The sequence below is a fragment of the Bartonella sp. CL435QHHD genome (assembly GCF_042195095.1).
In the GTDB taxonomy this organism is placed as follows: domain Bacteria; phylum Pseudomonadota; class Alphaproteobacteria; order Rhizobiales; family Rhizobiaceae; genus Bartonella.
Genome location: NZ_JBHINS010000062.1, coordinates 1 through 56840 on the forward strand (window position 1 = coordinate 1; position 56840 = coordinate 56840).

The window sequence follows — 56840 nt, forward strand, 5'->3', positions numbered from 1 at the left end:
TATGGTGAGGCCCATTATATTAAAGGGCGTAAAACAAAACAGTCCCTTCAGGGAATTATAGGTGTACGCTATAGTTTCTAAGTATATGGTTATTTTTAATTGATCTCAATGTGTGTAGAAGGATTTTCAAACCAAGTGTCTAGGTTCGTCCTCTTTAAAGAAGAAGGCTTTCAAAAAGATATATTTTTTGCATGTGAGTTTTTTCTTATGACTTTTTATTGCTTAAATGATAATTTTGATGGGAAGCATTTAAGATTATGAAAGAAGGTTCAATATTTATTGAGAGTCGGTAGCGCATCTTTATGATGGGATGAGCGATTGCAGGTATTTTTATTAAAGTTTTCTTTATAATTCATTCTATATTTTGAGAATTTGTGTAGATTTTTGCAGAGTCACTTGGCAAAGGGCTCCTTGCTCGCTATAGAAACAGTCAGAGAATGTTATAAATGAAATAAAGGTGAGTAAATGGCTTTAGAGCGTACTTTTTCGATGATTAAACCAGATGCAACCCGTCGTAATTTGACTGGCGCAATTACTAAAATGCTTGAGGATGCGGAGCTACGTGTTATTGCGTCTAAACGTGTTTGGATGAGCAAACGTGAGGCTGAAAAATTTTATGCTATTCATAAAGAACGCCCTTTTTTTAGTGAATTGGTTGAATTCATGTCTTCTGGTCCAACCGTTGTACAAGTTTTGGAAGGCGAAAATGCAATAGCTAAAAACCGTGAAGTAATGGGGGCTACGAATCCTAGTGATGCAGAAGAAGGGACAATTCGTAAGGTTCATGCTTTATCGATTGGCGAAAATTCTGTCCATGGATCCGATAGTGCTGAAACGGCAAAAACAGAAATCGCCTTTTGGTTTTCTGAGATAGAAATTGTTGGTTAATAAAGCGTTTATAAGAAGCAAAAATCCGAAACACTATATTTCGGTTTTTTGCTTATAAGATTATAGACTTTTTTGAAAGCATATGGAGCATTAATTGTTTTTTAGCTTTTAATATTACAGCTGCTTTTACGAAAATATAAAGCCTATTTACTCTTTTTTGAAGAGCTTTTATCTATATACCACCCTTACTTGTAATGTGCAAAAAAGTGCTTGATTGATTTATCATTAATAAAAATAAATCAATCTTATGCTATTCTTATCTCTTATTTAAGTACAAAAAGATAAATTATCATTATAAATCTCCATACTCTTCATAGGATAACGTGTTTTAAACCTGCACGAAAATAATCCCACCCTGTCCACAATGTAAGGAGGGCAGAAATCCACAGCATAGTAATGCCAAACTCTACTGTGTAAGGGAAAATTTTATTACCGGCTGGTCCAGCTAAAAGAAATACAATAGCGATCATCTGTACAAAAGTTTTCCATTTTGCAAGACGAGAGACAGGAACACTAACTTTTAACTCAGCCAAATATTCACGTAATCCTGATACAAGAATTTCTCTGCAAAGAATGATAATAGCTGCCCATAGTGTCCACCCAGCGATGGTACTGTCTGCGGCAAGCAAGAGCAAACAAGCAGAGACGAGAAGTTTATCGGCAATTGGATCTAACATGCGACCAATATTGGATGTTTGTTCCCAAATACGAGCAAGGTAACCGTCAAGAAAGTCAGTAATGGATGCAACGATAAAAATGGAAACAGCAATCCAGCGAGTGATATCACTTGATTGTAGTCGCCCTTCTAAAAAAAAGCATGCAACAACCATTGGGACTGCAACAATTCGTGCATAAGTTAAAATATTTGGAAAAGAAAAAGTATGATTTTTCATGGAGCCATTTTTAATTCTTGTGAAAGAGAATATATTTCCTTAACGTAACAAGTCGAAGGTTATGAAACAAGCCTATTTTTCATGAAAATGGTTATGAATTTTTTGTGCAATTGTCATAGAAATTCCCGTAACTTTTTTTAAATCTTCAAATGAGGCACTAGCAACAGCTTTGGCACTTCCAAAATGATGAAGCAATGCACGCTTTCTTGTCGGACCGATATTTTCGATTTCATCAAGTGGGTTTTTGAATGTTGCTTTTTTTCGTTTTATCCTATGAGTTCCAATCGCAAAACGGTGTGCTTCATCACGCAGACGTTGCAAAAAATAGAGGATAGGATCACGTGGAGGAAGTGTAAAGGGGGGGATACCTTTTATAAAAAATCGTTCACGTCCCGCATGACGGTCAACACCTTTGGCGATTCCAACAACTGTGAAGAGATCATTTAATTGTAATTCAGCAAGTATTGCATGTACGCTGTTGATTTGTCCTTCACCACCATCGATTAAGATAAGGTCAGGCCAAATGGGAAAAAGATCATCATCTTTTATGTCATGACTTCTATTTGGCAGATCATACTCTTTGATAAGGCGTGAAAATCTTCGTTTAATCACTTCTTTCATCATGCCAAAATCATCGCCAGGCGTGATATCTGTTGAGCGAATGTTGAATTTTCGATATTGATTTTTAATAAATCCCATTTGACCAGCAACAATCATAGCCCCTACAGCATTTGTTCCCATGATATGAGAATTGTCATAGACTTCTATCCGGCGTGGAGGAACAGGTAGTTGGAATGTTTTAGCAAGACCTTGAAGCAATTTTGTATGGGTGGCTGTTTCAGAAAGCTTATGTTCAAGTGCTTCATGAGCATTGAGATAGGCACGATTAACAAGAGTTTTTCGTTCACCTTGTTTAGGTAAAGAGAGGGACACTTTGTGATTTGCTTTGAGACTAAATGCCTCTGTAAGAAGTGTCTTTTCTTCAATTTCTTCAGATAAAAGGATGCTTTTAGGAAGTGGTTTATCATCGTAAAATTGGGCAAGAAAACTCGCTAAAATTTCAGTGCGGGAAAAAGAGGGATCTGCTTTAGGAAAATAGGCACGGTTTCCCCAATTTTGCCCCATGCGAAAAAAGAACACTTGAATACAGGTCATTCCTTCTTTTTGCGCAATTGCAAATACATCCGCTTCTTTTATCGTTTGAGGATTAATACCTTGATGGCTTTGTATGTGAGAAAGGGCTGATAAGCGGTCACGATAGGAAGCTGCTTGTTCAAAATCGAGATTTTCAGCGGCTTTATGCATAGCTTGAACCATATCGCTTTTAATAGATTGATCTTTTCCCGAAAGGAACGCTTTTGCTCCTTTCACCAGTTCTTTATAATCACTGTCACTAATTTCATGAGTACAAGGTGCAGAACATCGCTTAATTTGATAAAGCAAGCAGGGGCGTGTACGGTTTTCAAAAACTGAATCAGTACAGGTTCGTAATAAAAAGACGCGTTGTAAAACATGAACTGTTTGTGTCACTGCACCAGCAGAAGCAAAAGGACCAAAATAGTGAGCTTTTCGTATTCGAGCACCACGATGTTTGTAAAGTGCAGGCACTCGATGATCATCTGTAATCATAATATAAGGAAAACTTTTATCATCACGTAGGAGTACATTAAAATGTGGATGCAATCTTTTGATGAGATTGGCTTCTAAAAGGAGTGCTTCTGTTTCTGTATGGGTGACGATAAATTCCATATGATATGTTGCACGAATCATGCGGGTAATACGATTATTGTGTCCTTGTTCACGTGTATAGTTTGAAACACGTTTTTTGAGATTACGGGCTTTTCCAACATAGAGAATATCACCATTTTCACCAATCATCCGGTAAACCCCTGGCTTATGCGGAAGGTGTCTAACAAACTCTTGTATGAACTTGATACCTTGGAATTGATTTTTCTCATAGCTTTGATTAGCATTATGCCATGTAATATTAGAGAGAAAAGAAAGTTTTTCCCGTTCATTTTGCGGACAATTTGTATTATTTTTCAGGACCATTCCGTTTATTACAAATATGTTGTTTGTTTAATATATGAAATATTCTTTTTTATTAAATAATGATTATTTATGTTTTTATAATTTTTTTCTATAAATAATATCTTATAGCATAAGAGTATGATTTTAGAGAGCCGATCTTTCATAAAAAATATGAGAGTTGTTATTCTAAGACAGCTTTATGAATTTGCCTAATTTATCCATTAAAATGATTGAATAGGAAATTCATGATGATTAAGAGGATAGACTTTCTAAAAGGAAAAAAATTAATTCACGCTGATCGTTATTAGCTTACCATTATAATATGTTGGTTTTATCCAAAGAATCAAAGAACTTTATCATTTAATGCCTTTGTATTTTACAACATGATATTTGATTTAGAAAAAATATAGAGAAAAGTCTAACATAATAGATGTTCTTTTTGAAGCCACTTATGCGTTATTTGGGCATTTTCATCTTGTCCCAGACGGTTGATAAGAAAGGGGCTGAGTTTTTTCATTTCTTCTTCCAAAAGGTAGGGAGGGTTAATAATAATCATACCACTTCCATTCATTGTCGGTGGACTTGAACTTTTTCGGATACGCATTTCAAGCTGTAGAATCTTAGGAATTCCGGTTTGATAAAGCGCGTGAAGAAAACTTTCAATTTCTTTGTCATATTTAACAGGATACCATAAAGCGTAGATTCCTCCAGAAAAGCGACGATAGGCTTTCGTTAATCCATCAATAAGGCGGGAAAACTCTCCAGTTTTTTCAAAGGGAGGGTCAACAAGGATAAACCCACGTTTTTCTTTTGGTGGTACATGAGCATTTAAGGAAAGCCAACCATCTAAATGCAGAACTTTTGTCTGATAATCTCCTGCAAAGTTTTTTGCTAAAATATGATAATCTTCATTGTGCAATTCTATTGCGGTGAGGCGATCTTGTTTCCGTAATAATTGACGAATAAGAACAGGAGATCCAGGATAAAATACAATTTCTTTTTCCCCTTTATTGAGGGCATCAATGATATCACACCATGGACAAAGGAGTGTTCTTAAATCTTCTGGGATAGGAGTTGAAAAAAGTCGTTGGACACCTTCGCGACACTCTCCTGTTTTATGTGCTTCTAAAGAAGAAAGGTCATAAATACCGATTCCAGCATGCGTATCTATAACGCGAAAAGCTTTTTCTTTGCGTTTGAGATATTCTACAATGCGAGTGACAATAATGTGTTTAAAAACATCAGCAAAATTGCCAGCATGATAAATATGCCGATAATTCATGGAGTAAACTCTATCATATGTATAACTGTACCGGATTATTAGCATAGAATAATAGAATTGATATCCATAAAAATATTCTTATAGAAATCAAACAATACCCTCACTCCCACATTATACACTACAGAAAAAATATTAATGTCATCGGAGCATTTATTCACAAGACTATTTTTATATTATGAGATTAATCGTTAAAATTTTAAATTTTTTATATGAAAGATAGACAAGAAGAGATCAAACATTTCAATAGAGATATTTATGTTGTAAGAGATTTTTCTTTATGATCGCGGACTCTTCCAGGAAGACTATAAAAACACTCAATTAACGAGAATATTAGTGAAGTTTTTTGAAAAATTGAAGGGTATCTTTCAAATTCATTCATAAATTTTCTTGTTTAAAGATTAAAGAATTTCAAATGCTTGATAAAAACATTGTTACATTTATAAGTTTTTTTAGCGAGCGTAAAATTATGGATAGAGCAATAAAGTGCTGGTGTTATAGTGATAGATTTTTGTAAAAGTGTGAATGAATCTCATTGCTTTAAGCAGAGCCAAAGCTTTACATTATACACGCTAAATAGCTAGGTTATTGTGTATGATGCTAAAATAAAACTTTTGAAAATTGATATGTGCTCTGCAAGCGATCTCAATAAAATGAGGAATTTTAAACTAAAGTAAATAGGTTTATCTATCTCTAACACTATATTATCGAGCGGCTTTATGAGGTAATCTTATAAAAAAGGCTAGGATAAGAAATTCTTTTTATATGGATTATGCTTCGATACCATGCTTTTGATTGAATGTAATTTTCTATTCATGCCCATTCTGTTTTCAATACTGAGATAGGTTAAACACATGATATTATGAGAACGCATGCCCAGAATCCGGAGACGTGTAATAGTTAGAGCATACAGTGGCTTAGAGAGCTAGTTATATGGAGGTATTTTCTGAATAAAGGCGCAAGCTGGTACCTTTTTTATTTTTTAGCAGTATTGCCATACCTCTTGGCACTTGAGTTAGTTCATAAAGTGCATTTTTACTCTTTCCGCTAATAGTTTTTATTTACACGCCAGATATTTAACTGAACGCGATGATGGCTCATATTTCGTATTGTACATAGAATAATGAATGATAAAATTCCTACCCCAACGCAAAGAATAAATGTTGTGCGTAAGATGATAGTTTTTGAAGAGACTGATGATGTGTTAAGAAAGTTTTTTAGAGATTTTTCTTTCTGAATTTTTTAATTGAATACGTAAAGTGTTTTACAACATGTTATGATCTTTATCAGTAAAGGATAATTTGACGGAAATGTTTGTAATGATACGTAAAACATTGTGTAAAAGGAGAGACATTAGCTATAGTATTTACAGGAAGATGAGTAACCTAGGAGATCAGATGAAGTTATTTTAGAAAAGTTTTTAAGTGTTTTGAATTTTGTATGAGGCGGTTTATCATTGTTGAATGGTTTGTGTTATAGTACGCTAAAAAGGGATGAGAGGATAAAAAGTTCTTTTGCAATAAAAGCGTGTAATTGTTTTTAAGTTAAGAAGAAAATATACAAGTAAGATATTATTTTGATACATTCTTCAGAGGAAGCATGAATAAATGAAATCAAATTTAAAAGCATAAGTTAGAGAGAGTAATGGGTAATATTTTTTCACCAACGCATTTAATTATAATTTTATTGATTATCTTTGTGCTTTTCGGTCGCGGTAAAATTTCTGAATTAATGGGCGATGTTGCTAAGGGAATTAAAGCCTTCAAAAAAAATATGAAGGAAGAAGATGACAGCATTGAGGATAAAGTTGAAATGGCTCCTACTTCCCAAATAATTGATGTAGAATCTCAACAATCTCAGCCGTTATCGGTAAAATATGCAACAGCGCGCAGAAAGGTTTCTTCTGCTTCTAAAAAAAGCAAAACATCTGTTGCTAAAAAACAGTAACAAAAACGCAATCATCATTGTGCATTATTTTTTGATGAGAAAGTCGAATTAAGAGATGTTTGGGATTGACGGACCAGAGTTTATCGTAATCTTACTTGTTCTCATCATTGTCGTTGGACCGAAAGATTTACCTAAAATATTAAAGACAGTAGCAAAGATAAGAGCGTATGTGTATTCAACAGCAAATGAACTTCGTCATCAGTTTGATGATGTAATAAAACAAATCGAGCGCGATGATTTGCAAAAAGTATGTTCGGATATTAGCGATTCAAGCAAGAAGTTGGCAGAAACTTTTGATCCCATTCAAAATACATTAGAAGATATCCACGATAATTTGGATGTTAAGGCAACACACCATAAATCAAAAAAAGATAAAGAAATTTTGGAATGCGATCAAAACGTAACCAATAAAGATACGACAGTATCTATTGCTTCTAAAGATAAAGAAGATATGTCATGAATGTTAAGAAAGATGAAGTTGATGCCCATATGGCACCACTTTTAGAACATTTAATTGAACTTCGTCAGCGAATTATTGCTGCCTTGGTTGCATTTATGATCGCTTTTATGATGTGTTTTCTTGTTAAAGATTATATCTTAATTTTTTTACTATGGCCATATCAGTGGGCAATGAAAATAGCAGGGGGTAATCCTGAGGGTATTCGTTTGCAATCAACGCAAGTATGGGAAACTTTTTTAACGAAGATGAAGCTTTCTGCTTTTGGGGGAATTATTTTATCTTTTCCCTATACGGCTTTTCAGTTTTATAGTTTTATTGCACCAGGGCTTTATAAAAATGAGCGGATGGCTTTTTTACCATTTCTCATTGGGGGGCCTATTTTATTTTGTATTGGGGGAGCGTTTGTTTATGGTCTATTAGCGCCAATAATACTATGGTTTAGCCTTTCTCAACAATTTCTTCCAGATGTTCATTTAAAAATAGAGTTTATAGTGCGTATTTCTGATTATTTGGGCTTTATGACATCATTTATCCTAATTTTTGGTTTGATTTTTCAATTACCTCTTGTCATCAGTCTTTTAACAAAAATTGGATTTTTAACGTCTTATGATTTGGCGTCTAAACGAAAATGGGCTATTTTGCTCTCTTTTATTATTGCGGCAATCATAACGCCGTCGGATTTTTTTACGATGTTTGCAGTGGCTTTACCAACGATAGCACTTTACGAGATTTCAATTTTAATTGCTTACAGTATAGAAAAGAGAAGAAAATCCGCTTAAGAAAAGTGTATAATCTTATGCGATAAGGAATGAATAAAAACAATATAAATGAGGAATTTTTATGCTTGATATTAAGTGGATTCGTGACAATCCTGAGAAATTAGATAAAGCACTCGTAAGTAGAGGTCTTGAGCCACAAGCTGAAAGGTTAATACAACTTGATCTTGCACGTCGGTCGCATATTGCTAAGGTGCAATTGGCACAGGAACGTCGCAATGCTGTTTCAAAGGAAATAGGACAGGCTTTAGCGGTATCGGATCAGCAAATGGCTGAACGTCTTAGAGCTGAAGTTGAAGAGATTAAAGCTTTTCTTTCCTCTGCAACAGTGGAAGAAAAACAGCTGACGGAGAGTCTTGAGAAAATTCTTTCAGCACTTCCAAATATTCCATTAGATGATGTTCCAGAAGGTAAAGATGAAAGTGATAATGTCGTCATTCGACATTTTGGTACACCTCCAACATTTAATTTTACACCAAAGGAACATTTTGATCTTGGTCAAGATCTCAAGCAGATGAATTTTGAACGAGCTAGTCGTTTGTCTGGAACACGTTTTACAGTACTTTCAGGGGCATTAGCACGGCTAGAACGAGCATTAGGCCAGTTTATGCTTGATGTGCATGTCAATGAGAATGGTTACACAGAAGTCTCAATACCTCTTCTTGTTCGTGATGAAATTGTTTACGGAGCAGCACAATTACCGAAATTTGCTGAAGACCTTTTTCGTACAACAGATGGTCGATGGCTTATTTCCACAGCAGAAGTGCCATTAACCAATTTGGTCAACGATGAAATTCTTGAAATATCAGATTTACCACTGCGATTTTCTTCTTTATCTCCCTGTTTTCGTTCAGAGGCGGGAGCAGCCGGTCGTGATACGCGCGGTATGTTGCGTCAGCATCAATTTTGGAAAGTTGAAATGGTCTCGATTACCAGTGAAGAGCAGTCTTTAATTGAATTAGAACGTATGACGGAATGTGCAGAAGATATATTAAAGCGGCTTGGTTTGCCTTTTCGCACAGTGGTTCTTTCTACTGGTGATATGGGGTTTGCAGCGCGTAAAACCTATGACATCGAGGTTTGGCTTCCTGGTCAAGAATGTTATCGTGAAATTTCTAGCTGTTCAGTTTGTGGAGATTTTCAAGGTCGTCGTATGAATGCGCGCTATCGTAAAGAAGGCGATAAAAAATTGCATTTTGTTCATAGCCTTAATGGTTCTGGTACGGCTGTTGGACGTTGTCTTATTGCCGTACTTGAAAATTATCAACAGGCTGATGGATCAATTATTATTCCAGATGTTTTACAACCTTATATGGGAGGCATGCGCTGTATTACTGCTTAATTTTACGAAAGGAGAGACAATATGCGTTTATTGCCAAGAGGTGATGATACACAGACGCAAGTTTTTGCCATTTTAAAAGAAGCAGTTTGTCAGTATGATAAAAGTGTACCTCCATTGGAGATTGAATGATACTATGGGGCAAAAGGGTATTTTACAATTTCGTGAGGAGTTAGCCGCTCTTGTACTGAAAATGCGTAGCAAAGGCATTGATGACGTGCGATTTTTTTCGGCATTAGAGAAAATTCCGCGTCAACAGTTTGTTGCTGCTCCTTGGTTCAATAGTGCTTATGATAATAAAGTTATTCCCCTTGAGTGTGGTGAATATATGGAACGTTTGGAAGAACAACTCTTAATTCTTTCGGCATTATCGTTGAAAAAAAGGCATCGTGTCTTAGAAATTGGTACAGGATCTGGTTTTTGTACTGCTCTTATGGCATGTCTGAGTGACCGCGTGACAACGATTGATCGTTATAAAACGCTTGTTGATTTAGCACGCCAAAAATTTCAAACTTTAGGAATTGAAAATATTGTTATAAGGCAGATTGATGGAAGTCATAGTGTGACAGGCTTAGGATCATTTGATCGCATTCTTATTTGGCCATCACGTTTTGATGAACCAAAGGAATTTTTAGAACTTTTAGCTGAAAATGGAATTCTCATTCAGGCGATAGGACCTGACGAAGGGGTACAAACGGTGACGCGCTATACAAAAATTGGTAGTCGATTTGAGTGTTTAGAACTGTTCCAAGTGCGTTACCAACCTTTTATTAAAGGCATTGCGGAGATACTTTAATTTTTAAAAGCTAAGAAGTTTCTGCAAATTGTCTACGTTAAATTCATTTTGATCTTATATAAAGATATTTATGAATAAAACATCTCATTTTAACTCTTCGGTAATTTAAAAAAGCTTTAATGGAGTGAGTTGATTATTGATGAGTGAGCAAAACGATGTATCTAAAAGCTTTGGATAATATTTTCCAGCATAATTTTCAGAGAATAACTTTGTTAGCGGTGGTAACTATTGTTGCTGGTTGTAGTTCTGGTACACAGCGTTTTTCCAATACGTTCTCTCATCGTACGGTATCATCTCAATCAAATATATCAAGCACTATGTATACAGATCCGCGAATGCTATCATACGGTAGTGGTATGATACAAAGCACTGAATTGCCACCTGTGGAATCAGGTGATGATTCGTGGGGAGATGACAATTCTCCCTATAATTTTCCACATCAAGATAGGATAACTTCTTCTGATGGTCGCGTTATGGGCTCCCCTCCACGTAATCTTGGAACACTTTCTCGTTCACAAATGGATAAATCTCCTATTTTTCGGCGGAATTCTTATATTGTCCAGAGTGGAGATACACTGCTCAGTATTGCACGACAAGTAGGGGTTAGTGTTGAGGCATTAAAATTAGCAAATGGTATAAACAGCAATTCCATTTATATCGGTCAGGTACTGGTTGTTCCAAGCAGGCGTACATTAGCAGCTTCAAATGCACACAATAATAACGATTGGGCAGTGTCAACAACAGAATCTGCATCCCAATCTCAAGTGATGTCCTCTATAAAAAACAAGAAGTCCTCTCCTATATATAAAGCTCCTGTAACAACGCCACCCTCTGCAAAGATGAACAAATCAAGTTCTGAGAAAAATTTTTCTAAACAGATGACGCAATTGAAACATGAGACTGGTTTGTCAAGTACTGTTACGAATACAGATAATATGACGACTCCGCAAGCCACAGGAATTTCTAAGATGCGTTGGCCAGTACGAGGGCGTTTATTAAGCCAGTTCGGTCAAAAAAAGGGAACAGTAATGAATCGAGGAATAGATATTGCAGTGCCTGAAGGGTCTTCGGTAAAGGCGGCAGAAAATGGTGTGGTTATTTACGCGGGAGATGGATTAAAAGAGCTTGGTAATGTTGTGATGATTCGACATGAAAATGATATTATCACTATTTATGGATGTAATAGTAAGCTTGTTGTTAACAAAGGACAAAGGATAAGGCGCGGTGATGAGATTGCTAAATCTGGTGTTTCAGGAAATGTTAAAACGCCACGTGTCTATTTTGAGATGCGTAAGAATTCATTACCTGTTGATCCCCTTAAATATTTAGAAAACTAATTTATTGATGACTTTTACATTTGAATAGTCTTACAGTTTATAGAAAATTCATGAAAAACAATTGATTTTCTTAAATCAATAACATAGCAGCAAAAAATCATTGGTTTCAGGAGAGTAGTTCGTGGGGGGCGTTAGATATTACCATCTTTGTATTTATGAAAGTGTAAGAAATAGTATCATACTATTTGTCAGCTTTGAGTGTTCCAATTGCTCTTGCATTTGAGAGAAGCATGAAAAAAAATATTTCACGCCTTTCTTAAAAAGTTTTTATCTACAGGCTCATTTCATATGTGTGACGTGCAAGAAAATCGTTTTGATTAATTCAGAAGGTTTGAAATAAGAGCGTTTTATTGTATTTAGATCTGTCGTTCGATATCAAAAACGATAAATTATCTATATAAATTAAAGTTTGTTCATTAGAAAAATTATCTTGTATAATTTATTGAGTTAGTGAAAAGATTTATATTGTAGGATATACAATAGGGGAAAGTGAATCTATTTTTTAAGATTTTTCTCATTGTATTTTGGTATTCTGCCTCTTAAGGATTTATTGTATTTTTGTAAAGCTGTGATTAGATTATGTAGTTATTGCTTTTTATGATAAATTCTTTAGGAATTTTTTCTGTATCGGAATTTCATTTTAATAGAGTGGGAAATACCTGAGGTTTAACTATAGGAGATAAAAATGTTTATTACGAACGCTTATGCTCAAGTTGCAGGCGATGTTTCCGGTGGAATTTCATTTGCTAACGCTGTCCCATTCATTTTAATTTTTGCAATTATGTATTTTTTTATCATTCGTCCACAGCGTGCCCAAATGAAAAAACGCCAAGAAATGCTTAATGCAGTACGTCGTGGTGATACAGTTATAACGGGTGGTGGTATTATCGGCAAGGTTACGAAGGTTCACGACGAGAGTGGTGAATTAGAGGTTGAAATTGGTGAGAGTATAAATATTCGTGTTATTCGCTCAACATTAGCTGATGTGCGCGTTAAAGGTGAGCCGATTGCAGAAAAAAAATCAAAACTTAATGCTAAAGCAAAAACACCACAAAAGTCTAAATCTAAAACGACAACGAAAGAAGATATGAGTATCTCTGAAGAGAAAAAAGCTATATCAAAGGAAAATGCATCTTAAGGTGTAATGGCAGTTTATTACATTTTTTAAGCATTTTTGTAAAAAGCTTGGCAAGATCAAGACAATTTCATTGGAAAAGGGGCTTTTATAGTGGCTACAGAAAATGGAGTTTTTGTTTTCTTTAGATTATTAAAATAGTTGCTTTATTTATAGAATATTACGCAATTTTTTTCTGTTTTTTAAATAAGATCATTGTTTTTATAAAAAGAAATTTGTGAGTAAATAAGCTGAGGAAACTTTTTAAAAGATAGATTTATTGAAGCAGGTATAGCAATTTATCGCGATTTATTACCAAATTTTCCTATATTTGTTGTATGAGAAGATTAGGGTATTATATAAAAATTTTCACTTCAGTACTAGGTTATGGTTAACATATCAATGTTTATATCAGCCTTACTTTAATTTTTATGGTGAGAAGTAGCAAAGACAATTGGATTATTCAAAAATAAAAGGTGCTTATTCATGTTCGATGCAATTCAAATTCGTGAAGCACATTTTCCAAGTCGCGCACCTATTGATGCTTATGGAAATGGTGGGTTTCGTTTTGCTGATATGTCTCATAGAGGTTCTATTATTTGTGTACCATCAGGTATTTATGGCATTGACATGGCAGGGCCTATTCCCACTCAAGGGGATATATCTCGTATTTTAGAAGAAGCTTCTGAAATCGAAGTTTTATTAATAGGTACTGGAATTGAATTATTACGATTACCTGAAGAGTTACGGGTGCTTTTAGGGGAAAAACGTATTTCATCAGATACAATGAGTACGGGAGCGGCGGTGCGTACATTTAATGTTTTATTGGCTGAAGATCGCGCTGTTGCGGCGTTATTATTTGCGGTAGAATAGAGTATTGTTTAATAAAACAAATGCTCTCGTCTAGTATGAAAGACTTGTGCGATTATTTTTCTGCGCCGTAAAGTACCGTCGTTTAAGGCGGTGATATAAGGGTATAGAATATACATAACTTAACATATTAAAGTGTTTTTAAATACAAAAGTGTTTTTAAATACAGCGGCAAGTATTTAGGACAAAGCTTGCTCGTCGTTCCTAATGAATCACATGAGTGATCAACTCTTGGCACTTGAGACAGTTCATAAGAGGCATTTTTAATTCTTTCTTATACAGTTGTTACCTACAAGCCAGTTACGCTTGGGACGTGCAAGGGAATGGTTTTTATTAATTTAACATGGAATTGGTTTGAAATGAAAGCATATCTACGATATTTGGGATTCTAATTTAACATACAAAACAACAAATTATGATTATAAATCAATGTATTGATAGTAACAGAAATTCACCGAGAGCAATTGGACTTTTTACAAATTGGTGTTGGTAAGAACCTTTGTCTTTTAGGATGGGGAGGAGGTCAATGATTTGATGAAGTTTTTGTGATCAGTGCATTTTTTATAAAATAACATTGTCATCCATCCACTGAAAAAGTGTTTTTCGTTGTTTGTTGTTCAAGTTTTACTATGCATGTTACGATTGTTTTTTAGCTTTTTTACTGCAAATGAAAACTTGAAGTCCTATAAGATAAGTTTTATCAGAAAAATTATTTATTTAATTTTTTTCTTTCTAAAACGAAAAGTGACTAGAAAAGAAACTTTAATTCACAATACAGTTAAGAGACACATTTAAAAATCTTATTTTCTGAACTGTATTTGCTTATCCTTCATTTTTTAATATGAATAAAAAGAGGATATTAATTTAATTGCTAAAAAAGGGACGTTAATAGGTTCATAGAATGATAGGCTCTCTTCCTTATTGTCTTGATATTTTACGTACCATAGATCGTGATCGCTATATATCGGTTTTATTTGCGCCTAAAAAAAAGCGCCAAGCATTGGCTGCTCTTTATGTATTTAATGCTGAAATTTCTCGTATTCGCGAAAGTGTACATGATCCACTCATAGGAGAAATACGGTTACGTTGGTGGTATGATACTATTGCTCATGGTGAAATGCAAACGAGTGGAAACAATCCGATTTTGAATGATTTATTAAAAGCAATGACTCTTTTTAATTTACCTAAGACAGCTTTTTTACGTTATTGTGATGCGCAAATTTTAGATCTTTATCACAATCCAATAGAAACACTTCATGATCTAGAGCATTATTGTGGTGAGACAGCAGGCATAATTTTACAGCTTTCTTGTCAGATACTAGATCCTGAAACTGCACAAGAGTTTACAGATATCTATGAACATGGAGGGATTTCTCAAGGGTTAAGCGGTGTATTACGTCTTTTATCATTCATGCAATCACGATATCAATATTATTTACCTACTGATATATTAAAGGCTGTAGGAGTGAATAGGGAAGATTTGGAATCCCATCGTCTCAGTGATCAACAAAAGGGTCGTATTGTTGAAGCTATGGTAGCATTATCGCGCGATCATTATACCCAATTTTACGAGTATTCTTGTACTTTACCTAGAATTCTTAAGCCAGCTTTTCTTCCATTGGTCATTGTACCGGCTTCTCTTCAAAAAGCTATACAGCTGGGGGCAGCAATTTTTCAAGAGAGTGCAACTTTGCCATTGATATATCGCTATTGGTTGATAACAAGGGCAGCAATAAGCGGCAATTTTCCAAAGATACTGTAAAAGAATATTACTACGTTGGAATGCGTAACATGGAGACTGATTTTCTCATATGAAGATAAAAGGAGCCATTGTGATTCCAAACCATTTTTTTGTTATAAAAAATGTTGATGTTTTGGTTGTTATGAACGCAAAAGAATAAGAAATTTTGTGATCTTGAAAATACAGTGTATTTCTTCATCAGTAATATGTTTTATTCAGTGTATTGGATGGGTGAGATACAGAGAAAGAAAAACATGAGATAAATCTTAATACATTGGTTTGTTTGAAGAAGAACTTTTAAGTACTCTGAATGTATTGATTGTAGCTCATTTGCAAATGAAATAAAATTTCTATTTTATGAGAGAAGTTATCTTAGCAGTCTATAAGTCTATAAAAAACTCTTATTTTTGAGAAATTATAACATCATAATTGATGACTGTTATGATTTATGAATATATTGATTTATAATGATAATTCGTTTTTTCTCATATTGAATGAGAGTCTTGAATAGAAAAAGATTTCTCCATTTTTATAATGAATTTTAAAAATAGTTTTTTTGTATATTATAAGTTTGGTGTGTAAATGAAATCATTTAAGGAAGAAGCAATATGCTCCTTATGAATGATATTAAGAGTAGTAATATGATGAGCTATAAATGAGTGACGATAGGGATGATATTTATAGCTTAATGGGCGACAACCTTTACAACCTTTGGATGAATAATGTTTTTTAATGCGTTGCAAAAACGACTCTACATTCCATTGACTATTTTCTCGCAAATCCATACATGCACTGATTTGCGAGAGAATGAATCATTATACAAATGTTTGATCCTAAGATATGCAAACAAGAGATCTATCTTACCTCTTCAACTATAGACGAAGAGCTGACGGAAACTTTATCAAATAAGTTCTTTAAATTATGTAAAATCTTTTTATTGGAGAGCGTTAAAGATCTGATTATAATTTGTGCTATTAATTTCCAAAGGATGTTCTTTATTGGCAACTTGTAGCATTTCTAGCTTGAGATCTTCTCTTATCATCATATCTATATTGGTGCGGACTTCAGTTGAAAGAGTATGAGACGTGATATCTTTAGGCATGGTTACAGTCTTTATTTGATAAATGATACGGTTTGTTGCAACCGGACCTTTTATGATGCCATAATGACCTTTGGGAGCGGAAAATAATGCTTTAATGCCTTCAACGCCAAGGGTTTCAGATGAGTCTTGACGCCGGAGGGTGGGTGTTGTTTGTTTTGTAACACCAAGACTACGAGCAAGAGCAACAAGACTTTTTCCTTCCGTGAGCTGTTTGAGAGCATTTTGGGCTTTTTCATCAAGAAGACGTTGGATTTCCTCATTTTTCCATTGAGAAAGAACATCTAGCTTAGCCTCTTCAAGTGTCTTATCACGGGCAGGAATAATTTTATCGACCTTGTACCAGAGATATCCACCATTTTGAAAAGAGAGAGGATCAAGATCGACTCCTTCGTTTGATTGATAGATGGCATTCAGTAAAATATCTTTTTGAGGTAAATCCGTGAGTATTGCACCTTCAAGCGTTTTTCCTGTTTTATCAATGGTAATTGTGCGCAAAGATAACTTGTATTGGTCAGCTAACTCTTTGAGAGAAGCACCCTCAAAACGAACATTTTCAATGGCTGCATAATTGTTACGGATATCATCAGTAGCACGATTTTTGGCAAGTGTTTGGCGAATATTTTCTTCTACACTTTCAAAAGGAAGAGAGCTTGAGGGTTCAATATGCGTGACGCGAATGATAACAGGTCCTTGTAAGTCATTTATCACAGAACTGACTTGGCCTTGTTGAAGTTCAAAAATTTCAGATGTCAGATGATTAGGAAGTTCATTTTCTGCGAGAGGCCCTTTTTTTATTTCATTAAGAGTCTTTTTTTCAGCTTTTACCAGTTCATCAAAACTCAATCCATCAGCTATTTTTTTTGCTGCATTATCGGCTTCTTCGCGTGAGGGGAATCGCAGTTCTTCGAATGTACGCTTTTCAGGCGTTACAAAACGTGAAGCATTTTGTGTATAATAGGCTTTCGCCTCATCTGTTGAGATATCTTGAGGTTTTACAAAATCATTAAGTTCCATAGATAGCAAAGAGACAGTGCGGTATTCTGGAGCACGAAATTGACTTTGATGTGTTTCAAACCATTTTTGTAATGTTGCGTAATCAGGATCAGCAATTGTTTTCTTTTCTTTTAGATCAATAACAAGATAATCAGCAATACGCATTTCTTCTTGATAAAGAGCAAGTGCTTTATAAAAGAGATTTGGTGCCTTCATATCAGAAAGTAAAGCAGCAATAAGCTGATTACGCTTTTCTTGTTTGGTGTAATAATTAAGAAAAGCACTTTCACTAATACGTAAATGCTGAAGATAGTTATAAAACAAGTTTTTATCAAAAGTGCCATTTACCTGGAACATCTTATCAGAACCAATCGTATGAGCTATTGTATCTTTTGAAAGACTTATTTTCATTTTACGTGCTTGTTCATCAAGAAGTACATTTTGTTGTAATTGATTAAATACAAAAGCAGGAATTTGGTATTGCTGCATTTCATTTGCTGTAAACATTCGTCCAAGATGAGCTGCATATGCTAAACGTGCGCTTTGATCGGCGAGTGCAAGACGATAATCATCGACAGTTACTGTGGACTGTCCAGATGTAATAAGATCTCTTTCACTTTTTTTGTGTAACTGCGGTACCCCCCATAAAAGAATGAAGCATAAGAGTAAAATAGCAAGGAAAATTCTAAAAATCCAAGAATTTGTAGCATTTCTTATGATGTCAAGCATTGTTCAAGTCCATTTTTAATGTGAGTTATTATCAAAGCTGTAATGGAATTTGCAATAAAGAGATGAAAGATGCAAGCTTTAAAGACTTGCTTTCATTTTATAATTTGGTAACTACAGATAAACAATGTATTGTAAGAGCTCTTGAGGTGAAAATATGTCTCAAAATATTCGGCCTTTTCTTGCTGGAAATTGGAAAATGAATGGAACGAGTGAATCGCTTGGAGAGTTGCGTGCTATTGCTACAGGCGTTAGCTCTGATCTAGGTCATCTTTTTGAGGCGCTTATTTGTGTTCCAGCAACGCTTTTATCGCGTGCTTCTAATACGCTGAATGGTGAAAATCTCCTTTTAGGAGGACAAAATTGTCACTTTGATGATCATGGTCCTTATACTGGAGATATTTCAGCTTTTATGCTTAAAGAAGCGGGAGCAAGTCATGTTATTATTGGGCATTCAGAACGTCGTACAGTGTACCAAGAAAATGATGCGATTGTCTGTGCCAAAGTGCAAGCTGCGTGGCGAGCAGGTCTTGTGGCTCTTGTGTGTATTGGTGAAACATTGGAGGAGCGTAAGAATAATAAAGTGCTGGATATTCTGACGCAGCAGCTTGAAGAATCTTTACCAGATGATGCAACAGAAGAGAATACCATTATCGCTTATGAACCAGTTTGGGCGATAGGCACCGGCAATACAGCGACTCCAGAAGATATTGCAAAAGTACATCATTTCATTCGTGATAAGGTGCGCTCTCGTTTTGGTGATGAAGGCAATAAGATTCGTTTGCTTTATGGTGGATCCGTAAAGCCATCCAATGCATTTGAGCTTTTAAGCATTGCTCATGTTAATGGTGCTTTGATAGGTGGAGCAAGCTTAAAAGCGATTGATTTTTTAACTATTTGCGATGTTTGTCGTAAACTATAGCAGAGAAATTTGAGTTTCCCCTTGGATTGTGCGTTATTTATGTGTAAATAGCTATTAAAGAGTTATTTGAAGAGCAGGGTTTATGCAAACAGTACTTATAGTTATTCATTTTTTGATTGTGATTACTTTGGTTGGTGTTATATTAATTCAACCTTCAGAAGGTGGTGGGCTAGGTGTGAGTAATAGCTCAGGGTTGATGAAAACTCGTGGATCTCGAAACCCTTTAACACGTTTGACTGCTATTTTAGCCTGTTGTTTTTTTGTTGTGTCTATTGGACTTACCGTGGTGGGTAATATATCAAATTCTAGTTCTGATATCTTAAAGCGTATACCGGTTAATTCAGAACAGAATTCTACCAATAAAGGCTCAGGCTCAGTTCCATCATCAAATAATGAGTCTTCCCCTTCTGTTCTTGAACAGCTAGGAGGCACTTCGAATTCTCCGCAGGAACAGAAACAGTCCACAAATCCTGAAGCAGAAAGTCCAGTTCCACAGGTTCTTGAAAACACAGTTCCGGATAACAGTACAAAATAGTTTTTTAAGAAAATATAGACTTTTTAAAAAGGTGATTTTTTCACCTTTTTTATTTTAGAAGAAAAATTGTTTCTTTTTGCATTTTTTGCTGGAAAAATCATTATAAATTGCTTATCACCATAAGCCCATGGCACGTTATGTTTTTATTACTGGTGGTGTGGTTTCTTCCCTTGGAAAAGGCATCGCAGCGGCGGCGTTAGCAGCGTTATTACAGGCTCGTGGTTATCGCGTACGTCTTCGCAAACTTGATCCTTATTTAAATGTTGATCCAGGTACGATGTCACCTTATCAACATGGTGAAGTATTTGTGACCGATGATGGTGCAGAAACGGATCTTGATCTTGGTCATTATGAGCGTTTTACTGGGCGTTCTGCAAATAGCCAAGATAGTATTACAACAGGGCGTATTTATCGCAATATCATTGAACGAGAGCGGCGTGGTGATTATTTGGGGGCAACAGTCCAAGTTATTCCTCATGTTACAGATGAAATTAAGAGATTCATTACGATGGGAAATGAAGAATTTGATTTTGTTTTGTGTGAGATAGGTGGAACGGTTGGTGATATTGAAGCAATGCCTTTTCTAGAAGCGATTCGTCAGCTTCGCAATGAGCTACCGAGACAAAATGTCGTTTATGTCCATCTCACATTAATGCCTTATATTCCTTCAGCAGGTGAATTAAAAACGAAACCAACACAACATTCTGTCAAAGAATTGCAAGCAGTTGGTATTTCTCCTGATATTTTGCTTGTACGTGCAGATAGATCTATTCCAGAAACAGAACGGTGCAAATTATCACTTTTTTGCAATGTTCGCTCCAATGCAGTCATTCAGGCATTAGATATGCCAACGATTTATGATGTTCCTATGGCATACCATAAGGAAGGTTTGGACTCTGAAGTTCTTTGCGCTTTTGGAATTGATTCGGCACCTTCCCCCAAGATGGATCGTTGGGAGGATATTACGCATCGTATTCACAATCCTGAAGGAGAAGTCACGATTGCTATTGTAGGAAAATATACGGGCTTAAAGGATGCTTATAAATCTCTTATTGAAGCGATTGCGCATGGTGGTTTAGCGAATAGAGTGAAAGTTAATATTGAGTGGATTGATTCGGAACTTTTTGAAAAAGAAGATTCTGTTTCAGCTTTACAAAAAGCCCATGGAATTTTGGTTCCAGGTGCTTTTGGGGCACGTGGGGCAGAAGGGAAGATTCGAGCAATTCAATTTGCACGAGAGCGTAAAGTTCCATTTTTAGGGATTTGTTTTGGGATGCAATTAGCTTGTATAGAAGCTGCGCGCAATATTGCACAGATTGAGAATGCTTCATCGAGTGAGTTTTGCGAAACAGACAATCCAATTGTAGGTTTAATGACAGAATGGCTTAAAGGAGACGTCCTTGAAAAACGTACAAGAAATGGTGATCTCGGCGGTTCGATGCGCCTTGGTGCTTTTGCTGCTGAATTAAAAGAAGAGAGTCATATTGCTCAAATTTATGGGATGACCAAGATTGTCGAGCGACATCGTCATCGTTATGAGGTCAATATTGATTATAAGGATAAGTTAGAACAGTGTGGTTTGATTTTTTCTGGGATGTCTCCTGATGGTATTTTACCAGAAACGATAGAATATGTAGATCATCCATGGTTTATTGGTGTTCAATATCATCCAGAATTAAAATCCCGTCCTTTTGATCCACATCCGCTTTTTTCTTCTTTTATTGAAGCTGCTGTAGAACAAAGTCGATTAGTTTAATGCATAAATTGGGTTACTTTGCTTTTGAGGGATAAAATGACTAAACCAAATGCTCGTGTGAAAGTTGGAAATATGATTTTTTCAAATGAAATGCCTCTTTCATTAATTGCAGGGCCGTGTCAGATGGAAAGTCGTGATCATGCTTTTGAAATGGCTGGTCGTATTAAAACAATTACCGATCAGCTTGGTATCGGGTTTGTTTATAAATCAAGTTACGATAAAGCCAACAGAACCTCTTTGGGGGCGGCACGTGGTATTGGTCTTGAAAAAGCAATGTCCATTTTTTCTGATTTAAAAAAAGAGTTTAATTGTCCCATATTAACTGATGTGCATACAGAAGAGCAATGTACAATTGTTTCTTCTACAGTTGATATTTTACAAATACCGGCTTTTTTATGTCGTCAAACAGATCTTTTGGTAGCAGCCGCCAAAACAGAATGTGTTATTAACATTAAAAAAGGTCAGTTTTTAGCACCGTGGGACATGGAGAATGTTTTAAAAAAGGTTGTTTGCAGTGGTAATCCGAATGTTATGCTTTGTGAGCGAGGCACGTCATTTGGTTACAACCGACTTATTTCTGATATGCGTTCGTTGCCTATTTTACGTTCATTTGGTGCTCCTGTTATTTTTGATGCAACGCATTCTGTTCAAGAACCTGGGGGGCAGGGGGCTTCATCTGGTGGGCAGCGTCAATTTGTTGAAATTTTAGCGCGTGCAGCTGTCTCTGTTGGGGTAGCTGGTATTTTTTTAGAAACACATCAAGATCCAGATAATGCACCTTCTGATGGACCCAATATGGTTAAAGTTGATGATTTACAAAGATTGCTTGAGACTTTAATGGAATTTGATTATCTGTCAAAAAAGTTGAGTTGAGAAGAGAAAAAATATTTCATTAATAGTGCATTATAAATGAATCGAGACTTTTATTGGATAAGGAAACACATATGACTATAATTGTCGATATCATTGGGCGTGAAGTTCTTGATAGCCGTGGTAATCCAACGGTAGAAGTTGATGTTCATTTGGAGAATGGAGCTTTTGGTCGCGCTCTGGTTCCTTCGGGAGCTTCAACAGGAGCACACGAGGCTATAGAGCTTCGTGATGGTGGTTTGCGCTATCAAGGGAAAGGTGTTGAAAAAGCGGTTGCTGCAGTTAATGGCGAAATTCTTGAAGAACTTGGTGGGCGGGATGCAACAAATCAAATTGCTATTGATCAAGCAATGATTGCTTTGGATGGAACGCCAAACAAAGCCCGTCTTGGTGCCAATGCACTTCTTGGTGTTTCATTAGCTGTTGCAAAAGCAGCTGCGGATTCATTAAATTTACCTTTGTATCGTTATATTGGTGGTACACAAGCGCATATTCTTCCAACCCCCATGATGAATATTATTAATGGTGGCGTTCATGCTGATAATTTGATTGATTTTCAAGAGTTTATGATTATCCCTATAGGAGCTCCTACTGTAAAAGAAGCTATCCGTTATGGCGCTGAGATTTTCCATGCATTGAAAAAGCGTTTAAAAGATGCGGGTTATAATACCAATGTTGGTGATGAAGGTGGTTTTGCACCTCAATTTAAAAGTGCTGATCAAGCAATTGATTTTATTATGGAATCTATCATGATATGTGGCTATAAACCAGGTGAACAAATTGCTATTGGTTTAGACTGTGCTTCAACCGAATTTTATAAAAATGGTTCGTATTTTTATAAAGGTGAGGGGAAATGCCGAGACATCCAAGAGCAGGTAGATTATTTAGCACATCTTGTGAAAAATTATCCTATTATTACAATTGAAGATGGAATGGCAGAGGATGATTGGGAAGGTTGGAAGTTACTCACTGACACAATTGGAGAAAAATGTCAGCTTGTTGGCGATGATTTGTTTGTAACGAATTCAGCACGTTTGCGTGATGGTATCAAAATGGGGGTAGGCAATTCTATTCTCATAAAAGTTAATCAAATTGGTACATTGAGTGAAACACTTGATGCTGTAGAAGTAGCACATAAAGCAGGTTATCGTGCCATTATATCTCATCGTTCAGGCGAAACAGAGGATTCTTTCATTGCAGATCTTGCGGTTGCAACGAATTGTGGACAAATTAAAACAGGTTCTCTTGCACGTTCGGATAGATTAGCCAAATACAATCAACTTATTCGTATTGAAGAAATGCTAGGAGCCCAAGCGCGTTATGCTGGTGATTTAGTGTATAGTTCTGAGCACAAAATATGAAAGTATAAGATCATTTAGATTATGAAATTGAGATTTCTTATCAAAGGCATATACGCAATAATTTTTAAGTGTTTAAATTTATAGGGATTAAGATGAGAGGTATAATTATTAGTCAAGATCAAGGAACTTATCTCGTTGCTGGTGATGATGGTAAACGTTATCAGTTTGCGACTTGGGATTGGTTGGGAAAGAATCCACCAAGGATTGGTAATGCTGTTGATTTTGTCTGTGAAGGGGGGGTTGTCAGTTCTGTTTTTCCATTGTTGAGATCAGGTACAGAGAACACAAAGATAATGTTCGCACTGCTTTGTTGGGTTGCAGGTATCTTTGGTGTCCATCGCTTTATGGTTGGTAAAGTTAGGACTGGTGCTTTAATGCTAGTTCTATCTTTATCATTGTTTGGATTGATAATTACCGGCATTTGGGCAATTGTTGATTTTATAGTCATTCTTGGTGGAAAATTTACGGATAAAGATGGGAATCAGATTACCGATTTGTAAAAAAATTACAATAAAAAGAAAATAATAAAGTCTACTTTTTATTTCGATCAATATATTAAGTTGCATAATGCAAGATTATTGTACTCTATTTCTTTAATGTGAGATATTAAGAGAAATATGCACAATTGAATAAAAGTATTGAAAAAGACTGTGCTATTTTATGTGGGTAAAACAACGACGTAAATCAACTAAGGTTGTTTTGTATTGCTGCTTATAGCAGCAGAAAGCGTTAGATCATTGGAGGGCAAAACTATTTTAATTTCATGTTTATCACGGTGAGTACGAATTGTATTTACACCGTGAGGTTAATCCGCATATTATCGAATTGAAATTAATCTCTTTATGAATAACACATAAGGAGCAGCTTTATAGGTGGGCAAGAATGAAAGGTAAGATTATTGGTCATGATCAAGGAGATTATTTCATTTCAGGGGCTGATGGTAAGCGCTATCAGTTTGCGAATTGGGATTGGTCAGGAAAAACGCCGCCGAAAGTTGGTGACGTCGTTGATTTTGTGTGTGAAGGGGATACCATTAAATCTATTTTCCCTATCTCAACTGAAGGTCAGTCACAGCAATCAAAAGTGACGTTAGCGGTCGTTTGTTTTTTCTAGGTGGACTAGGGATTCATCGTTTTATTGTTGGTAAAGTTGGAACTGGCATTGTAATGCTTCTTATAAATATACTAAGTATAATCAGTCTACCATTTACTTTTGGGTTAGGGATTATAGGGATTATTTTTATAATTACACCTTGGGTATTGATTGATTTTATAGTCATTTTAACAGGAAATTTTAAAGACAAAGATGGGTGTAAAATCACAAGTTAGTGGGATATCCAATATTTGTAATACAAAAAGTGGGGCATTCAGCTTACTTTGATTGTATTAAGGGGGGATAAATTGAAATAACAAATTATTTTGGTGTAGATTTAGTAATGAGGTATTAATCAAAATCATGCATAGTTGAGCAAAATATTAAAAAATTTGTGCTGTAAAGACTGTGCTATTTTATGTGGACAAAGCAGAAACGTCGATCAATCAAAGTACGCTTTGTACTACCTCTTATGACGGTGGGAGTCTTAAGCTATTTCAGTTATCACATTTATCATGGTGAGTATGGATTGTATTCACGCAGTGAAGTTAATCAGCATATTAGCGAATTAGAAAAGGAGCTTCATAAAATAGAAGCTGAGCGGATATTCATGGAAAAGCGTATTTCTCTTTTACGCAATGGGCATATAGAAAAAGATATGTTGGATGAGTATGTCCGAAAGAATTTGAACTTCTCTAAGCCAAATGAACTGACAATCTTAATACCTTGAAATGATACCAAAGGTAAATGAAAAATCGCTTAATTTAAACAACAATCAGCAATGATATTGTTTAAGCCGATTGATAAGGCTTGTAACTTTTGTTCGTAAAGGTTATTCCTAAATAATCATAAAAGGGAGTTTAATATGGCAGAACGACTTAAAAAAAATTCTGCGTCGGCGGCGCGCACTGCATTATCAAGCACCACAAAGAAAGCACCAATAGCAGATTTTACAAAAGAAGAAGAAATTGATGCTTATCGTGAAATGCTTTTAATTCGCCGTTTTGAAGAAAAAGCAGGACAACTTTATGGTATGGGGCTTATAGGGGGATTTTGTCACCTTTATATTGGTCAGGAAGCCGTTGTTATAGGAACATTGAAAGCGGCAAAAGAAGGTGATCAGGTTATTACGTCTTACCGTGATCATGGTCATATGTTAGCGGTTGGGATGAGTCCGCGTGGGGTTATGGCAGAATTAACGGGGCGCCAAGGTGGCTTTTCCAAAGGGAAAGGTGGCTCGATGCATATGTTCTCTAAAGAAAAGAACTTTTATGGGGGACATGGTATTGTTGGTGCGCAGGTTCCCATTGGTTCAGGTTTGGCATTTTCGAATCAGTACCTTGATAAAGATAATGTGACATTGGTTTATTTTGGTGATGGTGCTGCAAATCAGGGGCAGGTTTACGAGAGTTTTAATATGGCTTCACTTTGGAAGCTTCCCGTTGTTTATATTATTGAAAACAATCAGTATGCTATGGGAACGTCAGTTTCACGTGCATCTGCAGAAACTGATTTTTCCCGACGTGGTCTTTCTTTTGAAATTCCAGGTATTGTTGTTGACGGTATGGATGTTCGATCAGTAAAAGGAGCTGCTGATGAAGCTATTTCTTGGGCACGCTCAGGTAAAGGACCGATCATTCTTGATATGCAGACCTATCGCTATCGTGGTCATTCCATGTCTGACCCAGCAAAATATCGTTCAAAGGAAGAAGTCCAAAAAATAAAAGAGGAGCACGATCCGATTGATCAAGTAAAAAGTCGGATTCTTAAAAAAAATTGGGCGAGCGAAGACGATTTAAAATCTATTGAGAAAGAGGTCCGTGCAATTGTTGCTGATGCGGTAGATTTTGCACAAAGTGATCAAGAGCCAGATGCTTCTGAGCTCTATACTGATATTTTAGTTTGATGCGAGGGAAGCAAGTATGTCTATTGATATTTTGATGCCGGCGCTTTCACCAACTATGGAAGAAGGTAAACTGTCTAAATGGCTCAAGAAAGAAGGTGATAAGGTTAGCTCTGGCGATGTTATTGCTGAAATTGAAACGGATAAGGCTACAATGGAAGTAGAGGCCGTTGATGAAGGTACTCTTGGTAAAATTTTTGTGCCTGAAGGTTCAGAAGGCGTAAGGGTTAACACTGTTATTGCAATTTTGTTAGAAGAAGGTGAGCGTGCTGAGGATATTTCGCAACCTACTGATATAGCACAAAAACCTAAGGAATCTGCTCTTTCTCTACCTTTGTCAGTTCCGCAGGCTGCTCCTACTTTTGATACATCTCTTAATTTTGATATTCCAGCGGGAACACAAATGGTTACAATGACAGTTCGTGAAGCGCTTAATCAGGCTTTGGCTGAAGAAATGCGGCGTGATGAAACAGTTTTTCTTATGGGGGAAGAAGTCGCGCAATATCAAGGTGCCTATAAGGTTAGTCAGGGTTTGTTGGAAGAGTTCGGGGAACGCCGAGTTATTGATACCCCAATTACAGAGCACGGCTTTGCTGGGCTGGCTGTTGGGGCTGCTTTTGGTGGGTTACGTCCTATTGTCGAGTTTATGACCTTTAATTTTGCGATGCAGGCGATGGACCAAATTATTAACTCAGCAGCCAAAACACGTTATATGTCTGGTGGACAAATGACCGCTCCTATGGTTTTCCGAGGTCCCAATGGTGCGGCTGCCCGTGTTGGTGCTCAACATTCTCAATGCTATGCTGCATGGTATAGTCATGTACCAGGTCTGAAAGTTGTCATGCCTTATAGTGCTGCAGATGCAAAAGGTTTGCTGAAAGCTGCTATTCGTGATGATAATCCTGTTATTTTCCTTGAAAATGAGATTTTGTATGGGCATCAATTTGATGTTCCTCAACTGGATGACTTTCTTTTGCCTATTGGTAAGGCGCGTATTCATAAGTCTGGACAAGATGTGACGATTGTTGCATGTGGAATTGGGATGCATTATGCTGTTCAAGCGTTACCAGAAATTGAAAAACTTGGTATTGATGTTGAATTGATTGATTTACGAACCATTCGCCCTATGGATCTTCCAACAATTCTTTCGTCAGTTAAAAAAACAGGTCGTTTGGTAACAATTGAAGAGGGATTTCCTCAGTCATCCGTGGGAACTGAAATAGCAACGCGTGTTATGCAGCAGGCTTTTGACTATCTTGATGCGCCAATTGCTACGATTTCTGGCAAAGATGTTCCGATGCCTTATGCCGCTAATCTTGAGAAGTTGGCTTTGCCTAATACTGCTGAAATTATTGAGGCAGTTCAGGCTGTGACATACAGAGCATAACGGAGGAAAGCATAATGCCCATTAAAATTACAATGCCAGCGCTTTCCCCTACGATGGAAGAGGGAAATTTAACAAAATGGAATATTAAGGAGGGAGATAAGGTTTCCTCTGGTGATGTTATTGCTGAAATTGAGACGGATAAAGCGACAATGGAAGTCGAAGCCGTTGATGAAGGTAGGGTTGCTAAAATTGTTGTTCCTGCTGGAACACAAGGCGTTAAAGTAAATGCTTTAATTGTTGTTTTAGCAGAAGAAGGTGAAGATTTAGCTGAAGCTGCAAAAGTTACAGAAGAAATCTCTTCTTCTACAAGACAAGAATCAGAGGGCATAAAACAGACAGATTCTCTGAAACAGACGGACTCAAAGGGAATAAAAATGTCTCATGAATCATCAACTGGGCAATTAATACAGCAAGATAAAAAAGAAGCTCGTCTTTTTGCCTCTCCCTTAGCGCGGCGATTAGCATCTCAGGCAGGTCTTGATTTATCCCTTATTTCTGGAAGTGGTCCGCATGGGCGTATTATTAAGCGCGATGTGGAAAAAGCTGTGAGCAGCGATATTTCTAAAGTGTCTTATTCATCACAGATAGGGGAGCTAACAGCTACAGGTGCTTCAGACAAACAGATATTGAAACTCTTCAAAGAGGATGAATATAGCTTCGTTCCCCATAATAATATGCGTAAAACAATCGCGACACGTTTGGTGGAATCAAAACAGAAAGTCCCACATTTCTATGTAACGGTAGATTGTGAACTTGATGCGCTATTAGCACTGCGTACACAACTGAATGCTGCTGCACCAATGGTTAAAAGGCAGGAAGAAACTCAGCCTACTTATAAGCTTTCTGTTAATGACATGGTGATCAAAGCTGTCGCACTTTCTTTGAAAGCGGTTCCTGATGCGAATGTCTCTTGGCTTGAAGGTGGGATGATTCATCATAAACATTGTGATGTTGGGGTTGCTGTTTCTATTCCCAATGGATTAATTACACCGATTATTCGCCATGCAGAGGAAAAGCCGTTATCACTTATTTCCAAAGAGATGAAGGATTTTGCAAAGCGTGCGCGCGAGGGCAAGTTAAAAATGGAAGAATATCAGGGTGGAACAACAGCTGTATCAAATATGGGGATGTATGGTATAAAAAGTTTTTCTGCTATTCTTAATCCACCGCATGCGACGATTTTTGCGATTGGTGCAGGGGAGCAGCGTGCCGTTGTTAAAAATGATGCATTAGTCGTTGCGACAGTTATGTCAGTTACGATTTCTGCTGATCATCGTGCTGTCGATGGTGCTTTAGCAGCAGAGATCGCGCGGACTTTTAAGAAGATGATTGAAAATCCATTAGCAATGTTGGTTTGAACTGTTTAACAGTTCTTCACGTAAATTGTGAGAGAGTGTATTAAGAGAATAAAAGCAAATTTAACGAGTTTGAAGAGCAATGTTATTGCTATTTCTGGTTTGGGTAAAGCATTTACGTAAGCAAAAGACATAAGATGATTCTGTCATGTTATTTTGCAGACTTAAGTTCAAAAAGTGCATATCCGTTTTATATATATCCATGGAGGAATTACTGTGGCAAATCTTTATGATGTAATTGTGATTGGATCAGGTCCAGGCGGATATGTAACCGCAATTCGTGCAGCACAATGTGGCTTTAAGACTGCGATTGTTGAACGTGAACATTTGGGAGGGATCTGTTTAAATTGGGGATGTATTCCCACAAAGACCCTTCTACGTTCAGCGGAAATGAAACATTTTGCTGAACATGCGAAAAATTATGGACTAAAAATTAATGGTTCAATTGAGGCAAACATCAAAGATGTTGTGGCACGTTCACGCGGTGTTTCAGCACGTTTAAATGCTGGTGTTGATTTTCTAATGAAAAAAAACAAAATTGATATTATTTGGGGTGAAGCAAAGCTTACTAAAGAAGCAAAGGGAAGCCATCCTGCGGAAATTATGGTTTCTTCATCCTCAAAACCGATTATGCAACCGCAAAATCCAGTCCCTAAAGGAACGTTAGGGGAGGGAACTTATCAAGCAAAGCATATCATTATTGCAACGGGCGCACGTCCTCGTGTTCTTCCTGGTATTGAACCAGATGGAAAACTCATTTGGACTTATTTTGAAGCTATGATACCGCCAGCAATGCCAAAATCGCTTTTGGTTATAGGGTCTGGGGCTATTGGCATTGAATTTGCCTCTTTTTATCGTGATATGGGGGCGACAGTAACTGTTGTTGAAATGATGCCTCATATCATGCCTGCTGAAGATATTGAAATTTCAACGTTTGCTCGTAAACAGTTAGAGAAAAGAGGTTTACGCATTCTTCGTCAAGCAAAAGTAACAAAGGTTGAAAAGTCTTCCGATTCTGTGACTGTACATATTGATGTTCAAGGTAAAATAGAGACAATAACTGTTGACCGGTTAATTTCCGCTGTAGGGGTGCAAGGTAATATTGAGAATCTTGGTTTAGAATCTTTGGGAATAAAAACCGATCGCGGGTGCATTGTAACTGATGAATGGAGTTGGACGGGGGTGGAAGGCATTTATGCTATTGGTGATGTAGCAGGTCCTCCTATGTTGGCCCATAAAGCAGAAGAAGAAGGAGTGATATGTATTGAGCATCTTGCAGGTTTGAAGAGTGCTCATCCGCTTGATAAAAGAAAAATTCCAGGGTGTACATATTGTACACCACAGGTTGCTTCTGTAGGGCTTTCAGAAGCGGCTGCAAAAGAAGCAGGTTATGATATACGTATTGGTCGTTATTCTTTTGCTGCGAATGGTAAGGCGATTGCTTTGGGTGAAGATCAGGGGTTAGTAAAAACGATTTTTGATAAAAAAACAGGACAGCTTCTCGGGGCCCATATGGTAGGGGCTGAGGTAACAGAATTGATACAGGGCTTTGTTATTGCTATGAATCTTGAAACAACAGAAGAAGAATTAATGCATACTGTCTTTCCACATCCGACCTTATCGGAAATGATGAAAGAAAGTGTATTAGATGCTTATGGTCAAGTTTTAAACGCTTGATGACTGGATTGTATGAAAAATTTTATATTTTTGATTGTTACTTCGTATTTATAAGGCAAAGGCTTAAATGGTTACGGTTGTTGATAGAGTTACAAATAGACGTTTGCGTCATCCTGAAAAGGCACATCGTCCTGATACAAGCGTTCAAAAAAAGCCAGATTGGATTCGTGTAAAAGCGCCAACATCACCAATTTATAAGGAAACACATGGTATTGTACGTACGCATAAGTTAGTGACTGTATGCGAAGAAGCTGGTTGCCCTAATATTGGCGAATGTTGGAGCCAGAGGCATGCTAGCTTTATGATTTTAGGTGAAATATGTACGCGTGCTTGTGCTTTTTGTAACGTTGCAACAGGTATTCCACTTGCCGTTGATGATAATGAGCCAGAACGTGTCGCCGATGCTGTTGCACGGATGGAATTAAAACATGTTGTCATTACATCTGTTGATCGTGATGATCTTGCTGATGGTGGTGCTGAGCATTTTGCAAAAGTTATTTATGCGATTCGTCAAAAAACTCCTAAAACAACAATTGAAGTTCTTACACCTGATTTTCGTCATAAGGATGGCGCTTTAGAAGTTGTTGTTGCTGCTAAGCCTGATGTTTTTAATCATAACTTAGAAACAGTTCCTTCTAAATATTTGAAGGTCCGTCCAGGGGCGCGTTATTTTCATTCAATTCGTTTATTACAACGCGTTAAAGAACTTGATCCAACAATTTTTACAAAATCGGGAATTATGGTTGGCCTTGGGGAGGAGCGAAATGAGATTTTGCAATTGATGGATGATTTGCGCGCTGCTGATGTTGACTTTATGACAATTGGACAATATTTGCAGCCTACACGAAAACATCATCCAGTTATTCGTTTTGTGCCTCCTGAAGAATTTGAGTCTTTTGCCAAGATTGGTAAAGTAAAAGGATTTTTACATATGGCTTCCAATCCTCTGACGCGTTCATCTCATCACGCTGGAGATGATTTTGCCATTTTGCAAAAAGCGCGTGATGAAAAATTTTCCTTACAGAGATAATTATGCCGATTTTTACAATACATCGGCAGATCACCCATAGTGCCAGTGAAATGTTTGATCTGGTTTCAGATATTGAGCGTTATCCTGAATTTTTACCAATGTGTGAGTCTTTAATAATACGTTCTCGAAAAGAATATGGAAAAAAAATATTGCTTCTTGCGGATATGACCGTTGGCTATAAGATTATTCGTGAAACTTTTACGACTCAAGTATTTCTTCAGCCGGAAAAAAGTCTTATAGAAGTTAAATATATTGATGGTCCATTCAAATATCTTGAAAATCGTTGGGCCTTTCATGATATTGAAAATACCAATGCATGTAATGTAGAGTTTTTTATTGATTATGAATTTAAAAGTAAAACGCTTGGATTAGTGATGGGCTCAATGTTTGATATTGCGTTTCGTAAATTTACCGAGGCTTTTGAGAAGCGTGCGCATCAGATTTATGGCTCTACGGTAACATAGTCTATTCTGTTATTTTTTAACAATACGTATTGCTTATAACAGCGTGAAGGTGAAAACCGGTTTCCATCTTTACTATTTGTTTTTAATTCAGCTTTCAAAAGCATATTGAAGGAACATCATTTTAAATGATGAAGATGATGTACAGCTTCACTCTTTTGTTTCTCTCTTTTTTAATGGATACATATCCGTTAAACAGAACGCCCAAATAGAACATGCTTGCGTCATACCCATTTCATAATAGTGCTCATAATAAATAGTATAGATCCTTCGTAAAAGCATATAAACTCCACATCTGTACGTTTATGAACAAGTCAGCCTGCACCATTTATTTGCCATCTCTCAAGATGTTGCGCCAGCTCTTAGCACTTGAGAGAGAGGTACAAGTGTCCCTTTCTTTAATCATTTTATTTACTACAGTTTTTTTCTCTTGTGGCGTGCAAGTGAATAAATTTGATTAATTCAACCTACACAGGGCTGAAGTGAGATAACTTTACGCTATTCAGGTCTTTCATTTTCAAGGTGTGGGCGACTATAGACTCAATGTGGAATAGAGAATTTTGAAATTAGTATGGGGAATTCAGTGAAGTAATTCCAGAATCATTTTAAAAACATTTTCAACAGTTGCATGGCGGATAGCATTGCGATTAAGATGAGCAAAGTGCATTTCTTTGTGCAGGGGGGGGTGATTTTTATAAGCTACTGCGCAATGCACAAGTCCTACAGGTTTATCAAGACTTGCACCTCCTGGACCAGCAATCCCTGTTACAGAAACTGCAATGTCAGCTTGTGAATGTTTTAATCCACCCTCCGCCATTGCAAGAGCAACTTCTTTTGAAACGGCACCATAGGTTCTTATAAGTTCAGCACAAACGCCAACAAGGCGTGTTTTGGATTCATTTGAATAAACAACAAATCCACAGTCGAGAACATCTGACGATCCTGCAATATTTGTGAGGCTTGCAGCAATGAGTCCCCCTGTACAAGACTCTACAGTTGTTAACAGTAAACCTTTTTGGCGAAAGGTATTAAGGACTTCATGTGCTTGTTTTTCACAAAGATATGTCATTGGGGAATTTCTCCTGAATAAAGAACGCTCGCTGTTGCAAGAGCAGCAATTCCCTCACCACGACCAATAAATCCAAGCTTTTCATTTGTTGTTGCTTTGATAGAGATTCGATCAGGTGTCATTGCAAGTATTGTCATAAGATTTTCTGTCATAGCATGACGATAGGGACCAATTTTAGGATTTTCAGCGATAATTGTGATATCAACATTGGCGATACGACCATCTGCTTGTTTTATAATATCGAGAGCATGACGGAGAAAAATTTCTGATGATACATTTTTCCATTGAGGATCAGAGGGAGGAAAATGTGTACCGATATCTCCAGCACCTTGAGTTGCAAGAAGGGCATCTGTTAATGCATGAAGAGCAACATCCGCATCGGAGTGTCCATTTAATTTTTTATGAAAAGGGATTTTTATACCACATAATATAAGAAAATCACCATCTTCAAAAGAGTGAACATCATAACCATTGCCAGTACGGATATCAGGAAACATTTGCATTTTCTTTTGGAGATATAAATGTGCAGTATTAAAATCTTCATGCCATGTAATTTTTATGTTGTTAGGATCCCCAGGAACGGTACGCATAGGAATTCCAAACCATTCGGCAATTGCAGAATCGTCAGTGAATTCTTGTTTGCAAGCTTGTTTTGCTTGTTTATGGGCCGCTAAGATATGTTCAAAGGGAAAACACTGTGGAGTTTGTGCACTATAAAGATGGGTACGGGGAATTGTTTCTAAAACATGCTGATTATTTATACGTTTAAGGGTATCAGAGATGGGCAGAACAGGAAGAACACCTTCTTGAGGCGTGATAGTGTTGTGAATGTTATTAAAAAGCTTGTTTTCAATAAAAGGGCGTGCACCATCATGAATATGCACATATTGGGGGGAAAATTTTTTAAGTGCCTGAAGTCCATGTAAGGTAGAGATTTGACGTGTATTGCCTCCTTCAACGATAATAAGGCGCTCTTTAAAATCGCCAATAGCTTGTTCACAGATTTGACGATCTTCTGGATGAATAACAAGGATAATTGTTGTGATAGCTGGATGCTGCAAAAAACAATGCACGGTATGATAAATAATCGGCTTTTGTCCTAGAAGCCGATATTGTTTTGGAATTTTATAGGGAGATCCTGCTCTTTCACCCCGTCCAGCGGCTAATATTATTGCTGCAATAGAAATACTTAATCTCCTTGTATTATAATCTTAGTTTTCTTTTTTGTCATTAATTTTAAAATGATTTTGAAAGGATGGTTGTTGTAGATCAGCAAGGGATATCATGGACAACACCTCAAAAAAAGCATTTAATGCTTTTTGAAGTGCGGTATTTAAACCACAAAAATCAAACAAGGGGCAAGTTGGTTCTGCAGTATCGAAACATTCTGCTAGGGAAAAGTTGTCTTCTGTTACTTTCACAACATCAGCGACTGAAATCTCTGCTGCGGGTTTAGCCAATCTAACTCCACCATTGCGTCCACGCACTGTTTGTATAAAACCTGCTTGAACAAGCAGCTGAAGGATTTTAAATAAAAAAAGTTCTGAAACGGCATATGCTTTAGCAATTTCTGGAACACGACTGAGAGTTCCCTGATTATCTGCACAATACATGAGCATTCGAAGAGCATAATTTGTTTGTTTTGTTAATCGCATCTCATTTCCTTCGTAAAGTATCGTCGAACACAGTCTATTTTAAAGATATTTTGCAAAATATAGAAGCTTTTCCTCATTGACTATATTTGCCCTATTTTAAATGTAGTATTAGTATTGTCAATTTTTGCTACAAAAGGTTATATGAGAATAATGGGATAAGGGTATGTAAGCTCATGACGAATATAACATCTGTGACGAATCTTCAAGACATAGATAAAAATACTTATAACGATGAGTTGTATCGTTTAAGTAAGGTATATATTTTTTTAGGGATTACAATTATTGTATTGGCTTTACTTACGGCCTCTGTTTCGTTTATTATTCTTATTGGATTAACTCCTGTTGTTCCCAGTAGAACAGTAACCCTTATTCTTATAGGGATTAATAGTTTTTGGGTTTTAGGGCTTATTGTCATCGTTTTTTATGAGATGATTCCGATCATTCGTGCTTGGCGTTCAAGGCGTGCAGGATCGCGTCTTCATGTGCGTCTTATTTCATTGTTTGCACTTGTTGCGACAATGCCAGCTGTTGCTGTAGCTCTTGTATCGGGTCCAGCACTAAATTTGGGACTTGATCGATGGTTTGATACAACAACGCGGCAAATTGTGGGCTCTTCTATTGATTTAGCAAATGCTTATGCAGATGAAATGCTTCAAAATTTAAAAAATTTATCCTACGCGATGGCATTTGCACTTGATAACAAAAAACTCTTAGAACGTAATCCAGCTGAATATAGGATGCAATTGACGCGTCATGCTATAGGACGCAATTTGCGTGGTGCATTTTTGTTAAGTTCTAGCGGAGCTATTTTTGTATCGAGTGCTCTTGGTGATGAAGATAAACTGCCAATTCCTCCTTCTCATCTTATTGAACGTGCAACCAGTGCGAGACCTTTTTCTTTTCAACCAGGCGTTCATGATTATTTTGGTATTATTTTAAAATTTACCAACATTCCAAACACATTTTTATATTTGGTGCGTGACGTTGATAAAGGTGTTTTATCTGCTTTGCGTTTGACAGAAGTTAATACAGATCGCTATCGTGATTTAAATGAAAATCGCCTGCTGACACAGATTGCATTTGGTATGCTTTATTTGTGTCTTTTTTTTAGTTTATTCTTATCAGCTATTTGGGCTGCTATTGCTGTTGCTGATCGTTTAGTGCGTCCTATTCGTCTTCTCATTAGTGCTGCCGATGATGTTGCTTCTGGAAATATGGAAATTTTCGTGCCAGTACGAGCAAAAGATGGAGATATTGGGCAATTATCCAAAACTTTTAATTACATGGTCAGTGAATTGAAAAGTCGGCGTAATGAGTTGATTGCAGTGCGTGATCAAATTGATGAAAGACGGCGTTTTTCTGAAGCTGTGTTATCGGGTGTAACAGCGGGAGTAGCAGGTATAGATGATAATGGTGATATCACCATTATCAATCGGTCTATTGAAGCGATGTTTGATATTCGCTCTGAGCACGTTGTTGGACAAAGTCTTTTATCTTTAAGCGCTGAAATTTGGCAGGTTTTTCAGTTTGTGCGTTCATTAGATCGTAAAAACCATCGTGAACAGGTCACTTTAAACGTTGCAGGAAAAGAGCGTGTCTGTAATGTTCAAGTTACGATGGAGGAGGATGATGGACAGGGGCAATCTTGGGTTCTAACAATTGATGATATTACTGACCTTGTTGCAGCGCAACGTACAGCGGCGTGGGCGGATATTGCGCGGCGTATTGCGCACGAAATTAAAAATCCTCTTACACCTATTCAGTTATCCGCTGAACGCATTCGTAAACGTTATAACAAAGCTATTACACAAGATAGAGAGGTTTTTGAGCGGTGTATTGACACGATTATTCGGCAGGTTGGAGATATTGGGCGTATGGTTGATGAGTTTTCCTCTTTTGCACGTATGCCCAAACCCAAAATGCATATTTTAGATATACGAGAATTGTTGCGCGAAGCATGTTTCTTGATAGAGGTGACGCGACATGATATTCATTTTGAGCAAGATTTAGGAACTCTACCACTTATGGGTGCATTTGATAACCGTCTCATTGTACAGGCTTTCTGCAATGTTATCAAAAACGCGAGCGAATCCATAGATTCAGTTATGCGAGAGGAAAATATTCACGGTCATATTCTTGTCCGTTCTTATCGACAGAAAGAATGGGTGGTTGTGGATGTTGTTGATAACGGGAAAGGACTTCCTAAAGAGCAAAGACAAAAGTTATTAGAACCCTATATAACAACGCGGGAAAAAGGAACAGGACTGGGGTTAGCCATTGTGCGCAAAGTTATTGAAGATCACGGTGGTTTCATGGAGCTTCATGATGCACCGGAGAGTTTTTATGAAGGTCGTGGTGCGATGATCCGTTTGATATTTCCTGCGGATGGGGGTAAGCAGGGTAATATTATACAAGCCATAAATCATAAGATAGGGGAATAGTATGGTATCAGATATCTTGATTGTTGATGATGAAGCAGATATTCGTGAGCTTGTTGCTGGTATTTTAGAGGATGAAGGTTATGAAACGCGCGTTGCTTGTAACTCTGATGAAGCATTGGCTCAAATTAGTGAGCGTATTCCAAAGCTCATTTTTTTGGATATTTGGCTACAGGGTAGTCGTCTCGATGGTTTAGCACTGCTTGATGAAATTAAAACACAATATCCGGCTCTTCCGGTCGTTATGATCTCTGGTCATGGTAATATTGAGACGGCTGTTTCCGCTATAAAGCGAGGGGCATATGATTTCATTGAAAAACCTTTTAAAGCTGATAGACTTGTATTGGTTGCAGAGAGAACACTTGAAAATTCAAATTTAAAACGTGAGCTTTTAGAATTACGAAAGCGTTCGAACGAGACATTAGAGTTGCTCGGAAAATCGACAGTTATAAAAAATTTGCGTCAAATCATAGAAAAAGTAGCACCAACCAATAGTCGCATCATGATAACAGGTCCTTCAGGGGCAGGAAAAGAGACTGTTGCACGAACTATTCATGCGCTCTCAACGCGTTCGAATGGGCCATTTGTTACAATAAATGCTGCAACGATTACTCCGGAAAGAATGGAAATAGAGCTGTTTGGCAGCGAAATGGAGGGAAGAGAGCGTAAAATCGGTGCCTTAGAGGAAGCTCATGGCGGTATATTATATCTTGATGAAATTGCTGACATGCCACGTGAGACTCAAGGGAAGATTCTTCGGGTTTTAACGGGGCAAACATTTGAAAGAATTGGCGGCACAAAACGTGTTAAGGTGGATGTCCGTATCATTTCTTCGACAGCGCAAAATCTTGAAAACCTCATTTCTGATGGGCGCTTTAGGGAGGATCTTTTTCACCGTCTTTCCGTTGTTCCTATTGTTGTTCCGCCCCTTTCAGCGCGTCGTGAAGATATTCCAGAACTTGTACATCATTTTGTAAAAACAATATCACAGCAGGTTGGGATTAAACCGCGTGCAATCAGTGATGATGTGATTGCTATTTTGCAAACGCACGCTTGGCCGGGTAATGTGCGGCAATTACGTAATAATATTGAGCGTCTTCTTATTCTTGTGCGGGATGGTGATGGTCCTATAACAGCGGACTTTCTTCCCAGTGAAGTAAGTGATTCTTTGCCACGCCTTCAAATGGATTCAGATGAAAGTATAATGGATTTGCCGTTACGTGAAGCTCGAGAATTGTTTGAAAAGAGATATTTAGTGGCGCAGATTGGGCGTTTGGGTGGAAATATATCACGTACTGCTGAATTTATAGGCATGGAGCGTTCAGCTTTGCACCGTAAACTTAAAGCGCTTGGAGTTTCTTAAGCGATGCGTGTTATTATTTGTGGAGCAGGACAGGTTGGTTATGGGATAGCAGAGCGTCTTGCTGCTGAAAATCATGATGTTACTGTTATTGATATCGAAACGAGATTAATTGAAAAGATTCGCGATACATTGGATGTGAGAGGTTTTGTTGGTCACGGTTCACGGCCTGAAGTTCTTTTGGCAGCGGATGCAGACAAAGCTGATATGTTGATTGCTGTTACTTTGTTTGATGAAGTCAATATGGTAGCTTGCCAAGTAGCACATTCATTATTTAATGTGCCCACAAAAATTGCTCGTATTCGCTCACAATCTTATTTAGAGCCACGTTATAAGACGCTTTTTTCCAGAGAGAATATTCCCATTGATGTGGTTATTTCGCCAGAAGTTGAAGTTGGGGAAATGGTTTTGCGCCGTATTGCTTTACCTGGTGCAATAGATGTTCTTTATTTTTGTAATGATGATATTGTTGCGCTAGCCTTGGAATGTATGGAAGATTGTCCAGTTATTAATACACCTTTGCGTCAATTAACAGAGCTTTTTCCAGATCTTCATACGACGGTTACCGCTATTAAACGTGGCGCGGAATTATTGGTTGCACATTCAGAAACGCAATTACGCGTTGGTGATATAACCTATCTTGTTGTTTCTCGTGAACAGATGCGTCGTGCTGTTGGGCTTTTTGGTCATAAAGAACAAGATGCACACCGCATGATTATTGCAGGGGGTGGTCACATTGGCCTTTATGTTGCACAGGCGATTGAAAAGCGTTTCCATAAATTAAAATTGAAGATTATAGAATCGCATAGAGAAAGAGCTCTTACAATTGCTGATCAGCTTGAAAAAACGACAGTCTTATACGGTAACGTGTTAGATCCAGTGATTCTTCAAGATGCGGGAATTGATCAGTCCGATTTAATGATTACATTGACCAATCAAGATCAGGTTAATCTCTTAAGCGCTATTATTGCTAAAAGATTGGGCTGCAAAGCCAATATGGTATTGATTAATAATGTTGCCTATCAAGAATTTAGTCGTGCTGTTGGTGTGGATGCATATCTTAATCCCCATAGCGTTACAATATCGAGAATTTTGCAACAAATGCGCCGTGGGCGTATTCGTTCTGTTCATTCAGTTTTTAATGGCCGAGCAGAAATTATTGAAGCTGAAGTGATGCAAACATCTTCATTAGTTGGTAAGTCATTATCAGAGCTCAATTTATCAGATGGTTTGAGAATTGGTGCAATTTATCGCAATAAGACAATAATACAGCTTTCGGCAGATACGCGTATTTTGTCTGGTGATAGAATAGTGATTTTTGCTCTTGCTGATAGAGTTCGTGATGTTGAACAACTCTTTCGCGTAAGTTTAGAATATTTTTGATGTATTATCTATGGATATTTGTACTTTTTGGTATAGTGGACAATTAAGATTGGTGGATAGGCTTTGTTTGTCTTCAATGGTTAAAACTGGACAGCGCGTTAAGCTTTTTAGTTATGATAAAAAAATAGATAATCTCCCTGCTGGTGTTGAGCTGCATGAAGCCGAATCAATTTTACCACGCTCAGCAATTTATCGCCTTGATCCCGATTTTTCTGATGATAAACTAGGGTGTACAATTGTTCAGTTCTCGGATTTTTTTCGTGTTATGCTGATGAAATATCAACAAGGTGTTTGGTTAGATACAGATGTTTACCTTGTTAAACAATTTCATCCAGATGCCGATAAGGTTTGGTTGGCAAGAGAAAATAATACAAGAGTAGGAGTTTCTGCACTTTATTTTCCGCCCAATAACCCTGTTATAAAAATATTTGAAGATTATTGGGCAGGCACAGAAATTATTCCTCATTGGCTTGGGTTTAAGCGTCGTGTTTGGAGACCGTTCTGGTTAAAGAGGAAAAAAATGCCGATTTTACCGGGAAATCTTGGCGTTACAATATTTGGCAATGATGGTATTTCACGATTAGCAAAACGATATGGTTTTTTTCATGAAGCAAGGGAAAAGGAAACTTTTTATTATTGGACTGGGCGAAAAACTGAACGTATTTTTGAACCAGCTTTTGGCGTAAAGCCGCTTACAGATTCACGCTTGATAGGCTTTCATATTCACAGAAAGACAAAGACCACGAAAAGACCTCAGGAAGGAAGTTTTTACCATTGGGCGGTATCTCGCATTCCTGATGTTCATCATTTGTTTAGGTAGAGTTATTATTGCTATTTTAACTATTGAGATTTTAATCTATCTTATACATCTCTTGATTGTAGCTTGCACAAGAGAGTAATGTTAGCATATGGATAAAAACATTGAATGTGTAAAGAGCGGTTGTTATATGAACGGAAAGTAAAAATATGAGTGATCCAATGAAAACAGCATTAAGCCTTGTTCCTATGGTTATTGAACAAACCAATCGTGGTGAGCGGGCCTATGATATTTTTTCCCGTCTTTTAAAGGAGCGGATTATTTTTATTAATGGTCCTGTTGAAGATGGTATGGCAATGCTTGTTTGTGCACAATTGCTTTTCTTAGAAGCGGAAAATCCTAAAAAAGAAATTAGTCTTTATATTAATTCTCCAGGTGGTGTCGTAACATCTGGTATGGCTATTTATGATACTATGCAGTTTATTCGCCCTCCTGTTTCTACGCTTTGCATGGGGCAAGCGGCATCTATGGGGTCTTTATTGTTAACAGCTGGAGCAAAAGGTCATCGTTTTACATTGCCAAACGCACGTATTATGGTGCATCAACCATCTGGAGGTTTTCAAGGTCAAGCTTCAGATATTGAGCGACATGCGCAAGATATTATAAAGATGAAACGGCGTTTAAATGAAATTTATGTCCAACATACGGGTCAAGATTATGAGGTTATAGAGAAAACTCTCGATCGCGATCATTTTATGACAGCAGAAGAAGCCAAAGCGTTTGGCTTAGTTGATGATGTTATACAATATCGTGCAGAAACTGAAAAAGAAGAAAAAGATTAAGAATTTTTATAGAAAAAACAGCTACTTTAAATCAAAGAGTTTTATAAAAAATATCGCAAAATAAGAGAAACACCTAAAAATATTGAGACATGCATGGTTTTCTATATGTCTTTTAGTTTTCATGATGAAAAGCTTCCTTTGAAAAGGCAAAGTATTCATATATCGTGGTGAAAGGAAAGAAAAATGAGCAAAATTAGCAATAGCGGGAACGAATCAAAAAATACTCTCTATTGCTCGTTCTGCGGCAAGAGTCAGCATGAGGTGCGTAAGCTCATTGCGGGGCCTACTGTATTTATCTGTGATGAATGTGTAGAGCTTTGCATGGATATTATTCGGGAAGAAAATAAGTCTTCTGGGGTTAAGGTGCGTGATGGTGTTCCCACGCCACAGGAAATTATAACAGTTCTTGATGATTATGTTATTGGTCAGCAGCATGCGAAGCGTGTTCTTTCTGTTGCTGTGCATAATCATTATAAACGGTTGGCGCATCAGTCTAAAAGCAATGATATTGAGTTGGCAAAATCAAATATTCTTCTTGTTGGTCCAACGGGCTGCGGTAAAACTTATCTCGCACAAACATTAGCACGTATTATTGATGTACCTTTTACGATGGCGGATGCGACCACTTTGACTGAAGCAGGTTATGTGGGGGAAGATGTTGAAAATATTATTCTTAAGCTCCTTCAAGCAGCAGATTATAATGTTGAACGTGCACAGCGTGGTATTGTTTATATCGATGAGGTTGATAAGATTTCTCGTAAAGCAGATAATCCTTCTATTACAAGAGATGTTTCGGGGGAAGGAGTTCAGCAAGCGTTATTAAAAATTATGGAAGGAACGATTGCTTCTGTTCCTCCTCAAGGTGGACGTAAGCATCCGCAACAAGAGTTTCTTCAGGTTGACACCACAAACATCTTATTCATTTGTGGGGGAGCTTTTGCAGGTTTAGAACGGATTATTTCAGGGCGTGGTGAAAAAACTTCTATTGGTTTTTCTGCGACCGTTAAGGCTCCTGATGAGCGTTGTGTCGGTGAAATTTTTCGTGATTTAGAGCCTGAAGATCTTATAAAATTTGGTTTAATACCAGAATTTATTGGACGCCTTCCTATAGTCGCTACCTTAGAGGATTTAGATGTTAACGCCCTCATGCAAATTTTATCACAACCTAAAAATGCATTAGTAAAGCAATATCAGCGTCTTTTTGAAATGGAGAATGTCGAGTTAGCATTTCATGAAGATGCTTTACGTGTTATTGCAAAGAAAGCAATTGAACGTAAAACTGGTGCTCGTGGTTTGCGTTCAATTATGGAGAAGATCCTTCTTGAGACGATGTTTGAGCTACCGGCTCTTGAAGGCGTTCAAAAAGTGGTTATTTCGAGTGATGTCGTTGATGGGAAAGCGCGTCCTCTTTATATTTACTCAGAACGTGCAGAAGATAAAGAAAATGTATCAGCATGACATTGTGCGATGCACAATATAAAAGGTGGTAATGAATGGTATTTGATGGGTGTTTCTAATAATATCATTATAATGCTTGATTTATGTATGAGTAATTACCACTTCATGTACAGTGAAGAGCTGAGGTTTTCTAAAGGTGGGCTGGTTGTTGTAGATAGCTCATAGGCTCCAGAAAGGAGAGTTATGCAATATATTGATGAAAAGACAGATGAAGTAAGAGATGGGGTTTATGCTGTTTTACCTCTTCGTGATATTGTTGTCTTCCCCCATATGATTGTTCCACTTTTTGTGGGCCGCGAAAAATCAATTCGTGCTCTTGAAGAAACGATGGCGGTTGATAAGCAAATACTATTGGTGACACAAAAAAATGCTTCTGATGACGATCCAAAATCAGAGGATATTTATCATATTGGTACATTTGCTAATATTCTTCAACTTTTAAAGCTTCCTGATGGTACTGTAAAGGTTTTGGTTGAAGGAACTGCACGTGCAAAAATTAGTCAATTTGCTTTAAGTGAAGGTTATCATCAGGCTTTTGCAACTGTTACAGAAGAACCTAGAGAGAGTGATGTTGAGATTGAAGCTCTTTCAAGGTCAGTGATTGCTTATTTTGAAAACTATGTAAAGCTTAATAAAAAAATCTCTCCTGAAGTTGTGAATGCGATTGGCCAGCTTGATAATCCTTCTAAGCTTGCCGATACGATTGCTTCTCATTTGATGATTAAACTTGCAGAAAAGCAGGAAATATTAGAGCTCTTACCTGTGCGGGCCCGTCTTGAACGTGTTTTGTCCTTCATGGAAGGAGAAATTTCTGTTTTGCAGGTTGAAAAACGTATTCGTTCGCATGTTAAACGGCAAATGGAAAAAAACCAACGAGAATATTATCTCAATGAGCAGATGAAGGCTATTCAAAAAGAGTTAGGAGCAGGTGATGATAGCCGAGATGAACTCTCTGAATTAGAAGAACGTATCAAGAATACAAAACTATCCAAGGAAGCGCAGGAAAAAGCTGGAGCAGAATTGAGAAAATTACGGAATATGTCTCCTATGTCTGCAGAAGCGACAGTTGTACGTAACTATCTTGATTGGTTATTAGCAATGCCTTGGGGTAAAAAATCTAAGATTAAAAACAATTTAGATTTTGCTGAAAAGGTCATGAATAATGAACATTTTGGTCTTGAAAAAGTTAAGGAGCGAATTATTGAATATTTGGCCGTACAAAGTCGCGCGTCAAAGATAAAAGGCCCCATTATTTGTTTGTTAGGTCCTCCAGGTGTTGGGAAAACATCATTAGCGCGCTCTATTGCAAAGGCAACGGGGCGTGAGTATGTTCGTATCTCATTGGGAGGTGTCCGGGATGAAGCAGAAATTCGTGGACATCGCCGAACATATATTGGCTCGATGCCTGGAAAAATTATCCAGTCTATGAAAAAAGCAAAAAAATCTAATCCGCTTTTCTTGCTTGATGAAATTGATAAAATGGGCCAAGATTTTCGTGGTGATCCTTCATCCGCTTTATTAGAAGTTCTTGATCCTGAACAAAATGGTACATTCATTGATCACTATTTGGAAGTTGAATATGATCTTTCTGATGTCATGTTTATCACAACTGCCAATACGCTTAATATTCCAGGTCCGTTAATGGATCGTATGGAAATTATTCGTATCGCTGGTTATACTGAATGTGAGAAAATGGAAATTGTTAAACAGCATCTTTTACCAAAGGCACTAAAAGATCACTGTTTGTCTAAAAAAGAACTCAGTATTTCTGATGGAGCACTAAGGTCAATTATTCAGTTTTATACACGTGAGGCAGGCGTTCGTAACCTTGAACGTGAACTCATGAAAATTTCCCGCAAATCCGTTACAAAAATTCTCAAAACACATCAAAAATCTGTAAAAGTTACAGAAAGTAATATTCATGATTTCTTGGGTGTTAAACGTTATCATTACAATCAGATTGAAGGAGAAAATCAAGTTGGTGTTGTAACAGGTCTTGCGTGGACAGAAGTCGGTGGAGAGTTATTGACCATTGAAGGAGTTATGATGCCCGGCAAAGGGAAGATGACTGTAACTGGAAATTTACGTGATATTATGAAAGAGTCCATTTCAGCGGCAGCATCTTATGTACGTTCTCGTGCTGTTGATTTTGGTATTGAACCTCCACTTTTTGAAAAACGCGATATCCATGTTCATGTTCCAGAGGGGGCGACACCAAAAGATGGCCCATCGGCTGGGATTGCAATGGTGACAGCAATTGTTTCGGTCCTTACAGGAGTAGCTGTGCATAAAGATATTGCAATGACTGGTGAAATTACTTTACGTGGACGCGTTTTACCCATTGGTGGATTAAAAGAAAAACTCTTAGCAGCTCTTCGAGGAGGGATAAAAAAAGTACTTATTCCTGAAGAAAATGCAAAAGATTTGGTTGATATTCCTGATGATGTCAAAAATAATATGGAAATTATTCCGGTAAATCATGTGAGTGAAGTTTTGAAACACGCTTTGGTTCGTTTTCCAGATACTATTGAATGGAAAGAACCCTCTACAGTGGCTGTCCCAATCCGGTCAGAGAGCAGTGATAGTGACGGAATACAGATTGCGCACTGATTCACTTATCTCATTTATAACGGCATTTTTTAGGTGGCAGAAGGCGTTGTTGAGGTTATTATTTTGTTTTTTGTTGGAAAAAGTGAAAAATTCCGTGAATAACTGTGATTATTGCTAAAAAAACAATGTTTTGGATAAAAATAAGACTTCTGTTTGCTGTACTTTTCAATAAACTGACCAATAACATGATTAAGTCATGTTCAGGTAATATAGGGAAAGGAAATATTTTATGAATAAAAGTGAATTGGTTAGCTCCGTTGCTGAAAAGGCAGGTGTTTCGAAAGCGCAAGCTGGTGCTGTTGTTGATGCTTTTATGGCTTCTGTAACAGAAGCTTTAGCTTCAGGGGGAGATGTTCGTCTTCCAGGTTTTGGCACTTTTGAAGTTTCTCATCGTGCTGCAACAAAGGGGCGTAATCCTTCAACTGGTGCTGAAATCGATATTCCAGCACGTTCTGTACCCAAATTTTCTGCAGGAAAAAGCCTTAAAGAAGCAGTTAATAAAAAATAATTTAGAGCTACATTAAAAAAACCCGATTTATTTATAAGCGGGTTTTTTTAACACATGTGTTATGCGCATTTTTCATATAAAACTTTGAGATCTTTGCGATATTTTTTATTTTCATGTATTGCTGGTATTTTTGAAAATGATTTTAAGTTTTGTATAAAATACTGTCAGCTTAAAATATATTTTTTTTAGTATTTTCAAAAAATATTGCACTGTATTAATTGAGCACGGGTATGGCTTATAAAATGTAATATTAACTTTTATTACGCTGAAGTGTTACGGTATTTATTTCAAAACAAGATCCGTAAATAATATGAGGCGGAAAACTCTGTAAAGTCCATAAAAGTTATTATATATCACCATTTACGCTTAATAAAAGTGCATGTTGGTGCCACCGTGCTATCTATTTTCTCAGTTCCTATAATGTTGCGACTAGCCCCAGATATCTGAGACGAGTGCATAAGGGATAGTTTTATTCTTTTACTCTTATACGCCAACCTTTCTTGTGACACACCAAGAGGATAATTTTATTGATTTATTAGAGAGCCTGAAATGAAAGAATCTTTTGATATTCAGATTTGGTTTTCAATATTGTGATTTTTCTTGGCATTTGAGAGGGGAGAGATAGCTCCAGCTCTATCCTACAAATATTTTTTCCATATCTTTATTTCACTTGTGATATGCAAGCGAGTATTTTTCCTTCATCATACAAGAGTTAAAATGAGAGAACATCACAAATTTTGAGGGAGGAAGTTACAAAACAGAAAAATTACTCTTATAAAATAATATACATTACGTAATATAAAAACTATTAATAAAGATAGTACAGTATTACGTGCGTATTTTTCATCTATTTTTTTGATTATTCATAATATATTTATATGATTATTTTTTTAGTCATTAAATCATATTAAATTGTTGATAGCGGTAAAGGTTTTTTATAGCCAAAAGTTATTTCACAGCACCTACATAATTGAATAAATGATGAAATGTAGGTAGTATTTATTGATTGGAGGAGACAGTCTTTAAAAGGCTTTAGAATGATTTTTTCACGAGAGTCATAAAGATCTATTCAGTAGGTGAGAGGCGAATCGTATGTTTTTTATAAACAGAAGCTCTTTGATTCTTTATCTGCTAACCACTGAGTACAATCATTGAGAGCTCTCGCTGTTATGGCTTGTTTTTTTACTAATTTTTTTTCTTTACTTGGTAAGCGTTTCCCTGAATGTTTAATAGAAGCAATAGGGGGAAAAAGTCCGAAATTGATATTCATTGGCTGAAAAGACTGTGTTTCTGCTTTTTCATCTATGATGTGTCCCCCCGTAATATGATTCAAAAGGGCTCCGAATGCTGTAGTTTGTGGGGGGAGGCAAGGGGAAATATGATGATATTCGGCAGCAGCAAAACGTCCAGCAAGAAGCCCTATTGCCGCTGATTCTACATAACCTTCACATCCGGTAATTTGCCCTGCAAAGCGTAGTTGTCTTTTTTGTTTTAAACGAAGGGTTTGATCAAGAATAATTGGCGAGTTGAGGTAGGTATTGCGGTGAAGACCACCAAGACGCGCAAACTCTGCTTTTTCAAGACCGGGAATCATTCTAAAAATACGAATTTGTTCACCATATTTCAGTTTTGTTTGAAAGCCGACCATATTATAAAGCGTTCCAAGTTTATTATCTTGGCGTAATTGAACGACAGCATAGGGTTTAACTGTAGGGTTATGGGCATTAGTTAAGCCCATAGGTTTCATAGGACCATGTCTTAACGTTTCAAGTCCGCGCTCAGCCATAATTTCAATGGGGAGGCATCCATCAAAATAGGGCGTTTTTTCAAAGTCACGAAACTCTGTTTTTTCAGCATTTTTTAACGCTTCAACGAATGTTTCATATTGTTCTTTGTTGAGAGGACAATTAAGATAATCTTTTCCTGTTCCCTCAGGACCAATTTTATCATAGCGAGATTGATACCAACAAATGTTGATATCAATACTGTCGGTATGGATAATAGGTGCAATCGCATCAAAAAAAGAAAGAGCTTTTATACCGGTTATTGCTTGTAATTTTTGAGCAAGTGCAGGCGATGTAAGGGGGCCCGTTGCAATGACAACATGTTTCCAAGCTTTAGGAATTTCTTGAACTTCTTCACGTTTGATTGTTATAAGGGGGTGGTTTTCGAGTGCTGTCGTAACGGTTTTTGAAAATCCATCACGGTCAACAGCAAGAGCACTCCCTGCGGGAACTTTGTTGGCATCAGCAGCTTTCATAATTAACGATTTTGCTAATCGCATTTCAGCATGTAAAAGCCCTACGGCATTTGTTAATGAATCATCGCAACGAAACGAATTTGAACAAACCAGTTCTGCCAATTTATCTGTTTTATGGGCATCTGATTTTTTTTCAGGCCGCATTTCATGCAAAACAACAGGAATTCCTGATTGAGCGATTTGCCAGCTCGCTTCACACCCCGCAAGACCGCCACCGATGATATGAATTGGGATATCAAATGTCTTTAACATAATTGACTTTTAGCGTAAGCAGTTATGTATGAAAAGCATAGATTTTGTTTTTTTTAATATATTTGTTTGCTTTTTTTCTGTAATTAATGGTATAGAAACGCCGCTTGTATAAGGTTATTAGCTTGTAAGTTTGAGCGGATGTGGCGAAATTGGTAGACGCACCAGATTTAGGTTCTGGCGGGAGACCGTGGGGGTTCGAGTCCCTCCATCCGCACCAAAGCAATCCCTTAGGTGCTACGGATTTCTACGTGTCTGAAATTCCGCTTCATGGTAAATGTAACACTCGAAGTGTTAGAATGTAATGATTATTAGAGTGGGTTGATCCCTCTCCTTAGAAAAATGAAGGTGTTTAATGCAGGTTACCGAGACGCTTAATGAAGGACTGAAGCGCGAAATTAAGATCGTGGTTCCAGCGAAAGATTTAGAAGAAAAGTTGAATGAACGATTGGATGATACCAAGGGAAAAATCAAGCTTAATGGTTTTCGTCCCGGTAAAGTGCCTAGTGGGCATTTGCGAAAAATGTATGGTAAATCCTTTATGGCGGAGATTCTCAATGAGATACTCAGTGATGCACCCCGTTCTATTTTAGCAGACCGCAATGAACGTGCAGCGATGCAGCCAAAAATTGATATAGATGAAGATGAAAAAATTCTAGATGGCAAAGCTGATTTTACTTTTAGTTTAAAGTATGAAGTTTTACCAAAAATTGACATTAAAGATTTTGAACACATTACGGTTATCCGTGAAATTGCAACTGTTCCTGAACAGGATATTGATGATCAAGTCAAACGCGTCCTTTCTTCTACGCGTAATTATTCCCTAAAAGAGGGGAATTCTGAAGAAGGTGATCGTATTACCATAGATTATCAAGGTAAGCTTGAAGGCGTTCCATTTGAAGGTGGGGCAGATAGTGATGCACAACTGATTCTTGGGTCAAAACAATTTATTCCTGGTTTTGAAGAGCAATTGGTTGGTGTGAAAGCTGGGGATGCAAAAACGATTTTTGTTAAATTTCCAGATAATTACAGTGCGGCACATTTGGCGGGACGGGAAGCAGAGTTTGACATTACTATCAAAGCTGTCTTTAAACCAGATGAATTAAAAATTGATGATGAAGCAGCGCAAAAAGTTGGTTTAGAGTCTCTAGATCGCTTACGTGAGGTCGTTCGTGGGCAGATTGAAAGCCAATATGGTTCAGTGACACGTCAAAAAGTTAAGCGTCAAATTCTTGATGCTTTAGATGCTGATTATAATTTTGAGATTCCTGAAGAACTTTTAGAAGTTGAGTTTAACAATATATGGGCTCAGGTTAATGATGATTTGAAAAAGGCTGGGCGCAGTTTTGAAGATGAAGGTATTACAGAAGAAAAGGCACGGGAGGAATATCGTGTCCTTGCGCAGCGTCGTGTTCGTCTTGGTTTGGTGCTTTCTGAAATTGGAATGAAGGTTGGTGTTAAAGTTAGTGAGGATGAGCTAAAAGCAGCCGTTTTTGATCAGGTTCGCCAGTATCCTGGACAAGAGAAAGAGATTATGGATTTTTTCCGTAGGACTCCGGAAGCTGTTGAAAATCTACGTGCTCCGATTTTTGAAGAAAAGGTCATTGATCATTTATTAGCACAGATAAAAGTCACAGATAAAGAAGTGACGGTTGAAGAGTTGATGAAAGAATATGACGAATCAGATGTTCCTGAAGAAAAGCCGGCAAAGAAAAAGTCTGCAGTGAAAGAAACGTCTACAGAGAAAAAACCAGCTAAGAAAAAGGCTCCTAAAAAAGCTTAATATTTATGCAAACAGAACAAGCCCGATAGAAACGGGCTTGTGTTGTAAGATTTATGTTCTGGGGTTACACTGAGAGAATGGTTTTAGATAAGCCATGAGTATATTTTAAATATTGGTAGTGGATTGGCAATGAGCATCATTGATACGCGTACTCCTGATTCTAAGCGTTTTATTTCTGGAGTTACAGGTGATTGGGAAGTCATCATTGGCATGGAAGTTCATGCGCAAATCATATCAAATTCAAAACTTTTTTCAGGAGCATCAACAAAATTTGGTGCAGAGCCGAACAATCATGTATCACTTATTGATGCAGCCATGCCAGGTATGTTGCCTGTTCTTAATCAAGAATGTGTTCGTCAAGCGGTTCGAACGGGGTTAGGATTAAAGGCGCATATTAATTTAAAGTCTGTTTTTGATCGCAAAAATTATTTTTATCCAGATTTACCGCAGGGGTATCAGATTTCTCAATTTCGCTATCCCATTGTGGGAGAGGGAAAGATTATCATATCTGTTGGTCCAGATTCGAATGGCCAATTTGAGGATATTGAAGTGGGAATTGAGAGGTTGCATCTTGAACAGGATGCTGGAAAATCGATGCACGATCAACATCCAACGATGTCTTTTGTAGATCTTAATCGTTCTGGTGTTGCTCTTATGGAAATTGTTTCCAAACCTGATATGCGCTCATCAGATGAAGCCAAAGCCTATATGACAAAATTGCGTACGATTGTTCGTTATTTGGGCACTTGCGATGGCAATATGGATGAAGGTTCTATGCGTGCAGATGTCAATGTATCTGTTCGTCGTCCTGGTGAAGATTTTGGAACGCGCTGTGAAATTAAAAATGTTAATTCTATTCGCTTTATTGGTCAAGCAATTGAGTATGAAGCGCGTCGTCAGATCGCAATTTTAGAAGATGGAGGCGTCATAGATCAAGAGACTCGGCTTTTTGATGCCGCTAAAGGTGAAACGCGTTCTATGCGCTCAAAGGAAGAAGCGCATGACTATCGTTATTTTCCTGACCCTGATCTTTTACCATTAGAATTTGATCAAGCATTTGTGGATGCTTTGGCAGCGGACTTACCAGAATTGCCTGACGCTATAAAAGCACGTTTTATTAAGGAAATGGGATTGACAGTGTATGATGCTTCCATTCTTGTGACAGAAAAGGCTATTGCTGATTATTTTGAAGAGGTAGCGCGTGGGCGTGATGGAAAAATAGTTGCCAATTGGGTGATTAACGACCTTTTAGGGGCTTTAAATAAAGATAATCGTGAGATTGAAGAGTCTCCAGTATCGCCAAATCAATTGGGAAGTATTATTGATCTCATAAAAGAAGGAGTTATTTCTGGAAAAATTGCCAAAGATCTTTTTGAGATTATTTGGAATGAGGGGGGTGATGCACGCCAAATTGTAGAAGAGCGCAATATGAAGCAGGTAACGGATACAAAGGCTATTGAAAGAGCTGTTGATGAGATCGTTGCTAATAATTCTGATAAAGTTGCGCAAGCAAAGCACAAACCTGCTTTAGCTGGTTGGTTTGTTGGACAGGTAATGAAAGCAACAGGTGGTAAGGCAAATCCCCAAGCTGTTAATGAATTGGTTAAGATGAAACTTGGCATAGATTAAATTTTTATGGGGTGGAGAAGAAGCCATACATATGATATCTTCTTGAAATTAAAGGATAGCACGTTAACCTATCAATTGGAATTGTAGTTGAATTTACGAGTAACTTTTTCGATAATTTCAATCGTTAATAATTTTATTCCAACGATTAATTTCATGAGCGCACTAAATGAATGGAATAGCAGATGGCTCGTTTTTTTAAGCAAATCTTCACATGGTGGAATGGCAATACCATTGGTACGCGTTTTTTCACATGGCGCAAAGGTAAGCGGATAGGGGAAGATCAATTTGGAAATATATATTATGAAGGAGGACTTCATAAGGATGGTTATCCGCACCGTTGGGTTATCTATAAAGACTATTCTGAGGCCTCTACTATTCCACCAGGTTGGCACGGCTGGATTCATCATCGCTGTGAGTGTCCACCAACACAGGAGGATTATCATCCTTATGAATGGGAAAAGCCTCATGTTGCAAATATGACAGGAACAAATGAGGACTATCGACCAAAGGGGGCTATCACCTCCAATGGAGAGCGTTCTTGTGTGCATGAAGATTATGATGCGTGGTCACCTAAAAAATAACATGTTTTAATGTGCGTGTGTATGTTTATCTTATTTGACTCTATGTTATGAAAAGAATTATTTTTTTAAGGTGCGATTGATTTTGATATGATGAGATTTTTTTTATTGTTAGGGGTGAGGCATTTTTTATATATTTTTTTAATGGGAATTTTAGTGTTTTTATCCTTAAATAGTGGAGTGCGGGCTGAGCGTATTAGCAATGGAATTGCTGTTTTTGCGGGTCTTGACAAAATCACGGGGCGGACTACACGTTTTGAAGTTACTCTTGGTAAAATTTATCAGTACGGTGCATTACAGGTAACTCCACGTGCGTGTTATACGAGCTCTAAAGATGAACCCACGCGTACAACAGGTTTTGTTGAAGTCAATGAAGTGACATTAGATAAAAAAATACGGCGTATTTTTACAGGATGGATGTTTGCGGATAGTCCTGGTTTGAACGCTGTTGAGCATCCTATTTATGATGTATGGTTAAAGGATTGCAAGCAGAATTCTCAAGATCTTCCTCTTCAATGATTAGTGTATTATCTATTTATAATACATTGATTTATAATGGTTATTTATCATTTTACAACTTAATAGGAGGTTCAAATTCCTATGATTACCTCATTTAACATTTTTTATATTGAATTGATCCAAACTATTCTCTTGCGCGTTAAAAGTGACGGATGTGTAAATAAGACTGTCTAAGAAAGGAATAAAAAACTCCGTCATGAACTGTTTAAATTCAAAGATGCATCATTAGAATAAACATATTTTTTCAGTGTTTCATAAGAGACAGTTCTTGAATTATATCTGTAAAAGGTTGAAATGAAAGGCTTGTTTATATTTGTTAAAGAGATGAACTGACGCTTTTGCATTTATGAGGGAAACAGACTATCAAGTAAGTAATTCATCATGAAACACCAATCAGTATATCTAGAGAACGCCTGTGTTGGTAGTTCTTTTCTCATAGAGATGTCGTTTTTTATTCAAAGAGTAGAAGCAATGCAATCTCTATTAATGGAAAAATTGAGATTTAAGATTATTTAAAGTTTATCAATCGAAGTATAGCTTGGTTAAAAAATGCAGTGATCAATATATTTCTAGTAAGAAAACAATGTTTATATATTTTTATTATATACCACACTCATAAGTGAGTTTGTCTATTCGTAAGTCCTTGTATATTGCATGACAACTTCACATTTAAGTAAGCAGGATACCATTAAGTTTGTAAATCATATTCTTGGTATCCGTGCTTTTTAAAATCTTTTGTATAAAATACACGTGTTTTCATGTAGAGCTATTGAAAATTTTAAAAGGGGCCTCGAAGAGGCGTTAAAAAGATTTTGTATCACTGGGAGTGGTATATTTATTTTGTATAAAGAATAACCCATTTTCTGAAAAATACGAGATTTTATACAATGAAAGTTTCTAGTCACAACCATAATGATGTTTCCCGATTGCCGAAACAACCTAAAGAACCCTTATTGAATGTTCCATTTATTATAGTTGTTTTGATAGCATTTTGTTTTTGTCTTTATTGCATTTCTCAGTATTTTTTTTCTCATCAGTTTTATGTTGAAAGCCTTGAGTTTTTTTCATTTATACCAGCATTGTTTAAGAGGGATCCTGTAGCATTTTGTTATACCATGGTGAGTTATTCATTTATGCATAGTAGTTTTAAACATGTTGCTCTTAATATGGTTTGGCTTTTGGTTTTTGGCTCTCCTTTAGCAAGGCATTTTGGTGTTTTACGTTTTTTAATTTTTTGGGTGTTAACGGCAGTTATTTCTGTTTTGACTTATTTTACATTTCATCAAGAAAGTACCATATCACTTATTGGGGCGTCAGGTGCCGTATCTGGAATGATGGGTGCTATTGCACGTTACGGTTTTCCTAGTGGGAATCTAGCTGTCAATGCGCAGAACGAAAAACTTTTGGGACCTTTATTGTCTGTCAAAAAAGCTCTGTGTTCTAAGGGGGTGCTTGTTTATATGAGTGTATGGCTAGCGACTGATTTTATCATAGGTATTTCTTCTATTTTGTTTGAAGAAAATGGCATCTCAATAGCATGGGAAGCTCATATTGGCGGTTTTTTTGCGGGTTTTTTGTTGGTTGGTTTTTTTGATGTTTCACAAAAAATTAAAAACTAGGATCTAAGATATTGATGTGCCACATAAAGTGCTATTGTTGCTGCATTTGAAACATTTAATGATTTAATATTTCCAGGCATATCAAGGCGTGTTAAAGCGCAAACGGTTTCGCGTGTTTTTTTACGTAAACCTTTACCTTCTGCTCCTAAAACAAGAGCAATTTTATTCCCTGTTAATGCTGTTTCTAGAGGTTGGTCACCTTCTGAATCGAGACCAAAGCTTGTAAAACCTGTTTGATGAAGTTCTTGAAGAGCTTCAGCGAGGTTTCGTACGGTAATATAATGAATCATTTCCAGAGCTCCAGATGCCGCTTTCGCAAGAACACCGCTTTCGTGGGGAGAGTGACGGCAAGTTGTAATAAGTGCTTTAGCTTTCAATGCAACTGCAGAGCGCATAATAGCGCCAACATTATGTGGATCGGTAATTTGATCCATGACAATGACCAGATCAGTATTGGTTAGTTCCGACAGTTTGCATGGTTTGAGGGGGAGAGTTTCCAGAACAATACCTTGATGAACAGCCTCACTTCCAACAAGCGAATCAAGATATTTGGGGGTGCATAATGTAACAGAGCAAGGATAATCTGATTCGGATATATTTAATCGTTTTAAGGCATTTTGTGTAACGTAAAGACATTTTAAAATTCTTTTTGGGTTTTCTAAAGCAGCCTGAACAGAATGAATACCATAAAGATAGATGATCCCTTGCTGTAAAGAAGCAGCTTTCTTCTTTGGGTGTGTAAAAGATCGAGAAGGAGAGCCTTTTGTATCGCGATATCGGCGACGCAAACGAGCATAATGAGAATTTTGTGATGTTTTTTCTTTCATAGCTTCTTTATAGCGTGTTAATAAGAAAAATAGAGAGAAAAAAATCTATGATTTAAAATTATGAGCAGGAAATTTGTACAGAACTGTATTTATTCTGTTGACAGATACAATAGTAATCGTCATAACCACTTCGCAATCAGATTGAATTGAATGGGTATTCAAGATGGTTGTCGTGATGTCTCATTGCGTGACTTTATCGGTGTAATGGAGGGGTGCCCGAGTGGTTAAAGGGGGCGGACTGTAAATCCGTTGCGTATGCTACGTTGGTTCGAATCCAACCCCCTCCACCATTCATCGAAGGAGAGTTAGTACGTGGGTCATGCGGGTATAGCTCAATGGTAGAGCAGCAGCCTTCCAAGCTGAATATGCGGGTTCGATTCCCGCTACCCGCTCCAAATGGTTGTTGATGATTGGGCAAATAGGTATGATGGAGGATATTCCATTTATAGATTGGGTGGGGTTTTGCCTCTAAGAGTTGTGGTTATTGGGCTGTTTACAGTCTGGTCAGACTCATTTTTGCAGGACTGACCCTAGGTGCTAACAAAAATAGGGAATAAAACAAGAGATTAATAGCAATGGCGAAGAGCAAGTTTGAACGAACAAAACCGCATGTTAATATTGGTACGATTGGTCACGTTGATCATGGGAAGACCTC

At 37.2% G+C, this 56840-nt stretch carries 45 protein-coding genes, 3 tRNA genes and 2 pseudogenes; 41 read left to right on the plus strand and 9 right to left on the minus strand.

The annotated features are described in order from the left end of the window. Positions 1–465 precede the first annotated feature (465 nt). A complete protein-coding gene (gene ndk, locus ACFILH_RS04245) occupies positions 466–888 on the plus strand; it encodes a nucleoside-diphosphate kinase (protein WP_375631370.1) in 423 nt (140 codons plus the stop codon). A 311-nt stretch (positions 889–1199) separates the two neighbouring features. On the opposite strand, the gene pgsA is transcribed toward ndk, so the two are convergent. The 3 genes from pgsA to ACFILH_RS04260 form a co-directional block, all read right to left on the minus strand. Further along, on the minus strand, positions 1200–1781 hold the full coding sequence (gene pgsA / locus ACFILH_RS04250) for a CDP-diacylglycerol--glycerol-3-phosphate 3-phosphatidyltransferase (protein WP_273723320.1): 582 nt from the start codon (positions 1779–1781) through the stop codon (positions 1200–1202). Between the two features lie 72 nt (positions 1782–1853). Continuing rightward, entirely contained in the window at positions 1854–3833 is a 1980-nt protein-coding gene (gene uvrC / locus ACFILH_RS04255) for an excinuclease ABC subunit UvrC (protein WP_375664873.1), read from the minus strand. A 397-nt stretch (positions 3834–4230) separates the two neighbouring features. Continuing rightward, positions 4231–5094, minus strand: a complete 864-nt coding sequence (locus ACFILH_RS04260) for a 23S rRNA (adenine(2030)-N(6))-methyltransferase RlmJ (RefSeq protein WP_375612916.1) — start codon at positions 5092–5094, stop codon at positions 4231–4233. Positions 5095–6735: 1641 nt separating this feature from the next. Here ACFILH_RS04260 and tatA point away from each other — a divergent pair. The 9 genes from tatA to ACFILH_RS04305 all read left to right on the plus strand — a co-directional run bounded on the left by tatA (position 6736) and on the right by ACFILH_RS04305 (position 15492). Beyond that, positions 6736–7038: a twin-arginine translocase TatA/TatE family subunit gene (tatA, locus tag ACFILH_RS04265; protein WP_375658302.1), complete on the plus strand. Its 303-nt coding sequence runs from the start codon at positions 6736–6738 to the stop codon at positions 7036–7038. A 55-nt stretch (positions 7039–7093) separates the two neighbouring features. Beyond that, positions 7094–7498: a twin-arginine translocase subunit TatB gene (locus ACFILH_RS04270; RefSeq protein WP_273791130.1), complete on the plus strand. Its 405-nt coding sequence runs from the start codon at positions 7094–7096 to the stop codon at positions 7496–7498. Further along, on the plus strand, positions 7495–8277 hold the full coding sequence (tatC, locus tag ACFILH_RS04275) for a twin-arginine translocase subunit TatC (protein WP_375637380.1): 783 nt from the start codon (positions 7495–7497) through the stop codon (positions 8275–8277). Before ACFILH_RS04270 ends, tatC begins: the two co-directional genes overlap by 4 nt. A 61-nt stretch (positions 8278–8338) precedes the next feature. Further along, the gene (gene serS / locus ACFILH_RS04280) at positions 8339–9616 is read left to right on the plus strand and encodes a serine--tRNA ligase (protein ID WP_375631757.1); all 1278 of its coding nucleotides are present in this window, start codon (positions 8339–8341) and stop codon (positions 9614–9616) included. 133 nt (positions 9617–9749) lie between these two features. Then, positions 9750–10409, plus strand: a complete 660-nt coding sequence (locus ACFILH_RS04285; protein WP_273791164.1) for a protein-L-isoaspartate(D-aspartate) O-methyltransferase — start codon at positions 9750–9752, stop codon at positions 10407–10409. A 155-nt stretch (positions 10410–10564) separates the two neighbouring features. After that, a complete protein-coding gene (locus ACFILH_RS04290) occupies positions 10565–11746 on the plus strand; it encodes a peptidoglycan DD-metalloendopeptidase family protein (RefSeq protein WP_375667425.1) in 1182 nt (393 codons plus the stop codon). A gap of 685 nt (positions 11747–12431) precedes the next feature. After that, positions 12432–12884 carry a preprotein translocase subunit YajC gene (gene yajC / locus ACFILH_RS04295; RefSeq protein WP_273791134.1) on the plus strand — a complete coding sequence of 151 codons (453 nt, stop codon included), beginning with the start codon at positions 12432–12434 and terminating at the stop codon, positions 12882–12884. A gap of 462 nt (positions 12885–13346) precedes the next feature. Then, entirely contained in the window at positions 13347–13733 is a 387-nt protein-coding gene (locus ACFILH_RS04300; RefSeq protein WP_375643084.1) for an Mth938-like domain-containing protein, read from the plus strand. Between the two features lie 898 nt (positions 13734–14631). Then, on the plus strand, positions 14632–15492 hold the full coding sequence (locus ACFILH_RS04305; RefSeq protein ID WP_273791136.1) for a phytoene/squalene synthase family protein: 861 nt from the start codon (positions 14632–14634) through the stop codon (positions 15490–15492). Between the two features lie 913 nt (positions 15493–16405). On the opposite strand, the gene ACFILH_RS04310 is transcribed toward ACFILH_RS04305, so the two are convergent. Further along, the gene (locus tag ACFILH_RS04310) at positions 16406–18295 is read right to left on the minus strand and encodes a peptidyl-prolyl cis-trans isomerase (RefSeq protein ID WP_375667426.1); all 1890 of its coding nucleotides are present in this window, start codon (positions 18293–18295) and stop codon (positions 16406–16408) included. 154 nt (positions 18296–18449) lie between these two features. Here ACFILH_RS04310 and tpiA point away from each other — a divergent pair, with 154 nt between their 5' ends. The 14 genes and pseudogenes from tpiA (at position 18450) to ACFILH_RS04380 (ending at position 32644) form a co-directional block, all read left to right on the plus strand. After that, entirely contained in the window at positions 18450–19214 is a 765-nt protein-coding gene (gene tpiA / locus ACFILH_RS04315) for a triose-phosphate isomerase (RefSeq protein WP_375631362.1), read from the plus strand. Positions 19215–19296: 82 nt separating this feature from the next. Next, positions 19297–19749: a preprotein translocase subunit SecG gene (secG, locus tag ACFILH_RS04320; protein WP_375643080.1), complete on the plus strand. Its 453-nt coding sequence runs from the start codon at positions 19297–19299 to the stop codon at positions 19747–19749. 127 nt (positions 19750–19876) lie between these two features. Continuing rightward, positions 19877–21505: a CTP synthase gene (locus tag ACFILH_RS04325; protein ID WP_273791140.1), complete on the plus strand. Its 1629-nt coding sequence runs from the start codon at positions 19877–19879 to the stop codon at positions 21503–21505. Between the two features lie 36 nt (positions 21506–21541). Continuing rightward, on the plus strand, positions 21542–22378 hold the full coding sequence (kdsA, locus tag ACFILH_RS04330) for a 3-deoxy-8-phosphooctulonate synthase (protein ID WP_375620760.1): 837 nt from the start codon (positions 21542–21544) through the stop codon (positions 22376–22378). A 71-nt stretch (positions 22379–22449) separates the two neighbouring features. After that, the gene (gene eno, locus ACFILH_RS04335; RefSeq protein ID WP_375643079.1) at positions 22450–23736 is read left to right on the plus strand and encodes a phosphopyruvate hydratase; all 1287 of its coding nucleotides are present in this window, start codon (positions 22450–22452) and stop codon (positions 23734–23736) included. 92 nt (positions 23737–23828) lie between these two features. After that, entirely contained in the window at positions 23829–24236 is a 408-nt protein-coding gene (locus ACFILH_RS04340; protein WP_375659950.1) for a TM2 domain-containing protein, read from the plus strand. A gap of 382 nt (positions 24237–24618) precedes the next feature. Further along, positions 24619–25064: pseudogene (locus ACFILH_RS04345) on the plus strand (TM2 domain-containing protein). Positions 25065–25246: 182 nt separating this feature from the next. Next, the gene (locus tag ACFILH_RS04350; RefSeq protein ID WP_012754998.1) at positions 25247–25558 is read left to right on the plus strand and encodes a septum formation initiator family protein; all 312 of its coding nucleotides are present in this window, start codon (positions 25247–25249) and stop codon (positions 25556–25558) included. A gap of 135 nt (positions 25559–25693) precedes the next feature. Then, the gene (pdhA, locus tag ACFILH_RS04355) at positions 25694–26734 is read left to right on the plus strand and encodes a pyruvate dehydrogenase (acetyl-transferring) E1 component subunit alpha (protein ID WP_375643075.1); all 1041 of its coding nucleotides are present in this window, start codon (positions 25694–25696) and stop codon (positions 26732–26734) included. A gap of 16 nt (positions 26735–26750) precedes the next feature. After that, the gene (locus ACFILH_RS04360; protein ID WP_375631357.1) at positions 26751–28118 is read left to right on the plus strand and encodes a pyruvate dehydrogenase complex E1 component subunit beta; all 1368 of its coding nucleotides are present in this window, start codon (positions 26751–26753) and stop codon (positions 28116–28118) included. A 14-nt stretch (positions 28119–28132) separates the two neighbouring features. Further along, positions 28133–29476: a pyruvate dehydrogenase complex dihydrolipoamide acetyltransferase gene (locus tag ACFILH_RS04365; RefSeq protein WP_273791146.1), complete on the plus strand. Its 1344-nt coding sequence runs from the start codon at positions 28133–28135 to the stop codon at positions 29474–29476. Positions 29477–29689: 213 nt separating this feature from the next. After that, positions 29690–31150, plus strand: coding sequence for a dihydrolipoyl dehydrogenase (gene lpdA, locus ACFILH_RS04370; RefSeq protein ID WP_375643074.1), 1461 nt, complete (start codon positions 29690–29692; stop codon positions 31148–31150). 67 nt (positions 31151–31217) lie between these two features. Beyond that, positions 31218–32180 carry a lipoyl synthase gene (lipA, locus tag ACFILH_RS04375; RefSeq protein ID WP_375631354.1) on the plus strand — a complete coding sequence of 321 codons (963 nt, stop codon included), beginning with the start codon at positions 31218–31220 and terminating at the stop codon, positions 32178–32180. Positions 32181–32182: 2 nt separating this feature from the next. Continuing rightward, a complete protein-coding gene (locus ACFILH_RS04380; protein WP_273791149.1) occupies positions 32183–32644 on the plus strand; it encodes a type II toxin-antitoxin system RatA family toxin in 462 nt (153 codons plus the stop codon). 577 nt (positions 32645–33221) lie between these two features. Here ACFILH_RS04380 and ACFILH_RS04385 read toward each other — a convergent pair. Genes ACFILH_RS04385 through rirA form a run of 3 tightly spaced genes read right to left on the minus strand, consistent with a single transcriptional unit; the run spans position 33222 to position 35365 of the window. Further along, the gene (locus ACFILH_RS04385; protein ID WP_375631353.1) at positions 33222–33710 is read right to left on the minus strand and encodes a CinA family protein; all 489 of its coding nucleotides are present in this window, start codon (positions 33708–33710) and stop codon (positions 33222–33224) included. Further along, positions 33707–34897 carry a bifunctional 2-C-methyl-D-erythritol 4-phosphate cytidylyltransferase/2-C-methyl-D-erythritol 2,4-cyclodiphosphate synthase gene (locus tag ACFILH_RS04390; RefSeq protein ID WP_273791165.1) on the minus strand — a complete coding sequence of 397 codons (1191 nt, stop codon included), beginning with the start codon at positions 34895–34897 and terminating at the stop codon, positions 33707–33709. The genes ACFILH_RS04385 and ACFILH_RS04390 overlap by 4 nt, the downstream gene beginning before the upstream one ends. 24 nt (positions 34898–34921) lie before the next feature. Continuing rightward, positions 34922–35365, minus strand: coding sequence for an iron-responsive transcriptional regulator RirA (gene rirA, locus ACFILH_RS04395; protein ID WP_273791151.1), 444 nt, complete (start codon positions 35363–35365; stop codon positions 34922–34924). 173 nt (positions 35366–35538) lie between these two features. Here rirA and ACFILH_RS04400 point away from each other — a divergent pair, with 173 nt between their 5' ends. The 8 genes from ACFILH_RS04400 (at position 35539) to ACFILH_RS04435 (ending at position 46721) form a co-directional block, all read left to right on the plus strand. After that, positions 35539–37806, plus strand: a complete 2268-nt coding sequence (locus ACFILH_RS04400; protein WP_273791152.1) for a PAS domain-containing sensor histidine kinase — start codon at positions 35539–35541, stop codon at positions 37804–37806. A 1-nt stretch (position 37807) separates the two neighbouring features. Then, complete coding sequence (locus ACFILH_RS04405; RefSeq protein ID WP_273791153.1) at positions 37808–39166, plus strand: sigma-54 dependent transcriptional regulator; 1359 nt, start codon at positions 37808–37810, stop codon at positions 39164–39166. 3 nt (positions 39167–39169) lie between these two features. Then, positions 39170–40546, plus strand: a complete 1377-nt coding sequence (gene trkA / locus ACFILH_RS04410) for a Trk system potassium transporter TrkA (protein WP_273791154.1) — start codon at positions 39170–39172, stop codon at positions 40544–40546. Positions 40547–40556: 10 nt separating this feature from the next. Beyond that, positions 40557–41366, plus strand: coding sequence for a hypothetical protein (locus tag ACFILH_RS04415; protein ID WP_375643072.1), 810 nt, complete (start codon positions 40557–40559; stop codon positions 41364–41366). A 146-nt stretch (positions 41367–41512) separates the two neighbouring features. Continuing rightward, positions 41513–42145 carry an ATP-dependent Clp endopeptidase proteolytic subunit ClpP gene (gene clpP, locus ACFILH_RS04420; RefSeq protein ID WP_273791156.1) on the plus strand — a complete coding sequence of 211 codons (633 nt, stop codon included), beginning with the start codon at positions 41513–41515 and terminating at the stop codon, positions 42143–42145. 183 nt (positions 42146–42328) lie between these two features. Further along, positions 42329–43603, plus strand: a complete 1275-nt coding sequence (gene clpX, locus ACFILH_RS04425; RefSeq protein ID WP_273723371.1) for an ATP-dependent Clp protease ATP-binding subunit ClpX — start codon at positions 42329–42331, stop codon at positions 43601–43603. Between the two features lie 183 nt (positions 43604–43786). Next, entirely contained in the window at positions 43787–46213 is a 2427-nt protein-coding gene (lon, locus tag ACFILH_RS04430) for an endopeptidase La (RefSeq protein WP_273791157.1), read from the plus strand. 229 nt (positions 46214–46442) lie between these two features. Next, complete coding sequence (locus ACFILH_RS04435; RefSeq protein WP_273791158.1) at positions 46443–46721, plus strand: HU family DNA-binding protein; 279 nt, start codon at positions 46443–46445, stop codon at positions 46719–46721. A 1099-nt stretch (positions 46722–47820) separates the two neighbouring features. Here ACFILH_RS04435 and trmFO read toward each other — a convergent pair. Next, positions 47821–49233: a methylenetetrahydrofolate--tRNA-(uracil(54)-C(5))-methyltransferase (FADH(2)-oxidizing) TrmFO gene (trmFO, locus tag ACFILH_RS04440; RefSeq protein ID WP_375667428.1), complete on the minus strand. Its 1413-nt coding sequence runs from the start codon at positions 49231–49233 to the stop codon at positions 47821–47823. A 134-nt stretch (positions 49234–49367) separates the two neighbouring features. On the opposite strand from trmFO, the gene ACFILH_RS04445 reads away from it, so the two are divergent. The 6 genes from ACFILH_RS04445 to ACFILH_RS04470 all read left to right on the plus strand — a co-directional run bounded on the left by ACFILH_RS04445 (position 49368) and on the right by ACFILH_RS04470 (position 55358). After that, positions 49368–49450, plus strand: a tRNA-Leu gene (locus ACFILH_RS04445). Positions 49451–49585: 135 nt separating this feature from the next. Next, positions 49586–51013, plus strand: a complete 1428-nt coding sequence (gene tig / locus ACFILH_RS04450; protein WP_273791160.1) for a trigger factor — start codon at positions 49586–49588, stop codon at positions 51011–51013. Positions 51014–51142: 129 nt separating this feature from the next. Continuing rightward, the gene (gatB, locus tag ACFILH_RS04455) at positions 51143–52642 is read left to right on the plus strand and encodes an Asp-tRNA(Asn)/Glu-tRNA(Gln) amidotransferase subunit GatB (RefSeq protein ID WP_273791161.1); all 1500 of its coding nucleotides are present in this window, start codon (positions 51143–51145) and stop codon (positions 52640–52642) included. Between the two features lie 182 nt (positions 52643–52824). After that, positions 52825–53223 carry an NADH:ubiquinone oxidoreductase subunit NDUFA12 gene (locus tag ACFILH_RS04460; RefSeq protein WP_375667429.1) on the plus strand — a complete coding sequence of 133 codons (399 nt, stop codon included), beginning with the start codon at positions 52825–52827 and terminating at the stop codon, positions 53221–53223. A gap of 90 nt (positions 53224–53313) precedes the next feature. Then, a complete protein-coding gene (locus ACFILH_RS04465; protein ID WP_375631374.1) occupies positions 53314–53739 on the plus strand; it encodes a DUF2155 domain-containing protein in 426 nt (141 codons plus the stop codon). Positions 53740–54626: 887 nt separating this feature from the next. After that, positions 54627–55358 carry a rhomboid family intramembrane serine protease gene (locus tag ACFILH_RS04470; RefSeq protein ID WP_273791162.1) on the plus strand — a complete coding sequence of 244 codons (732 nt, stop codon included), beginning with the start codon at positions 54627–54629 and terminating at the stop codon, positions 55356–55358. On the opposite strand, the gene ACFILH_RS04475 is transcribed toward ACFILH_RS04470, so the two are convergent. Then, entirely contained in the window at positions 55355–56185 is an 831-nt protein-coding gene (locus tag ACFILH_RS04475) for an RNA methyltransferase (protein ID WP_273791163.1), read from the minus strand. The genes ACFILH_RS04470 and ACFILH_RS04475 overlap by 4 nt on opposite strands. 206 nt (positions 56186–56391) lie before the next feature. Between ACFILH_RS04475 and ACFILH_RS04480 the strand changes: the two genes are divergently transcribed. The 3 genes and pseudogenes from ACFILH_RS04480 to ACFILH_RS04490 all read left to right on the plus strand — a co-directional run. Then, positions 56392–56475: transfer RNA gene (locus ACFILH_RS04480), tRNA-Tyr, on the plus strand. 31 nt (positions 56476–56506) lie between these two features. Further along, a tRNA-Gly gene (locus tag ACFILH_RS04485) sits at positions 56507–56580 on the plus strand. A gap of 180 nt (positions 56581–56760) precedes the next feature. Then, positions 56761–56840 (plus strand): annotated as a pseudogene (locus ACFILH_RS04490) (elongation factor Tu); the annotation flags it as partial.

Coding starts and splice junctions, on each gene's coding strand:
- tig (WP_273791160.1), top strand. CDS start 49,586: ATGCAGGTTACCGAGACGCTTAATGAAGGACTGAAGCGCGAAATTAAG.
- ACFILH_RS04435 (WP_273791158.1), top strand. CDS start 46,443: ATGAATAAAAGTGAATTGGTTAGCTCCGTTGCTGAAAAGGCAGGTGTT.
- clpP (WP_273791156.1), top strand. CDS start 41,513: ATGAGTGATCCAATGAAAACAGCATTAAGCCTTGTTCCTATGGTTATT.
- ACFILH_RS04290 (WP_375667425.1), top strand. CDS start 10,565: ATGTATCTAAAAGCTTTGGATAATATTTTCCAGCATAATTTTCAGAGA.
- ACFILH_RS04470 (WP_273791162.1), top strand. CDS start 54,627: ATGAAAGTTTCTAGTCACAACCATAATGATGTTTCCCGATTGCCGAAA.
- ACFILH_RS04350 (WP_012754998.1), top strand. CDS start 25,247: ATGTGGACAAAGCAGAAACGTCGATCAATCAAAGTACGCTTTGTACTA.
- ACFILH_RS04310 (WP_375667426.1), bottom strand. CDS start 18,295: ATGCTTGACATCATAAGAAATGCTACAAATTCTTGGATTTTTAGAATT.
- tpiA (WP_375631362.1), top strand. CDS start 18,450: ATGTCTCAAAATATTCGGCCTTTTCTTGCTGGAAATTGGAAAATGAAT.
- ACFILH_RS04360 (WP_375631357.1), top strand. CDS start 26,751: ATGTCTATTGATATTTTGATGCCGGCGCTTTCACCAACTATGGAAGAA.
- ACFILH_RS04405 (WP_273791153.1), top strand. CDS start 37,808: ATGGTATCAGATATCTTGATTGTTGATGATGAAGCAGATATTCGTGAG.
- ACFILH_RS04380 (WP_273791149.1), top strand. CDS start 32,183: ATGCCGATTTTTACAATACATCGGCAGATCACCCATAGTGCCAGTGAA.
- lipA (WP_375631354.1), top strand. CDS start 31,218: ATGGTTACGGTTGTTGATAGAGTTACAAATAGACGTTTGCGTCATCCT.
- secG (WP_375643080.1), top strand. CDS start 19,297: ATGCAAACAGTACTTATAGTTATTCATTTTTTGATTGTGATTACTTTG.
- clpX (WP_273723371.1), top strand. CDS start 42,329: ATGAGCAAAATTAGCAATAGCGGGAACGAATCAAAAAATACTCTCTAT.
- ACFILH_RS04260 (WP_375612916.1), bottom strand. CDS start 5,094: ATGAATTATCGGCATATTTATCATGCTGGCAATTTTGCTGATGTTTTT.
- ACFILH_RS04325 (WP_273791140.1), top strand. CDS start 19,877: ATGGCACGTTATGTTTTTATTACTGGTGGTGTGGTTTCTTCCCTTGGA.
- ACFILH_RS04300 (WP_375643084.1), top strand. CDS start 13,347: ATGTTCGATGCAATTCAAATTCGTGAAGCACATTTTCCAAGTCGCGCA.
- trmFO (WP_375667428.1), bottom strand. CDS start 49,233: ATGTTAAAGACATTTGATATCCCAATTCATATCATCGGTGGCGGTCTT.
- tatC (WP_375637380.1), top strand. CDS start 7,495: ATGAATGTTAAGAAAGATGAAGTTGATGCCCATATGGCACCACTTTTA.
- uvrC (WP_375664873.1), bottom strand. CDS start 3,833: ATGGTCCTGAAAAATAATACAAATTGTCCGCAAAATGAACGGGAAAAA.
- gatB (WP_273791161.1), top strand. CDS start 51,143: ATGAGCATCATTGATACGCGTACTCCTGATTCTAAGCGTTTTATTTCT.
- trkA (WP_273791154.1), top strand. CDS start 39,170: ATGCGTGTTATTATTTGTGGAGCAGGACAGGTTGGTTATGGGATAGCA.
- yajC (WP_273791134.1), top strand. CDS start 12,432: ATGTTTATTACGAACGCTTATGCTCAAGTTGCAGGCGATGTTTCCGGT.
- lon (WP_273791157.1), top strand. CDS start 43,787: ATGCAATATATTGATGAAAAGACAGATGAAGTAAGAGATGGGGTTTAT.
- ACFILH_RS04305 (WP_273791136.1), top strand. CDS start 14,632: ATGATAGGCTCTCTTCCTTATTGTCTTGATATTTTACGTACCATAGAT.
- rirA (WP_273791151.1), bottom strand. CDS start 35,365: ATGCGATTAACAAAACAAACAAATTATGCTCTTCGAATGCTCATGTAT.
- tatA (WP_375658302.1), top strand. CDS start 6,736: ATGGGTAATATTTTTTCACCAACGCATTTAATTATAATTTTATTGATT.
- pdhA (WP_375643075.1), top strand. CDS start 25,694: ATGGCAGAACGACTTAAAAAAAATTCTGCGTCGGCGGCGCGCACTGCA.
- ACFILH_RS04400 (WP_273791152.1), top strand. CDS start 35,539: ATGACGAATATAACATCTGTGACGAATCTTCAAGACATAGATAAAAAT.
- pgsA (WP_273723320.1), bottom strand. CDS start 1,781: ATGAAAAATCATACTTTTTCTTTTCCAAATATTTTAACTTATGCACGA.
- serS (WP_375631757.1), top strand. CDS start 8,339: ATGCTTGATATTAAGTGGATTCGTGACAATCCTGAGAAATTAGATAAA.
- ACFILH_RS04285 (WP_273791164.1), top strand. CDS start 9,750: ATGGGGCAAAAGGGTATTTTACAATTTCGTGAGGAGTTAGCCGCTCTT.
- ACFILH_RS04465 (WP_375631374.1), top strand. CDS start 53,314: ATGAGATTTTTTTTATTGTTAGGGGTGAGGCATTTTTTATATATTTTT.
- ACFILH_RS04460 (WP_375667429.1), top strand. CDS start 52,825: ATGGCTCGTTTTTTTAAGCAAATCTTCACATGGTGGAATGGCAATACC.
- eno (WP_375643079.1), top strand. CDS start 22,450: ATGACTATAATTGTCGATATCATTGGGCGTGAAGTTCTTGATAGCCGT.
- ACFILH_RS04365 (WP_273791146.1), top strand. CDS start 28,133: ATGCCCATTAAAATTACAATGCCAGCGCTTTCCCCTACGATGGAAGAG.
- ACFILH_RS04415 (WP_375643072.1), top strand. CDS start 40,557: ATGGATATTTGTACTTTTTGGTATAGTGGACAATTAAGATTGGTGGAT.
- kdsA (WP_375620760.1), top strand. CDS start 21,542: ATGACTAAACCAAATGCTCGTGTGAAAGTTGGAAATATGATTTTTTCA.
- ndk (WP_375631370.1), top strand. CDS start 466: ATGGCTTTAGAGCGTACTTTTTCGATGATTAAACCAGATGCAACCCGT.
- ACFILH_RS04385 (WP_375631353.1), bottom strand. CDS start 33,710: ATGACATATCTTTGTGAAAAACAAGCACATGAAGTCCTTAATACCTTT.
- ACFILH_RS04270 (WP_273791130.1), top strand. CDS start 7,094: ATGTTTGGGATTGACGGACCAGAGTTTATCGTAATCTTACTTGTTCTC.
- ACFILH_RS04340 (WP_375659950.1), top strand. CDS start 23,829: ATGAGAGGTATAATTATTAGTCAAGATCAAGGAACTTATCTCGTTGCT.
- ACFILH_RS04475 (WP_273791163.1), bottom strand. CDS start 56,185: ATGAAAGAAAAAACATCACAAAATTCTCATTATGCTCGTTTGCGTCGC.